The sequence below is a fragment of the Pseudochrobactrum kiredjianiae genome, from assembly GCF_030362795.1.
In the GTDB taxonomy this organism is placed as follows: Bacteria; Pseudomonadota; Alphaproteobacteria; order Rhizobiales; family Rhizobiaceae; genus Pseudochrobactrum; species Pseudochrobactrum kiredjianiae.
The window spans coordinates 1-57671 of the sequence record NZ_JAUCBM010000010.1 but is presented as its reverse complement, the minus strand read 5'-3'; the positions used below and the strand labels follow the sequence as shown (position 1 = coordinate 57671).

Sequence of the window (57671 nt, the reverse complement as noted above, 5' to 3'; positions counted from 1 at the left end):
TATTCAGCAGCGTTCCGCCCAAGTCAAAAAATGCATGCTTTGAAAGTGAGCCTTTATCATTTTTCCAATGACTTAACTCAAGGATTAAATCTTGATTGTATTCAATGTTTATCCTTGTCAGAGTGGTATTCATTGTCTGTGATTACCATCAATGAAAAACAAATAGCGATCAATTTTATGAATAGATCAGTTATGGCTCCTCAAAACGACGATGGAGCGGCTTGGCAGTGTACCAACAAGCCGTAATCCAAACATCCCGATCATCTTTTTTGGTCAGTATTATCGGTAGTGAGTGAAATGGGAATGTCCTGATCTCTAAGAGAGGATGCCTCTGTCGTAAGAAAAGCAAACAAAGTATGGCTTTTCTCGCTCGCTTGTGGGTCACAATTACCAACACATTCTTTCATATGTCGGCAAAGAAAAGCAGATTTTAGGTCGTGTGTAGTGATAGACATCGAGCATTGTTGCCGGATAAGAAGAAGCGCATTCTGTGCTTACCAGAATTTTAGACGAGAAAAGAGCGGCAAAGAGTTAATTAACAGACTCAGCAATCCGGACGATCTATATGCTTTGACGTGTTTTTGTTGATTGAGTGCCACCTACATCTGGCTTCTTATGTGCCAAAAAGCTATGTGCTCTGATCATTTTTTCAAATAATATTCAGCCTGTATAATGTTGCCGGCCATATATTTGGGATCTGTATTCCCTTGTTCAAACATACTGATTATTGCGCGTGCAAGCTGTTCTTTATTCGTGTCTGTTGTCGGACAACGACCTAGTATTCTGCAAACTTCATCATATGTTGATTGCAGAATGGTGACTTGCCCGGGCGTAAATGTTCCGCTGTACTGCTTGCCTGAAAATGCCATCATTTTACCTCGCTGACTTGAAATTTATTCTGTCAGTCTAGCCCTGCAAACCGGATAAATCATATCAAGTTTTATAACTTGGCAATACTATTCTTTGATTTAATTATTTGATTTTTCTTTATTTTTCCTGCGTGTTTCAGCAGCTTTTTTAGCGGAGACAGAGCGTTGCTCAGGTGTTCTGGAGGCGCTTGCCTGACCGCCCTTTTCGCCACCTTTATGCGCAGCGGGATTTGCGGTCTTTTTACCGTATCCTGACCCGCCAGGTTTGTTTCCACCGCCATCGTCCTTATTCACAGTTGCCCAGGCGCGAGCTTCTGCCTCTTTTTCAGGGATGCCGTGTTTTTCATAGCTATCAGCAATATGCTCAGCTTTGCGTTTTTGTTTGTCCGTATACTTTGATTTATCTCCTTGGGACATAGCACCCTCCGTTGATGTGTAATTAAAGTAGGGAGTTTCTATTCATGCGTTTCCATGATCTTTAACCTTCCGCTTTGAATTTTAGTGCTTCTTTTAGAAGAATTTCTCTGTCACGGCCGTATTTCTTGATAAGTTCCAAAGCTTGTAATGGAGAAATGTCTGAATTTTCAGCCAGGAATTTAACGTCTTCATCTTTAGTAAGTGGCTCAGTATTATTGTCATCTGTCATGAGATTGCCTGCCTGTAAAATGAGTGCTGATAATGAAACAGAGACTGCCCGCATATTTTTGCAGGCAGTCAATTTATGTTTCCTCAAACTATGGTGTTGTATTTGTTTGAGGAGCAGCCGGTGGCGTTGATGCGGGCATTTCAGGGTTGGCTTCTTTTACTGCCGCCGCTGGATCAGCTACACCTTCTGAGAAAAGTGATGAGCGGTCAAAAGAAGGGGCAGCGCTCAACTCGTCTTTAGTTGCTTTGATAACGAGCCATTTCTTCCCATCACTACGCATTGCGAGTTGCAGTTGATCAGGGCTAACCGCTACATCTTTTTCACCAACCCCCAGAAAACCCCCCGACACCAATAACCGCAGCATCAATCTGGCCATCTGGGCTTGTAATGAGATCATTTAATTTGCCAACGGATTTTGCGTCGTTTGCATCGCTCTCGTAAACACTTTGCCCAATAAAGGACGATACCAGCAACTGCCCCGGTTTTGCTTCTAAAAAGCCGACCTTATTGGTTTCCGTTGCAGTGTCTGATGACGGGCTTCCGAACATATTTTCAGTTTTAATGGAAGCCTGTGGTTGTTGTTCCGTGGGCGCACTTGGTGCGGTAGTGGTATCGCTTGTCTCAGCATAGGCCGCACTACCAATAAATAAGGCACACGACGTTGCCAGAAGTGTCGCTTTTAACATAACTATCTCCTTTGCACGTATGTTGCATATTGCTAACTTTCTTGCGCTGGAATGGTTCCTTAAAAAATATGCCTGTTAAAACGCAGTTGAGAGGGTTACTGTCAATTTTATGGCTTATATGGCAAAGTTTTGTTTAGGTTAGAAGTAGGCTAATTCTGGATGCCATTATAATGCGAGTTCCGCGAAGATTTGAAATAGGAACCAGTTATCATTGGCCAATTGGTTTTTATAAATCTTAGGGGGACACTTCGCTGTCAGCGATTGTAACCGAGGCTGAATGAAACGCGCTGAAAGCCATCATAGACGTGGTGATCCGCTTGATAAAATGATGATCTTGTACAAGGAGGTTGTTCAGGTATTTAAAGTGTAGGACTTCAATCAGATTGCCCGTATCGGTGAAGTTGAGTATACTGTTTATAGTCTGTGCACCAGCCAAATTGGCTCCGCTTTTATCAATAACATTCTTCTGCGGAACATCATTGCTTGAGACGCCTTATTCTAAATAAACGTCGTGAAGCGGCGAGGTTCCGGCATTCAGACAGCATCAAATCCAGTGTCTGGGCGTCACGATCGACGGCACGATATAGATAAGTCCATTTTCCTTTGACTCTTATATAAGTTTCATCAACGCGCCAAGCGTTGGTCGTTTGAGTCTTTATGCCTGAGTAGCAATCTGCGGCTAGAATTTAACCACCAACCGGATCAATATCTCATGGTCAATCCCAAAGCCAGGTTCAGCCTTTATTTCCTTTAGATCACGATACGAAACTGAATAACGAACGTAGAAGAAAGCTGCATAAAGAGTGACACTTTTGAGGAAATGCGTTCCTTTGAAATCGACCATGCTAAATGCCACGTGTCCGTCTGCAATCGACACAATTCATTGCACAGATCATCAGGCATGAAAAGTTTGCGACAGAACCGACTTGGACTCTATACAGTCTGTGGTGATCTCAAATTCAGTCGGCGATCTATATTTGAGTGAGGTATGTCGCCGTATTGACAGATAAAAGCCATGAATTTATCGGCCAACAGCATTTTCAGTAATCGCTTGCTCTGACAACTTATACGCCAGACTATCTCTGATTTGATGGATTTAAATATGCTTTCCACGGTTGTGTTGCAAAGGGGATGTCGATATCGAAGTAAAAATGGCTGAATAAAAGCAATTTATAATTTTATTAGACCGTATCACGCCCACAACGGCAAAACCCCTTATGAAGCTCTCAGAAAATTGTAACTGAGATGTCCCGCAAGTAACAGCACCTTACAATTATTAACTGCCTCCTTAGTTTCCAATATAATGTCTTAAACGACTGGTGAGATCAGATCTTTACCTGCAATATGTGCCGCCAGATTATCCAAGACTAATTCTCCCATAGCTGTGCGTGACTGATGCGTCGCACTGCCAATATGGGGCGTTAAAACAACATTCTGTAAATCAAATAATTCAGTAGGAACTGTTGGTTCATTTTCAAAAACATCCAGTCCGGCCCCGCCAAGCTGGCCTGATTGTAATGCCCGAACTAATGCGGTTTCATCAATCAAAGAGCCACGTGCAATGTTAATCAATACACCCTGCGGACTAAGCGCTGTTAGCACATCTTCATTCACTATATGGCGGTTTTCACCACTTGCCGAAGCAGCAATAACCAGCACATCACAATTCTTAGCAAGCTCCATCAGGCTCGGATAATAAGTATATGGTACGTCCTGTTTAGTGCGCCCCATATAGCTGATCTGTCCATCGAAACCTTCCAGCCGCTTGGCAATAGCAGTACCAATACGGCCAAGACCGAAAATGCCATAACGCCTGCCCGTCACGCGCGTACCAAGGTCGAGTGAAGATTTTTGCCATTCCCCCATACGTACATGACTATCTGCCCGCGTAATATGACGAGCCTGTGCAATGATCAAACCAATGGCCGTGTCAGCCACATCTGCAGTCAATACGTCTGGCGTGTTAGTCACGCGGTAGCCCAGCATTCGCGCTTGTGACAGATCTATTTTGTCGAATCCCACACCGTTAATGGCTACAATTTCAAGATTGGGTAAGCGCACAGCCAACTCACTTGCAATGCCAACTTGACCACCAGTAACAACTCCTTTGATGGCGTGTGCATTTTCTCTTAAAAATGCTTACTGATCTGACATTTCAAACCATCGATGAACTTTATACAGCACGCGTAATCGAGCTTCCAAAGCGGGCGTTAGAGGGCAAAGCTGAAGTATTTCAAAAGACATTTGATTCCTCGATTGCGTTTGAAGCCATCCGATTGACATCCGATTTTATAAATCAACGTAGCTCAGGTGTTTTGGATTGGCAAACAGCTCTACCAAAGGTGCTAACACCAAAATCTTCTCTTATTGGACTTACACTGATATAATCGAGGGATTTTCTGTTAACATTTAATCCAACAGGAAAACCCTATTAGTAGAAGCAAACGCCCCGTTATTATGGATGGCTTCAAGAAAGCTATCGCCCAGCTCATATGATTTTATTAGTGTCCAGGACTTAACATGCACTGGTCCCGATCAGATATAGGGCCCTGATATAAGATATATCTGTACCATCGAGGGCTAGCTCTATCTGGCACTTGTACTGATTTTTTTCGCAGTGTATTATTTGGTGGGCGAAAAGTGACAGACTCCATAAAGAGCCGGCATTGATGACTTTAAATCTTGCGATGTACTTCACTTAATTTTGATGTCTGCCAGTAAAGAACATTTTTAATAAGCTTGATTGGTGCATTTACCTATAATCTTCAATGCGTTACGTCTGAAGCTGTTGCAGAGCAACTTTCAGAACGCGAAATTTCATTCATCTTCATGACTGGATATAGTGATCAGTCATCCATAGCTGAAGGCTTCCGGCATATCGAAGTTATCCGCAAACTTATTTATATTTCATCGCTCAGTATAAAGTTGAATTCAGTGATTTATGCACTGATCTGATCGAAAGTCATCCGCTCTTAATAATCGCTGATTTTAATTTTGATAGTTTTAAACATGATGCATAGAGCCTACCTGTTCGGTTTACCGGGAAGCTTCCTTAAGATTATTGGTCGTGGATTTTCAAATACTTCTGGCTTGGCATCGGAAAGACATTCAATTGTAGCTTCCAGGAGATTGAGTGCCAGAAAATCAGCTTGGCTTTCCTGTTGCAATTTCTTGCGATCAAATGTCGTCTCGTTGGTGGTTGTCTCCCATAGTACCAGTCCGATACGGGCCGCCGGATTGAGACGTCTCAAACGCCGTAAAGAAAACTTGGCGCGACGTGCGGAGTCTAAGCCCAAGACGCAAAGAACAATCGCTGTGGCACCCTCCACGTCTGCCTTGCCCAATTTACTGGGTTGAGATTGCTCCTGATCAATGACCTTGGTTTCTGCCGTCTGAGCCGACAAAACCTGCGCCAACATTGCAGCCGTCACATCATCCCAAGGACCACGACCGCCGAGACAAATTATGGTTTTGTTTTCACCTGAAGGAATTTGCAACGTTTCGCCATCCTCGGTGTGTGAAAATGCATCAACAGATATAGTTTCTTCATTATCCTCTTCTTCATCCGCTATTTGCTTGAGATTTGCGACCAGTATTCTGGAACTCTGTGAAATCTGTTGTAGCTGTGTGTCACTGAGAACGCCGCGTATGCGATCCTGTTCTGCAATAAGAAGCGCTGGAATGGCTACGTTGCCATAATATTCCACTAAAAATTGCTCTGATAATAATTCAAGCGCGTTGTCGGTGGCCTCATTAGGATCACCAGCCAGAAGTCGTTGATAAAGCCTCTCTTCGGGATTGAGTACCGGTTCTGAGCCAAACAGAATTTCAAGAAACCGAAACTGCGGAACATAGCGCCCCAGAACGACCAGACATACGGTTAGTGGTGTTGAGAGTATCAACCCAATAGGACCCCACAACCACGTCCAGAAAATAGCAGAAACGATAATTGCTAAAGGCGACAGGCCGGTTCGCGATCCATAGAGCCACGGCTCAATTACATTGTTGCTGATGAGTTCGATCAGAACAAAAAGCGCGATGGTCCATAAAAGAAGATCCCATCCAGGTGCTATGGCAAATGCCAGAAAGAGTGGCATTATCGCTGCGATCACCGGCCCAATATATGGCGCAAATCGCAAGACAATTGCCAGCATTCCCCACAAAAGTGCGTTCGGAACTCCTAAAATCCAAAGCCCTATGCCCAGGGGCACACCATAGCTAATATTCACGACGAGCTGTGTGAGCAGATAGCGCCCCACACGCGTGCCCGCCTCCTGTAAAGCTGACGTCGTGCGATGCAGATCGCCATGGCCCACCAGACGAATAAAGCGATCTCGTAATTCTTCTCTCTCGAGAAGCATGAAGACCACCACCACAATAACAAGTCCCAGAGTAGCTAGCGGCCCGATAAGCGGCCCTACGATTGTTTCAAGCGTTTGAACGGGATTTCGCTGTGAAAATATTTCCACTAGAATGGGCTTACGCTCAGGCTGTCCTGAGACGGCCGTATCGGTTGTTTTTTCCTCGTCCTGACTAATTTCCGTGCCAATACGTTCTGCAAAGCTATTCAGGCGATTAAGAAGACCATTATCGGTGCCAGTTTCTTTTAGCGTACGAATTTTTTCGATGATATTATATTGATAGGTCGCGATGTTCTGACCGACTTCATTGACCTGAAATGCCAGAATTGCACCAAACAGCCCAATAATCAGAAACCCGGCAGTAACGCTGGTAATTATGGCAGGCAAACGCGGCAAACCAATACGTCTGAGAAAAGAGACAATCGGCGCCAGCATGAAGGTTAAAAGTACAGCAATGGCTAAGGGTAAAAACACATCCTGAGCAAAATAGAGGATAGCAACGACTGCAGCGACGGCAGCAAGTGCGGGCAACCGTGATTGTTCGGGCGCTACAGCTAAAGAGTGGTTACCACGTCCAAGTCCGCGCTGCATGATGCCTCTTATTAGTTCGTGTTCTTATTCCGCAAATTGTTAGGTAGAGCTGGCATTTAAAATAGCAAAGTATTTGAAAAGAGTGTTGGCGACGAAAATATTGACTGGGCTTTAATTTGTACAACTGCCGCTCTTCGACAAAGTAAACCAGATATCGGGTTCACCACGATGCACAAAAAGCTTACTGCTTAAAGCAGTAAGCTTTTCCACGGGGCACAATCGATTAGGCTTTATCGATAACGCTCTTTACGGCATCTTTTGCCTTACCCTTGGCCTGCTGTGCATCGCCCTTGGCTTCCTGAGCCAGCCCTTTGGCTTGCATCTCTTTGTTATCAATGGCTTTGCCAATTGACTGCTTAGCCTTACCAGCGATTTCGTTAGCCTTGCCGGATACCTTATCTGAGGTACTGCTCATTTTAAATATCTCCCTAAACTACTATTTTGTACTCTATTATAAGAACGATAATCACTAAAATTTGTTCCAAGGGAGTTTTGATTTTCAAGGTACAGTGGACTTGCATCGGTTTCGTTCCGGTCTTTTTGAGAGCAATAGTTGTCATCAAGGAGACCCTATATGTCGTTAAAACATAGTGATGAGTTCAAGCGTGATGCGGTTCGCATTGCGCTCACTAGTGGCTTGACGCGCCGTCAAGTTGCATCGGATTTAAGTATTGGTCTTTCGACACTTGGGAAATGGATCGCAAGTATTTCCGATGAGGCTAAGGTTCCGGCACACGATGCTGATTTTCTGCGTGAGAATGAGCGTTTGCGTAAAGAGAACCGCATACTTCGCGAGGAGAGGGAAATTTTAAAAAAGGCTGCAATATTCTTCGCGGCTCAAAAGCCGTGAGATTTCAGTTTATTACGGATTACCGTGGTTTCCTCTCACGTTCACGCATATGCCTTTTGATGGGTGTAACAGATCGCGGCTTACGCGCTTGGAAACGCCGTCCTCCATCACTACGCCAGCGCCGTGATCTTATTCTTCTGGCGCATATACGCGAGCAGCATCGGCTGTGTCTGGGAAGTTATGGCAGGCCACGTATGACAGAAGAATTGAAAGCGCTGGGCCTGCAGGTCGGACAGCGTCGGGTCGGGCGTTTGATGCGTCAAAATAACATTACTGTTGTTCGAACGCGCAAATTCAAACGTACAACTGATAGTAATCATACCTTCAACATCACACCAAACCTATTGAAGCAAGACTTTAGCACGAGCGCAACCAACCAGAAATGGGCAGGCGATATCACTTATGTTTGGACCAGAGAAGGATGGGTCTATCTTGCAGTTATCCTTGATCTGTATTCACGCCGAGTGATTGGATGGGCAATCAGTGATCGATTAAAGCAGGATCTCGCACTGAGGGCACTTAATATGGCGTTGGCTTTACGCAAACCACCCCCGGGTTGTATTCAACACACAGACCGCGGAAGCCAATACTGCGCCCATGACTATCAGAAGCTTTTACGTCAGCACAAACTGGTGCCATCAATGAGCGGGAAAGGTAATTGCTTCGATAATTCTGCAGTAGAAAGTTTCTTTAAATCATTAAAGGCAGAGCTGGTTTGGCGCAGGCGCTGGCAAACCAGGCGTGATGTTGAGGTTGCAATCTTCGAATATATAAACGGTTTTTATAATCCACGCCGAAGACATTCAACGCTCGGCTGGAAATCACCTGTGGCCTTCGAGAAAAAAGCCGCATAACATGAGCACATGACCGGAAAACAACCGGTGCAAGTCCACAGTACTCTGAAATCAGCGTCGAGATCCGGAGGGCATTATTAATAGAATAGAACCCAACCTAGCATAACGCCCTATCATGAATTGATAGACTAAGAAGCAGGAAGAAAAAGATGATAAGCACCAAAAGCCTTGGAAAATCTATTCGATGTTTCAACAATGCGTTTGAGGATAAATGTCACATTTTTAAATAAGAGCATTACTAAATTGACTCACGCCTAAAATTATACGGGGATCGCCCAGCTGGCCCAAAGGGCGCAGTTGTTAAACGCAATGGGCGGGTGTGATTGCTGATATTTGTATTGAGGCCTTTGTATTCTTCGGTCCATACTTCAAACCTGTTAAGCTAATGCGACCCAAAGGTTGAAAATAGCGGAATGTCGCTGTCGTCTCTGCCACGCGCCACGAGAATCCGCCCTATCCTTGGCTGGTTATGACGGGCATCAACAGTAAACCACCTTCCATCGAGGTAAACTTCAACCCAAGCATTGTAGTCCATTGGTGATGGATCAGCGGGAACTCCAATAGCGCCCATAAAACCGTTTGCATAGCGCAGGGGCATATTGAGTTCACGACAGAGCGTAATAGCCAAGTGCGCGAAATCTCTGCACCCACCCACTCGCTCATTTTAGGTCTCAAGTGGGGTTCGCGTTTAACAGGCGGATCCATATGAGAATTTCAAATGTGAGTTTACAAAATCGCAGATGGCGCGAACCTTGTCAGCTCCCGATTTATAATGATCGAAATGGGTCCAAAGCTATTTGGGACATTCTATCAGTTTCACAATATCTGCTATCGAGCAAATAAGTGAGGCACTCAGAAGGTTTATTCACCGGATTTAATTGATCCGCATTATTTTCAAACACATCTGGGAGACAGGCATTCTTAATAATTGTAACGTAATTGAGTACGGTTTCCCCCGATCTTCAGGTATGTCAGTACAATTCACTTTGAAAGATGGACACGTTACACGTACCAAAGTCGTGTTGCGAATTTAACCAGACAATATTGGCTTTATGATTAGGGTAAACTTTCAAAAAAGTATAGAGGAGATGTACCTTCCACGGTAATTTCGCTCGCTTATTCAGTTCAAGGCAGTGTTGATCTGAAAAGTGAGCAAGAAGGGTTATATTCACGCTCCGAGCGTTTTCTTTAAGGATTAAATTAAATAACCATTTTTTTTAGTAGCTCAGGTCTCTTACTGTCAGGCAGAATAACTTGAAGATGATTATAGATCACGTGCGCACAGAATGGCTTTCTTACAAAAATCGCTCCATCAGGTACATCATTGTCTTCTGACACCATCATCCCGGAAGCAATTAAAATTCTTATGTGAGGCCAATGTTTTGAACAATGACGCGCGAGATCAAAGCCAGTCTGCTCACTTGGCGGCATTTGTACGTCTGTGAACAAAAGATCGAATTTTTCTGCATCGTCATTCAGCAATTTTAATGCTTCTTCGACATTACTGGCTTCTATGATGCGAAAACCTGCTGTTTCTAGAATATCTATGGCATCCATACGAATTATTACGTCATCTTCAGCCACCAGGGCATAGGGAATGCTATTGTCAGTCATTAAATTTCCTTAAAATGCTTTTCAAACTGACAACACGCATCAAGCTAAAACGATCCCTCGCCAACTGACTATTTTTAAATTTAATTTTAAAGATGGGCATTAAGTTGGGCTGATGGAACTTTAAGAACCAAAGACAATCCATCTGGACACCAATCACGAGAGATCTTCCCATTCAAACCTTGCACAGTGGCCTTTTCAAGCGTGGCCCCAAATCCTTGACGCTCAGGTTGTTTGGATAGCATTTTAACGCCTATCTCTCTCCAATGAAGGTGAAGGAGTTCTGCTTCCAGATTAATCTCAATCGCCAGTTGGCCTTCTGGTGAAGAAAGCGCGCCATACTTTGCAGAGTTCGTGGTCAACTCGTGCAACAAAAGAGCCAGGGACGTCAGTGCCTTACCGGAAAGGACTGCATCGGTTCCGGTAATTGTAACAGCCGACTTTTGTTCGCTAATGTGCGGTGCGAGGATGGCTTCAATAAGCGCCACCACGGATGTGGATCTCTCGTTGGCTTCATTCGTTCCGGGTATAGGAAGGGTGAGTTCGTGCGCGCGCGCAAGGGCTTGCATGCGAGACCGCAAGTTGGTGACAAGGTCATCTATGTTGTCTGTGGATCGAGCGCTGAGTGATATCAAGCCAGATGTCAAGCCAAACAAGTTTTTAATGCGGTGATTGATTTCCTGAAGAAGAATGTCTTTTTCCTGCGCTGATTGGCGCAAGGCCGCAGCCTGAACAGCGAGTTCGTCGCGTTGAAAAGCAAGCTGTTGACGCTGCCGAAATAATTCATAAAAAACATCGGCCTTGCTGCGCAAGATATCGGGTTCGATAGGTTTCTGTATGAAGTCTACTGCTCCTGCTTCATAACCCTGAAAGCGTCGCTGTCCACTACCACCAGCCGTTACGAAAATAATTGGAACGTGACGGGTGCGCTCGTTTCCGCGCATTAGTTCTGCGAGCTGAAAACCGTCAAGCCCAGGCATGTGAACATCGACAAGAGCAAGAGCAATATCGTGTTGAAGAAGGAGTTCAAGTGCCTGATCACCAGAATTGGCTTTCAGTATCCTCAAACCCTCCCTACGAAGCAACGCCTCCAATGCGATAAGATTTTCCTCAAGATCGTCAACGAGAAGAAACGAAATGGGTTCCATGTGTTGACCTAAACCTCTCTCAAATATTGCGCTATCGCTTTAAGCGATAAAATTTTGGCATCCGGACAAGACGTGATAGCAGCTTCTGGCATCGTCGGTACGAAAGCGCTTTGGGGGTCCTGAACAAGTGCTTTACCACCTGCCGCCGTTATAGATTGTAAACCCTTGGCACCGTCTTCATTGCCCCCTGTTAGCACGATGCCCAGAAGTGTGGATCCGAAGATATCGGACGCGCTTTCAAAAAGAACGTCGATAGATGGGCGCGAATAGAGAACTGGCGCATCTTGGGAAAGCGACAGTGTATGATCCCTTTCAACAAGCATATGATAATCAGGTGGCGCGAAATAAATTGTGCCAGAACACAGTGGCTGCTTATCTTCTGCCTCTTCCACTAACAGATTGCATTTGTGCCGAAAAAGACCGGCCATCAAGCTGCGCTTGTCTGGCGGAAGATGCACCACAACCATTACAGGCAATTGGAAACTGATAGGGAGAGAGGGCAGGATTGCCGACAATGCATCAAAGGCTCCCGCCGACGCACCGATGACTACGGCCTGCGTTTTGGAGACCGTCATGACGAAACCTTCTGATAAATTTTATCCTCACGCACAAAATCAGCGAATGTGTCCGCGTAACGAGAAAAGCGTACGCTTTCTTTTGCCCCCAATCCAAGAAATCCACGATGGGCTAAGGAACTTTTGAACAAGCCCAGTACGTGATTTTTCAGGTCGTGATCAAAATAGATGAGCACGTTGCGGCATGAAATCAGGTGCATCTCTCCAAAAACAGCATCGGTAGCGAGGCTGTGATCCGAGAACACAACGTTTCGACGCAGTGACCTATCAAACGAAACCCTACCATATGCAGCTTGATAATAGTCAGATAGCGATGTCAAACCGCCTGATTGCTGGTGATTGGAAGTGAACGACTGCACGCGATCAATCGGATAGACACCGGCCTCGGCCGCTTGGAGTGCCTCCGGATTAATATCGGTGGCGTAAAAGAGCGTTCGCTCCTCCAAACCCTCTTCACGAAAAAGAATGACCATGGAGTAAAGCTCCTCGCCACTCGAGCATCCAGCAATCCAAACCTTGAGTGAGGGATAAGTTCGCAAATGCGGCACAACATGCTCGCGAATGGCTCGAAAATAGCTTGGATCACGGAACATATCGCTGACTTGAACTGTGAGGTAGCGCAGCAAATGCGGAAGCATATTTGCATCATGCAACACACTTTCCTGCATCGCAGAAAAACTGGCAAAGCCCATCTGTTCGCGTGCCTGCCGAAGCCGACGCTTGATCGAACTAAGCGAATAGCTTCGGAAGTCATAATGGTATCGAAGGTACAGTGCCTCCAGCAACAACCGGATCTCAATTTCTTCAGCGGAGCCGTGCTCAAATGGCCCTGTCATTTCGGCATCCAGACCCGAACAAGTGACAAGAGTTTATCAACATCCAGCGGCTTCGCCATGTAGTCATTTGCGCCGGCTTCAATACAGCGTTGCTGATCATCAGGCATCGCTTTGGCCGTCAGCGTTACAATTGGCAGTTTCTTCCAGGTTGGATTTCGACGAATTTCCTTTGTAGCTGTCAATCCATCCATGACAGGCATCATCACATCCATCAATACAAGATCAATACGTGCCTCGGCATTTTCGAGCGACCGATTGAGTACTTCGATAGCCTCCTGGCCGTTGCGGGCAATAATGACCTGGGCACCACGCGGCTCCAATATATTCGTGAGTGCGTAAACGTTACGGATGTCATCCTCAACGACGAGAATACGACGCCCCTCAAGCATCGCATCGCGATGACGCGCTTTGCGGATCATCTGTTGCTGTTCTGCAGGCAATTCAGAAATGATCTGATGCAGGAAAAGACTGACTTCGTCGAGCAGTCGCTCGGGGGACTTTGCACCTTTAATGATAATTGACTTGGAATACCGCCGGAGTTTCTGCTCACTTTCGCTGGAAAGTTCTCTTCCAGTATAAACAATCACCGGTGGAAATGCGTAGGCAGTTTCATTGCTAAGTGTTTCAAGCAGTGAGAAGCCTGATTCATCGGGCAAAGAAAGATCCAGCACCATGCAATCGAAAGTCTGCTCTCGCAGCAGATCGAGGCATTCGGCCACATTGCCGGCAGTTGTAGTCTCAACATCGCTTGAACTTAAAAGTTTTGCAACCGCTTCACGCTGCCGCTCATCATCTTCAACGATGAGAACCTTATGTACACGTTTGGTTATTCGATTTTGCAACTGGCTCAGAACATTAACAAGCTCCTCACGACTGACTGGTTTGTTAAGATAACCAACAGCGCCAAGCGCGTAAGCGGTTCTGGTATGATCGCCAGCAGAAATGACATGGATTGGGATATGACGGGTGCGCACGTCGTTTTTTAACCGATCGAGAACTGATAAACCGGACTCGTCGGGCAGGCCAACATCCAACACGATAGCATTTGGCGAAAACTCACGCGCTAAGCGTACGGCCTCCTCTGCTGTGCGGGCCACAACAGAATGAAATCCCATCTCACGAGACAGATCGCGCACAATTGCGGCGAATGTGTCATCATCTTCGATAACCAGAAGAACACGCTTGTCATCAGTGAGCGCATCACGATCGTCTTCCAAATGATAAGGTTGTGGCAAGATCTTGGATGTAACTGGCATGTTCGTGGGCGTTTCTCCCGCCGCAACAATCTGCGTGAGGGGCAATGCGCTGTTCCCGCCAGGCTCATATTGCAGCGGCAAAGTGACGGTGAAATTGCTGCCTTCTCCGAGGGTGCTTTCCACCCTGATTGCGCCACCCAACAATCTGGCAAGCTGCCTTGAGATAGACAGACCAAGTCCAGTGCCGCCAAATCGTCGGCTGATAGTGCTGTCTGCCTGATGAAATGCTTCGAAGATACTTTTGAGCTGGTCTGAAGATATCCCAATGCCACTATCTTTTACGGAAAAGCTGATTTGTTGCCCTTCCTGTAGTCGGATTGACAGCGTAACTTGTCCCCGTTCGGTGAATTTGAGGGCATTGGCGAGAAGATTTTTAAGTATTTGCTCCAGTCGCTGAGGGTCTGTGACTAACGATTTCGGCAGACGATCATCAATGTCGATAACAAGCTTAAGGTCTTTTTCATCTGCCAATGGCTGAAACAGCTGCTTCAGACCCGTCGAAAGACGTGCAAGAGGCGTGACTTCCGGATGAATTTCAACGTGCCCGGCCTCGATTTTTGATAAATCAAGAATGTCGTTGATAAGATGGAGAAGATCATTGCCTGAAGACTGAATGGTTCGCGCATATTTGACCTGCTCTTGGGTCAAGTTATCGTCGGGATTGTCCGCAAGAAGCTTAGCAAGGATCAACGACGAATTGAGCGGTGTGCGCAGCTCGTGCGACATGTTCGCCAAAAAATCAGATTTATACTGGCTGGAGCGTTCCAGTTCTTCGGCTTTCGTTTGCACCGACGCGTGGGCACGTTCCAGATCACTCCGCTGTAGTTCGAGTTGATTTGCCTGCTCTTCGAGTTGGCTGTTAGTTTGCTCAAGTTCAGCTTGTTGTTGTTCGAGCCGCGACTGCGATTCTTTCAAGACCCGGCTTTGCTCTTCGAGTTCCTCATTGGAAACACGGAGCTCTTCGCCCTGAGCCTGCAACTCTTCAGACTGTTGCTGTGTTTCCTCGAGCAAATTCTGCAACTCATCACGATATGCTGCAGCTTGAACGCTCTCCGCGATTGTTTCAGCAGCCCTTTTCAACAGCGTCATTACATTTTCGTCTACTCGTTCCAGAAAACCAAGTTCTACTACTGAGTTGACCGTGCCATTTAAGGCCGCTGGAATGATGACGAGATGACGTGGTTTGTCCCTGCCAAGAGCTGATCCAAAGGCCAGATATCCGTCTGGAACATCGTTGAGAACAATTAAATCCCCTTTTGCCGCCGCTTGCCCTAACAATCCTTGGCGTGTAGCAAAAGCTTCAGGCACACTATTCGTGTCTGGTACGCCCAAAACAGCGCCCAGTCGATATTGGCCACCACTGCCGCTGAAAAAAGCCCCCGCCACAGCGCCCGTATATTGCGTCAGATAGTCGAGGATATTTTTACCCAGATCATCAATGCGCTGATCGCCGATCGTTGCTGATGCGAGGCCAATTTCACCAGTCTGCAGCCATTCATCGCGGTATTGACGAAGGGATGCGTTCCGAATGAGGTACCCGACTACCAATGTAAGAATTATACCGAGGACTGCCGCAAGAACCGTACTTATTAGCGCTTGTTGCTGCGCCTTTGCCATTTCTGATAGGCGTTCGCTGCGTACATTGTTCTCGACCTCTGACATAGCGTCAATACCATCGCGAATAGCATCCATTTCGAGCTTACCGCGATCAGAGCGAACCAGAGTGAGCGCGGCATCAAATCCACCGCTTCTCCTGAGCGCAATTGCATCGGCCAATTCCCCGAGCTTAGCGTTGACATGCTGCTTGAGACTATCAAGCCTTTCGCTTTGTGCTAAGTTTTCGCCGGTGCGTTCAGCAACCTTTGCGATTTCATTATCGATCGCGCTGCGTGCGGTCTGGTAAGGGGCAAGGTAACTGACCTCACCAGTTAAAAGATATCCTCTCTGGCCCGTTTCTGCATCCTGCAGCTTTGATAAAAGGCTTTGCAGGGAGACAATAGCCTGATGGGTCTGAACAATTTTCTGGTTTGCTTCGCGGATACCTTGAAAATTGAAATAGGTCAGAACGCCGCTTATCGCAAAAAACAATAAAGCGGCAGCGAGGCCCATTGCCACACCGAAATCAAGGCCTAAAAGCCTTCCTGACCGGATGAAACGGTGGCTTGTTTTCATGGCTGTCTCGCGGCGATGTTGCAGTTGCACTGACTGAAATAACAGCCATGATGCTTTGAAAGCCTTGAAAAACTTATCGCATACTGAGGCGCTTGAGCGCAACACAACAGCATGATTCGTACCCCGCTCATTAATAAGGTCAAATCAATAGCTTAAAGCTATAAACACGTCAGTGCACTAGTAGACATATATTTTTGTAACACGCAATATTTTGCCATTTCATAGTGCTTCAGAGGTATTGAAATACCAGCCTAAAGAGTGTTCAGCCAGCGATGGCTTAGCAAACGTTGAGATAACTTCAACCCGAATTGGTGCTTGTTTAAAATCTCTGAGCTTTCGAACTATTTGCTTAATAAATCAAACTCAGCTCCGCCGCCCCTATTTAAAAAAGTTTAATAAGACGGACTGGCACAATCTACGGAACAATCCCTCTTTGCTTACGTTGGTTTAACAGGAGCCGCGCTGTGTCAAACGGACTCGACGGTGCTGAAGAACATCAGGATTTTTCCGTTTTCCCTTGATGGCCAACGAAACGGCAGACGAGCTTCTTACCCGTCCGGTGCGCGCTCCGCCCGCTAGAAATTCTCAATAGATACAAATGCTAAGATGTCTAATTTTTCTGCAATTCAAGGACATCGATCAAATACCGAGAAATTGGAAAGGACTAAAATATGACAGCTATAAAAAATGCAAAAATCATTATTCTGGCAACTGACGGTTATGAACGTTCAGAGCTCCGTGTTCCTTATGAAGAATTGCAGCGCCGTGGTGCAAACGTAAAAATCGCATCCATTCAAAGCGGTGCGATCAAGAGTTGGGACAACTCCAATTGGGGTGATTCAGTCAATGTCGATCTTTTGGCAGAGAATGTTAATGTTGAAGACTTTGATGCGCTTGTGCTGCCTGGTGGTCAGATTAATCCTGATAAACTGCGAACGGATGAAAACGCCATGCGTGTTGTGCACGAATTTACCCAATCTGGTAAAATCGTTGCCGCGATATGCCATGCGCCCTGGTTGTTGATAGAAGCAGATGCGATCAGAGGACGAAATGTAACTTCCTACGGCTCAATTAAGACAGATGTGCGAAATGCCGGTGGCGTGTGGTCGGACGAAAAGGTTGTAGTCGATCAAGGTATTATCACATCCCGTTCGCCGGACGATCTTGATGCATTTGTGAACAAGATCGTCGAAGAAATCGAAGAAGGGCGTCATCTGCGCCGCGTTAGCTGACAAATTGCATATCTTCTCTGGTAACTTACTTGGTTGGTAGCCCTCTACTGGAGAGAAAGGGATTAATATTATGCAAAGCAAACTGTTATTAAACGACGATGAACGTGTTTTTATGCTTATCGTTGACCCCGGTGAAGAAGCTTTCGGAACCATTAGAGACTTCTCAATCAAACAAGATATTACTGCAGCTTCAGTTACAGCCATCGGCGCGTTCGAGACTGCCATGCTAGCCTTCTTCGATCTGACATCAAAATCTTATGTAAATATCCCTGTCGACGCTCAAAGCGAGGTTTTGAGCCTTATAGGCGATATCACGCTGGATGAGAAGGGAAAACCAAATCCACATTTGCATGCCGTTTTGGGTCTGGCAGACGGCCACACGCGGGGCGGGCATTTTGTCAAAGGTTATGTAAGGCCAACACTCGAAGTGATCATAAGAGAGACAAATCAACAGTTGCGACGTCGCTATCATCCAGAGTTTGGTATCGCACTTATCGATACGTCGAGCTGAGCCGGGAACCAGTGTCTGAGACAAGCGTTAATGCTGACATGGAGCTGGAGGCTTTTCATGGTGGTAATTGCAGCAGGCAGACCTGGGGACCATAAAGCCAGTCACTTTATTATTGGCATCTCGCGAGGAATTGCAGGAGCACTTCTTTTCGCTCTGCCGATGTTGATGACTATGGAAATGTGGTTCCTTGGCCAATACGTAAATAGAACGCGTCTGCTGGTACTTTGCATTCTCAATTTGCCTTTGCTTTGGGTGCTCGCTAGGCGGATAGGTTTTGAAAAGACCACCACTTGGCATGAAGCATTGCGTGATGCCGTATTAGCTTATGGGCTGGGTATCGCCGTAAGTGCAGCCATTTTGCTTATTCTGGGCGTTATTGACGACCAGTTGACCATCAGCATAATGGTGGCCAAAATTGCTTTGCAGTCTGTGCCAGCCAGTATCGGCGCACTGCTGGGACGCAGTCAGCTTGGATTGCGTTCGGAAGAAAGGGACAAACAAGACGGTGAATACGAAGGCGAAACCGGATATCTTCATGAGCTTTTCATGATGTTTGTTGGGGCGCTGTTTCTCAGTCTTAACGTCGCCCCAACTGATGAGATGATCCTAATTGCGTATAAGATCACTCCGTTTCATACCGCGTGTATCGCCCTTCTTTCCGTCGTGCTCATCCACGGTTTTGTTTACGCGCTCCATTTTAAGGGCTCTCATAGCCTCTCAGAGGGAATGCGGTGGTGGCAACCCTTCATCCGTTTCACGATGCCTGGATATGTCATTGCCATTATGGTCAGCATTTATACCTTGTGGACTTTTGAACGCCTCGATCACACATCCCTCTCTCAAATACTTACTGCGGCCGTCATTCTCGGATTGCCGGCCTCCATCGGCGCTGCCGCCGCACGTCTCATATTGTGATTGACCGATGACAAAATCCACAGGCAATAAACATACCGAAACCGCTCAACCTCATTGGTTAGAATGGGTGGTAGGCGGAATTTGCACTTTGTTGGTCACTGCCCTTTTCGTATGGATTGGCTGGGACATTTATCGATATGAAGTTCAAGAGCCTGAGTTCGACATATCGATCATGTCGATAAACTCTATGAACAAAGTTTACCGCGTAACGTTCGATCTCCGTAACACTTCTCTTTCAACAGCCGCCCATGTGCATGTTCGGGGAGACATTTCCTCATCCAGCAGCACTGAAAGCTCTGACATAACGTTCGATTACGTCGCGTCTGAATCCCAGGAGACCGGGATCTTGTTTTTTAAAACCAATCCATCGTCCGGCACACTTACTATCCATGTGGTCGGCTACAAAGAGCCATAATAGCTGCACATGAAAGAGCGTCATGACAGAACAAAAACTTACGAAGACTCGTGATCTGCGAGATTCTCGTCCCCTATGGATCGATAGCCCTCGTATAACTGTACGAAGCAAAAGCTCCATTGGCATGGATCACTACGATATTGTGATCGTCGGCGCGGGTATTAGCGGGGCGCTCGTTGCGCAAGCTCTCGTCAAGCCCGGCACGTCCGTGCTCATCATTGATAAACGCTCTCCTGTTCATGGCAGTAGTATTGCCAGCACGGCAATGATCCAGCACGAAATTGATGTGCCCTTACATAAGCTTCAAACAATGATCGGAGAAGAACAGGCAAACAGGGCTTGGTTGCGTTCTGCAAAAGCTGTGCTGAAACTGGAAGATATTGTTCGATCGCTTGAAATTTCCTGCTCCATGCAACGCAAACAGGCACTCTATGTTGCAGGTGATGAAATGGGAGCTCGCGTCCTTAAAAATGAGATGGAAGCGCGGGTAAAAGCTGGGATTGGCGCGAAGTTCATTGATAAGGCTGGTATGAAAAAGCTCTACGAAATTGAGAGTAGTGGCGCCATTTTGAGTGACATATCCGCATCCGCCAACCCCGGACAGTTGACCGCGGGACTGCTGCGTCACGCTGCCAAGCTTGGGGCTGAAATCGTGAGCGGAGTAGAAATCACTGACATAAAGTCCTTCAAAGAGAACGTGGTTCTTGGAACTGCAGCAGGTAAGCTCGTAACCGCTGAACATGTCGTATTCTGTACCGGTTACGAATTTCTGAAGAGCCTTGATAACAAAAAACACGAGATCATTTCAACATGGGCTATAGCAAGTAGAGCTGGCATCGCGCTGCCCAACTGGCTGAATAACCATATCCTGTGGGAAGCATCTGATCCCTATCTTTATCTCAGAACAGATAATAAGGGACGTTTGATTGTTGGCGGTGAAGACGAGAACAGTCCTAGCGCTTATCACTCTCAAGCAAAGCTTCATACAAAAGAAAAGACAATCCAGCAAAAAGTCAGCAAACTGCTGGGTGTTGATATCGGACCCGTAGAATACCGATGGGCTGCCGCTTTCGGCTCAACATCCACAGGGCTGCCGCTGATTGGTCCAGTACCTGATATGCAGAATGTCTACTGTGTGATGGGATTTGGCGGTAACGGCATTACTTTCAGTCAGATTGCTGCGGAGATGGTCTCCAGCGCAATTAATGGAGCTCGAGACCCCGACGCGGAGTTATTTGCGCTAAAATGACAGCTTATGCTTAAAATCCCCTCAAATTGTGGAACGACGTGAGAAGGCGGACGTTACCTTTATAAGCATTTAATTACTCGCATCCGACGTGCAATTCGAGCGAGCCTTTAATTCGCAATATGGAGGACAATTATGATGAGGGACCGCCTTACAAAACAGGATCCACGCATTCAGTATCCGGCTCCACCCTTTGATGCGCAACCACAATCGATGCCGGGACTGGTTGAAAACATGTTTCCAGCCCCAGATCATGGAGAGGAAAGCTATAAAGGCACAGGGAGGCTGGCAGGACGAAAGGCTCTGATCACCGGAGGTGATTCAGGGATAGGTCGTGCAGTGGCAATTGCGTTTGCTCGCGAAGGTGCCGATGTAGCGATTTCGTACCTTGAGGAAGAAGAATCCGATGCGGAAACCGTAATCGATATTATAAATGCAGAAGGTCAGATTGGCGTAGCGCTTCCTGGCGACGTATCAGACGAGGCATGGTGCCGAAATATGGTGGAAATGGCCGTTAGTGATCTTGGTGGCTTGGACATCCTCGTTATCAATGCCGCCAGACAACAATACCGCGAGGATATCAGCGAATTGACGAGCGCTGACTTTGACAAAACAATGAAAACAAATCTCTATGCGCTTCATTGGATTACCCAGGCGGCCACCCCGCACCTTTATGCAGGGGCTTCGGTTATTACTACCGCATCAATCCAGGCATATGACCCTTCACCTATCCTATTGGATTACGCTACGACCAAAGCAGGCATTGTTGCTTACACCAAAGCCCTTTCTAAACAACTCATTGAGAAAGGTGTGCGTGTCAATGCTGTGGCACCCGGCCCCTTCTGGACAGTGCTTCAACCAAGTGGCGGGCAACCCGATGAAAAGGTGCGCCATTTTGGAGAAAACAGTGACTTTGGACGCCCCGGTCAACCTGTTGAGATAGCCCCCATTTACGTCTTGCTCGCTTCGCAGGAGGCAAGCTTCATCAATGGAGAGGTTTACGGTGCAACAGGCGGTCGCGGAATAGGGTAATTGTAGGACAATGGCCATGTCAAAAAGCCCATAAAATCGCAGGGAAAGTCATTTGATGCGCGCGATCGGCTCATCCTTGCCCTTTATGCCCAGCTCCGTGCTGAGCGGGAAACGCGCGAGGCTATGGAGTGGGTCTTGCGAAAGGGCTGTCTTTCTACAGATGTCTTGGAGGCTATGGCGTCCTATCCCATACCGGTCGTCACGGTGGAAGATATCCAGATGATTGATCAATCAGTGAGCAAATTGCGTTCAGCGTCGGAAAAGTTGAGCCCTCACCCATGATCTCTGAGAATTAGTGGCAGTCAATCTCTCGCTTTTATTGCTGGGATGAACAGGAGGAATACCACCATGGTGGCTCCGCGAGTGAACTGGAAAGGTTTCATCAAATTCGGTAAAGTGTCCTGCCCCGTGGCGCTTTACACTGCAGCATCTACTTCAGACAGGATAAGTTTTAACATTCTGAATCGCAAAACCGGAAACCGTGTAAGACGGGAGTTCGTCGATAGCGAAACCGGTGATGTTGTGGATCGCGACGAACAGGTCAAGGGTTATGAGATCGACGATGGTCGCTATGTCGTGTTGGAGCCGGATGAAATATCAGCAGCAGTCCCAGACAGCGACAAGACCCTGATGATTGATACATTCATTCCCTGCTCGCAGGTCGACAATGTTTACTTTGACAAACCCTACTACCTCGCACCCGATAAAAGAGGCATAGAAGCCTTTGTACTTTTACGCGACGGCATGAAAAAGCAAAAGGTTGCAGCGGTTGCGAGAACCGTGCTGTTTCGTCGGCTGCGAACGGTCTTAATCCGTCCGCACAGTGAAGGGTTGATCGCCACAACGCTGAATTTCGATTATGAAGTACGCGCATCCGAAGAAGCCTTCGAGGAACTTCCCGATCTCAAGATCAAAGGTGAGATGCTCGAACTGGCAAAGCATATCATCAGAACGATGACCAGCTCATTTGATATCACCAAGTTTGAAGACCGCTACGACGAGGCGCTGAATGAACTTGTAAAAGCCAAGATGGAAGGCCGGTCGATTCCAAGAAGAAAAACTCCCGCTGCCTCAAAGCCAGCCGATCTTTTAAAGGCGTTACGTGAAAGTGCTGCTATGGATGCGAACAAAACAAAGTCCAAGCGTCCATCCGCCAATGTCAACAGCGGCGAACAAGGGCAAAAGCCTGCCGAAAAACCAAACCGTGACGCTCCGAAGGGCCGCAAGGCAAGCTGATAGGAACTCACCATGGCAATTCGTTCTTACTGGAAAGGGTATCTGAAGCTGTCACTCGTGACCTGCGGAGTTCAAATGGTACCCGCAACATCCGAAAGCGAGCGGGTTCGTTTCCACACGCTAAATCGGCCAACCGGCAATCGTGTCGTTAGCCAATATGTAGATTCAGTGACAGGTAAAACCGTCAAGGAGGAAGACGAGGTCAAAGGCTATTCGCGCGGTGAAGATGACTACGTGATGCTTGAAGATGACGAGTTGGAGAATGTGTCCCTCGACAGTACGAAAACCATTGATATTTCAACCTTCACACTGCGCGACAGCATTGAATGGATTTGGCTCGATACGCCTTATTATCTGTCTCCGAATGAACCGGTCGGCCGGGAGGCATTCTCCGTCATTCGTGATGCGATGGAAGCGCAGAAAATGGTAGGCATATCTCAGCTGGTTATCGCCCGCCGCGAACGCGCTGTGATGCTGGAGCCACGGGGCAGAGGCATAGTGCTCTGGACCCTGCGCTACGGTGACGAAGTTCGTGATGAGAAGAGTTATTTTAAAGTTGTCGGTAAAGAAAAATCTGATGCCGATACGATGCAGTTGGTACAGAAACTAATTAAAAGCCAGACACGGGATTGGGATGCTAGTGTGGTGATTGATCCCGTGCAGGATCGGTTGCTCGATATTATTGAAACTCGGAAAAAAATGCTTAAAAAGCCGGCGAAAAGCAGAACAAAAAAACAGTCCTCCGAACCAGCTGACAATGTGATCAATATCATGGATGCGTTACGCAAATCCCTCGCTGGCCAAAAGCCTCTGCGGAAGTAAATCTTGCCGTTGATACTTCATGCGCAGTTGACATTGGCTAGCCGTTTTATCGCCTCTGCAAGCGGCCGTTGGCTCTGATTATAATCCTGCCACGCAGTTGTGTTTGATAAAAGCCTTGGCACGGTGCGAATAGTGAAACGTTTCGGATCGAGGTCGGGTGTGACCTGCGACCAATTAAGTGGCATGGAGACGGGAGCGCCCGGGCGGCCGCGTGGTGAAAGCGGCGCAACAGCTGTCGCCATGCGGTCATTTCGCAGATAATCGAGGTAAATACGGCCCTGGCGTTGGTTCTTCGCCATCTGGATCAAGTAAAGGTCTGGATTGTCTCGTGCCATCTGCTTACAAATATCGTGAGCAAACATCTTTGCCGCATCCCAGCCTTCGCCCTTTCCTTTGTACCAGGCAAGCGGCGTGACCACATGCAAGCCTTTACCGCCGGTGGTCTTACAAAAGCTCAAAAGACCAAGTTCCTCCAGCCGGTCACGTATCTCTCGCGCCGCGGCAACGATATTTGCAAACGCGACACCAGGACCGGGGTCCAGATCGAAGACCAGACGGCCTGGATTATCGGGTTTGCCCGGGTGGCAATTCCACGGATGAAGCTCTGTACCACCGATCTGAGCGATAGCAGCGAGCCCCTCAATCCGGTCGATCTGCAGATAGGGCTTGCGGTCACCGCTTATGGTGACAAGTTCCAGGAGATTTGAAATGCCTTTCATGGCATGACGCTGAAAAAATTGTTCACTCTCAATGCCATCGGGTGTCCGCAGGATCGAACATGGCCTACCCTTTAGATGTTCTATCATCCAGGGGCCTATGGTCTCGTAATATCGTGCAAGCTCAACCTTGCTAACCGCCTCGCAATCCTCAGTATCGGGCCATAAAGGCTTGTTGGGATGGGAAATCAAAACCCCCATCACCTTGGCCTTACCGCCTTTGGCGGAACGCGCGGGCTGGCGTCTCGCCCTCTCCGGTCCAAGCACATCCGTGTCTTCAGGATCGGCTGGTGTCTCCGCCTCAACCTCCTTCGCAGGTTTGTCTTCGCGCAAGCCCTTGAATGACGCCTGACGTATCTGACCGTCTCCTGTCCATCCGGCGAATTCGATCTCGGCTACCAATTCGGGCTCAAGCCAGACGATATCCTCATGGTTTTTTGGAGGACCTAAGCCCGTAAACGGCGACTTAGATGTTTCCAGCGCTTGCAATTTCGGCAAAATGGCCTGCACCACTTTGGCACTATACCTCGTGCCGACACGACCAACATAGACGAATTGGCCACCGCGATTGACGCCTACCAACAAAGACCGAAACTTGCCATTGGTTTTAGCGTAAGCACCAATTACCACCTCATGACCGGCACGGCATTTGGATTTCGTCCAGGACTGGCTCCTGCCTGAGCGATAGGGCGCATCGGCCTTTTTGGAAACTATCCCCTCAAGTGACAAGCGGCAGGCGGATTTGAGAACGGCATCTCCGCCGGTTTCATAATGCTCAACAAATCGAATACGCGTAGTCTCACCTGCATCTGATAAAAGCGTCTCAAGCCTGTGCTTGCGCTCAAAAAGCGGCAGTTCGCGTATGTCCTCATCGCCTTCAAACAGCATATCAAAGGCAAAAAATACTAAGGCATCTGTTTGCTCTTTTGAAAGACCTGCCTGCAGGATCGCTAAGTCCGGGGTCCCGTGGTCATCAAGCGCGCAAATTTCTCCATCGATAATTGCATCGGGAAGCATGCATGCTGCTCTTTCGATGGCATGGAACTTTATCGTCCAATCGAGGCCTTTTCTCGTCTTCAGGGTAACCGTGCCGTTTTCGACACGCATCTGCACCCGATAGCCATCAAACTTGATTTCATGTAGCCAGCCAGGGGCAGATGGCGGCCGCGCCAAGGTCTTGCACAATTGCGGTGGTATAAATGCAGGAATAACTGATGCGTTACCCGCAATCTGACGACGAACAGAAGCCAATTTTTCGTCCCGCTTTTCAGGGGGAGGCTTAACTCTTCCATCGGTCCTGCGCTCCTCAGGGGCTAAGCCACGACTGCTATCCCAGACAGCATCTGCCTTGACACCGGCACTCTTCGTCATAAATGGCTTTGGTTTTCTGCCTGTGCCAGACGCAATAGCCTCCATCGTTCGTCCAGATGCAACCGACTTAAAGTACTTCTCGAGGACCCCTGCCCCATTCTCCGCCACGGAGAACTCATCTTCCTGTTTGATCAGCAGCCAGTTAATGCGGTTACTACCATTGCGATCATGGCGCATGCGCACCAGCACGAAATTGCCATGTAAGTGGTCACCCTCAAGGGTGAACTTAAGATCGCCCTTCTCAAGGGCTTCTTGAGGTGTTCTAATGCCTTCAGGTTCCCAGTAACCCCGGTCCCATAGCATAACGGTACCACCACCATATTGCTTCTTTGGGATTATTCCTTCGAAGTCGCCGTAATCGAGCGGGTGATCCTCAACTTCGACTGCAAAGCGCTTGTCATGAGGATCAAGTGACGGCCCTTTTGTGACCGCCCAGGATTTGAAAACGCCATCCAGTTCAAGTCGAAGATCATAGTGAAGTCGGGTCGCGTCGTGTTTCTGAATGACGAAACGTCTTAGTTTTGAACGGTTTTTTAACGTTGAATTCTTCGGTTCAGTCGTTAAGCTGAAGTCACGCTTACTTCTGTACAAAGATAGCTTATCTGTTGCCATAGCCGCATACCGCACCTGTAACCAAGATTTCTAGACGCCTGCATCAATGAAAAATCGCATTTCCTAGACGTAACGCATTATAATTCCTAAGAATTTCCGTATTCAATAAGTCTTGATAAAAGAGTTATTTCTCTCATACTCTTCAGGTCTCATCTTTGGATTTCTTAGTTTCTTGTAGCAAATCCGAGTGATCACACCCGAGTAACTCAATCAGTTCTTTCGACTGAAGTGGCGAAAAATCAGGTTTTTCTGTTAAAAACTTAACGTCTTTATCATGCGTCAGAGTGTCCGTCGCACGTGGCGCATCATATTGGGTGTTTGAGTTGCCTGTGCACCGGTAATTGCTGGTACGAGCGCCATTGCGTTGGCAAGAAGAAGGGCAGTGATTTTCATAACAATTCCTCCAATTGTGTTTTCTATAAATATCAACCCTCTTTTAATGCTAAGGTTCCATTGGAAATTGGGAAGGATGCTGTCTGCCAGACAGATACACGCTAAACGTAATTCTATTAGGAGAATAATTTAGTCATTACAGCTCCAGCGCATTGATCTCGGATTTCCATTATTTGTTCATTCGAGACCCACGGCTAAAGAACGCAACCCTATGGCGAACTGGAAGGAAATGCAGTTCGATATAGTGACTGCAAGTTCAGACAGAATCGCTCTCTTACCCGCATATGCGCAAGCGGTTGACTCTAGATTGTCTCAGCGTATGCTTGTTGCATCGTCACCAAACCGAATACGTAGGCGGTGACGGCTGAGGGTTCATATGTGCTCTTGCCTGCTAGGAAGGAGGAGCACTATGGTTCTCCCCAATACTGCATGCGACATCGACCCGTTCAATTTGAGGCAGTTGCTATATAACAAAGCGAGCTTCTACACACCGAACGAGCGTTTAAGACTGAAAATCGTTGAGACGACAATTTCGCTATTAATAGAACACGTCGATCAATTCGAAGTCAAAGGCACGGACAATCTTATTTCAGAGGCCGTTCATCTAATTGGCGTTCAAACAAATAGCAGCTGTGATTAAGCACATATAAGAGGATGCATACAGGTATAGAAAATTCTTTACCTGAGCATCGCATTTTAAAATATCGGGCAATCAAGTTTTTTGTTGCGTGCCCGTCGATATTATATTTGCTTCATAAACGGTTCACCCGCAGACTTCATGGAAGTCGCGGAACTTATGAGTTGCAATTGCATTACTACTAAGCGGGGGTTTTTTTACCAAATTTTAGGGAGAGAATTATGCCAACGTCAAAAGAGAAAACGCTCAACGATCTTTTTTACGATACGCTCAAAGACATCTATTACGCTGAGCGAAAAATTGTAAAAGCGCTACCAAAGATGGCACGCGCAGCATCGTCTCCTGAGCTTAAAACGGCCTTTGAAAAGCATAAAGACCAAACCCAAGAACACATTGAACGCCTACAGCAGGCATTTGAATTGCTGGGTAAACGAGCTCAAGGCAAAACATGTGATGCCATCGAGGGCATTATTGCTGAAGCCGAAGAAATCATCGATGAGTTCAAGGGAACTAAGGCGCTTGATGCTGGCCTCATTTCATCGGCTCAGGCCGTCGAACACTATGAGATTACCCGCTATGGCACCCTCAAGCGGTGGGCTTCAGAGCTTGGGCATAAAGAGATTGCCAAGCTGTTAGATGCCACGCTTCAGGAAGAAGGTCAGACCGACAAGGATCTCACCAAGCTTGCAGAAACAAAAATAAATTTAAAAGCTGCTTAACTCGAATAACCCCGCTTCGGCGGGGTTTTATTCATTGAAGAGAAGAATCAATAAGAAAAAGCCCCCTAGGTCTAATCCTGATTTACATCGTCCGGATAAATCAGCAGACTCAACATCTGTTGAGCCTAGAGATCAAGAGATGCGACCTACACATGAGCAAGGGGTCGCTCCTGTAAGCTAAAAAAAGCAGGTTCCAAACGAGCCATACAAAGATCGATCTGGAGACTAAACTTGTCCAATTAAGTATGAAGAAGTGCGCTAATGAAACGTCTCAAATCAGCGGCTGATTATCACAGCCGGCATCGCGATTGCAAAGACGCTATATAGCCTAGTATTGTAAACATTATTAAACAGTACAATCTAATTGGGCGTTCTGAAGAAGATGCTGATGCAGTTGTTTTGGGAGCGAGTATCTTGGTGTTTGCAACCTGATGAACGAAGCCATCAACGCTGGCTGGGCGCCCACAATAACTGTGCCGGCAATTAAATTAGTATCTGACGAGCTTCAACTCGGATTTGTTGAAAAAGGGCTTAAGAACTAGTTGGCATTAGAAACCCAAATTTTATGCCAACTATGAAAACAACGTGGAACTCAATGGGGTCTAGAACGTTTTCTTATTACTGATACCGTCAGTCCAAAATCTGGGAGAAATATTATGAGAATCATAACGTTAGCCTTAGCTAGCGCGATAGCATTCGCGCCAACTTTTGCCTTTTCGCAGGACACAAAAAGTCCGGAAACGCCGGCAGTTTCAGCACCACAAACTAACAACTCAAGTGCTCCGGTAGCAGGTAAAAATAGCTTCACAGAAGAGCAAGCAAAAGAGCGTTTCGAAGAAGCAGGCTATTCGCAAATAAGCGATCTTAAACTGACAGAAGCTGGGATCTGGGAAGCTACAGCAATGAACGGAGCGAACAAGGTTTCCGTTCAGCTCGACTATCAGGGCAATGTTACAAAACAAGCTATGTAACTTAACCTGAGAAATCATTTAATTAAGGGAGATGAAAATGCGAACCGTTACAGGTCTGTTTGACGTTTATTCATCAGCTAAGGTAGCTGTTTCAGAACTGGAGTCTGCTGGCATTCCATCGGATGACATCAGTATTGTTTCACGTGACGATGAGAAAGAAAGCAATGCTGCTGAAGGTGCTGGCGTTGGTGCAGGTATAGGTGCCGCCGTCGGTGGCGCGGGTGGATTGCTTACTGGTCTTGGTATTATGGCCATTCCAGGTGTCGGACCTGTCGTTGCGGCTGGTTGGTTAGCAGCGACTCTTACTGGTGCAGTTGGAGGTGCCGTAGTTGGTGGTGCAACAGGTGGATTAATCGGCGCGTTCACTGAAGCTGGAGTGCCTGAAGAGGATGCACATCTCTATGCGGAAGGCGTAAGACGTGGCGGCACTGTGGTAACTGCAAAAGTGTCTGAAGATCGCTATGCTGAGGCGGAAGCCATTCTCTCCCGCGCAAATCGTGTCGATCTTGTAGAACGCCGCCGCATATACACTGAGGATGGTTGGCAGCGATTTGATACGGCCGCTGCACCATACACGACTGATGAAGTGCAACGTGAGCGCAGTCGTTATCTATAGGTTTGAATAATTTTAATGCTCGAATCAACGATGGTCAAATGTGGTGACCATCGTTAATCTTAACAATCTTTATATGGTTTCATCTCTCATAATCCCTAAAGCTCCCATTTATTATTGCTTAAGAAAAAACAACTTAACTTTGCATCTTAAAAGATCGAGCACGTGCGAACTCGAACAACGTCTAGCTTCGCTCCATTTGTGGCAAGTGCAGCAAATCGAGAGACGAATTGTGTTTCTGATTTCAAGTCAAGAACATCAGTATCCGCATCAAGCCAGACGTATCAATCCCCTTTGATCCAGAGTAAGTGTCAAGAATACCCAGCGTATCTCGGGCGGTTGTAACCTGTAGAATACTTTTGTTAGAAAATACCCGTCATGATCGTTAGAATAAGTCATCGGAAGCATGTTGATATTAGCATCATTTGGTGCTATTTATGGCGACTTAGCAAGGAGTCAGATTATGCGCTCAACCATCAACCTTGATGACAATCTTTTAGAAAAAGCCAGATTGTTGACCGGCACGAAAGAGACAGCCGCTCTAGTCAGACAAGCGCTAGAGACACTAGTGCGAATGGAAACTGGGAAACGCCTGATTGCCCTTGGAGGCACGATGCCAGACGTTGAAGCAGCTCCTCGCCGTAGGAGCTCAGTGGAGAAGTGATACTGGCAGACACTTCAATTTGGATTGACCACTTCCGCGCCGGCGATAATGAGCTTATCAAGATTATCGGTGATGATCTTTTGCTTTGTCATCCAGCGATTATTGGTGAACTTGCTCTGGGCAGTCTCCGAGACAGGACGAGTGTCTTGGCTTTTTTGAAGGCGCAGCGTGAAGCTCAAGTCGCAACACATGACGAAGTCATGACCATGATTGAAAAGCATTGCATTTTTAGCATGGGTATAGGCTATACTGATGCTCAGCTGCTGGCATCAGTACTCCTTGACCGGCGAACATCACTATGGACCCGAGATAAGCGTTTAAAGGTTGCGGCAGATAAAGCCGGCGCACGCCTTTACGAGCCGCTTCACAGTTAATAAAGAAACAACGCTATCAGTTTCACGGATCGCTTTGAGAAAGAATATTGCTATCAACGAATAAAATCATCTGATTGAAAATCTATAACACTCGGGCGAGAAGTTATTTCGCAATTTTTAAACGCGATGAGGGATCGTGACGCTGCAGTTATATTGACTATCCGTCAGGCTTACACGATGTTCAAACAAATACTTAACCCAAGAACAAGCCTCAGATTCCAATATAGCCAAGGAATTATCTTATCGATGGCTAAAGATTTTGAGAGAAAATCAACAGAACTTGCAAAAAAAACAGGCATCTATTCCGTATCGCATTACAATAGGCAATTTTGGCTTTCTGGCGAACAGGCCTTTGATCAAAACAACGAGTTGATGCGCGTCACATTGGATAAAGCTTCACTCGTTCTATAAAATCTTCAAGACTAATTGGTCGATCGAAGTGATAACCTTGAAAGGCTGTGCAGCCACATGAGAGCATAAACTGAAACTGCTCGTTCGTTTCAATGCCCTCGGCAAGCATTTGCAAATCCAAATCAATTCCCATTTGCGTAATGCTTTTCGCCAACGACTCGCCTCGTTTCCCTTCAGTTATGCCTAAAACAAAACTGCGATCAATTTTGAGCTGATCGAACGGGAGTCGACGTAAGTAACTCAAAGAAGAGTAGCCCGTCCCAAAATCATCCAATGCCAGACCCACGCCTGCACTTTTCAAAACATTCATTTTCTCGACTAAGTCATCAACTTCGGAAACAAACATCCCCTCCGTTAATTCGAGTTTTAAGTTTGAAGGCGCAATCTCTAACAACTTGAGCTTTCTAATGACATTTATCGCAAAATCTGTTTCTAAAAAGTGATCTGGACTAACATTCACTGCCATCGTTAGATGCCTAGTACTTACATCATTGCGCCAATGAGCCAGCGTATTTAAAGCATTGTCTAAAACCCAATTACCTAATTCAGGCATAAATCCAGTACGCTCGGCAACAGGTATAAAGGAATCCGGTCGAATAATTCCTTTTTGTGGATGGTTCCATCGAATAAGTGCCTCCGCTCCAATCAGATTTCCAGATTCATCGACTTGCGGCTGATACAAAAGCTCAAATTGGCCGTTGTTGATCGCTTGGCGAAAATCCCCGATAAATTTCCTGTCTTCGGATAACTCATCCTCAACTAGTGCGAACCCAATACACAAAAGGATCGTTACAAAACACGCATGAACCCAAGACGTAAAAAAGCGAGTTTCGTCTGGAAGCGGACGAGCAAATGTAGAATTAAAGGACGTACTAGAGAATATGATAAATAATGCCAGAGAAGTGACAATCAGAGAAAGCTGTACCTTCCCCCCAACGCGTTGAAAGTTTACATACCCTGCCAATGCGATAAGCAGCAGATACAAGTGAGAAACCCTCGGAATATCTGGACTTGGAATATCAAAAAGCGTCGAAAAAATCACTATAAACGCAATGCAAACCGCTTGAGCTATTATCATCCCCGTTGTGACCGCTCCCCGTCTTACGAGCATCCAACTGAAAATGATACAAGCGCTCAATACCGCTTCCAGTACGACCAGATGCCAGTGCTGAAAAAACGCAAATACTGGTATCCAAATGCCACTTACTAAAACAGCAGCAGGCAAGGCCTGACGACAAGCCAATTGGAGACGTTGAATGCGTGCGTTATAAGAACCGCTAGACGAATTATTCAATTTAATCTTACTTATTTGGCGTGTGGAGATGACTTTCTATACACTTTTGAAATTGCTAAATCAGCATTTAATTACCTATTTACGATTTGAATCACTTGATCAGAGATTTTGACACAATGAGCATTCTATTTTGTCGGTGATTCAAAGAACGGTTTAGCAGACAAAGTGTTCTTGACAATAAGACAGTCAAGAACAGGCCTGCAACTTCGGAAAGATTAGTCAGCAACAGCTACTGCTTTTCCCAAGATTTCTGAGATCAGAACAAGCGTTAGAAAGGTTCGCTAATCCAGTCTTCAAATGCATTCCGTATCCTAATTACGAATACGGTTTCGTTTTGTTCTATTTGATAAATAATCAGATGAGCTTTAAATGGATGAATACGAACAGGTGGAGAGATTTCTTCCCGTTCGCGATCCATTTGTGGATTTTTGGCAATCAGATCCAACGTGTTAAACAAGTCCGAATGATATCGTTTAGCCTGTAGGGATCCAAACATTGCGATACCGTGCTCAGCAATAGCAATGATATCTTCTTCCGCCTGAACCGAGAGATTTAATTCCATCAGTTGCGTTTCAGAGACTTTTCGGCGTTAGCAATTGCCATAGTGAAAAGATCTTCCCGTGAACGAGTTCCCTTTCCACTTTGTAGGCCCTCATCGACAAATTGCTGCATTGCTGCGATCTTATCGCCACGCATCTGATCCTTACGGATCAAGTCGCGAACATAGTCACTCGCGTTCGAATAGCGTCCTGTTTTGGCCTGAGCCTCAACCCATTCTTTCATAGGGTGAGGGAGCGATACATTCATCGTTGCCATCAAACTCTCCTGTCTCTGCAAGCCATATTCACAGATTGGCAAAGTTTGTCAATTTGTTATCCGCTCTTCACCTTGCGTTATGCGCAAGCTTATTGATGCTAATAGCCAGTCAAGATCCTTAGCGTGTGTCCCTTATCGACGCCAACATAGCCCGTAATTTGTAGATTTTTGCCCGAAATCAAGCCAGCTTTCCATTTCGAGTTGCCCTCCATGAGGACGAAAATTGAATTTACTTTCAATAGGACACATGTAGTGAATTGGATTAAAACCAAACAATAAACCGCTGCAAATTCAGACGGAGTTCAAGAGGTTCTGTCGCAAATTTTTGAGTGGGTTATAAGCTGCCTTATCTCTGGACACAGTTATGCTGCGAGTTCCGCAAATACTTCGAATGGCGAACGATTGTCGTTTGCGAATTGCTTCTTGCGGATCATGCGAGCGACTTCGATGCCAGCGATTGTAGCTGATGCTGAATGAAAGGCTTTGAAGCCTAACATGTGTCTGGTGATCCGCTTGATGAACCGATTGTCCAGTTCAAGAATATTGTTGAGGTATTTGACCTGTAGGATTTCAATCAGCTTGTCCGTACCTGTGATCTTCAGGATATTGCTTATAGCCTGCGCACCAGCCAAATTGGCCCCGCTTTTATCAATGACAATCTTGTTTGGAATACCATTGATTGCGATAGCCTTTCTAAAGAAACGTCGTGCAGCGCCGAGATTTCTGCGCTCAGATAGCATGAAATCAAGGGTTTGGCCGTTTCGATCAACAGCTCGATACAGATAGGTCCATTTGCCTTTAACCTTTATATAGGTCTCATCAATACGCCACGAGCCAAGTGTTGGGCGTTTGCTTCATTGTGCCTGAGCAGCAATCTGCGGTGAGTATTTAACAACCCATCGGTTCAAGGTTGCATGGTCAATTTCTATGCCTCGTTCGGCCATTATTTCCTGAAGGTCACGATACGAAACTGAATAACGAACATAGAAAAAACGGCAAAAAGGATGACACTTTTAGGGAAATGCGTCCCCTTGAAATCAACCATGCTAAATGCCTCGCTTCAATCTGAAATCGGCACAATCCCTTGCACAGATCATCAGACATGAAAAGTTTGCGACATAACCCAGCTGCGTATTCTATAGCTACTCGGAACACGACCGTGCAACGATCATAACGGGTGGCAATTCTTCGCCAGTCTTTCAATCTGCCAAACATGATTTCGATACGATTGCGCCGCGTGTAACGGCGCTTATCATACTTGATAGCTTTCTTGCGGTTTATGCGCCCCAAGATACACGACTTTATCTATTTGTCTTTTAACCCTTTTCTGAGCCAATCAGACGTTCACCGCCCCCTTTTTAAACCGCAAGCTTGAAGCCATACGGTGTGCTTTCAAATAGGTCGCATCCATCATCACAGTCTTGCCGACTGATGACTTTGAAGACAGGCCTTCCAATATCTGCGCTAATATCCCCTTGTGACACCAACGGCTCCAACGATTATAACGCGTTTTATAGGGGAATTACACCATCGTAACCCATTGCGAAGAATGAATATAATTCCACTCAAAACACGCTTGTCATCAACGCGTGGACGTCCATGGCTCTTGGGGAAAAAGGGGTGAAGGCGTGACATTTGTACTTCGCTCAGCCAGTAAAGATTACTCATTGATCAATCTCCTCAAAGGGTATTGAATTTGCTCTGCACACTGAAATCAATGGGTCCTGAGCCTAATCACCGTGAATTGCGTCAAGCCGCAACCGAAATATGGCGTGAAATTGCGAGCTTGAAATCCGCGTAACAATAGTGCGAATATCCAACCGCGTCAGCAATCAGGATATAGTTACAGTCCCGTTTAAAATTGCTGCTTCTTCAACTTGATGCCACCATATCTGCAAGACGCTTGCCCAGATAAGTAGTTGGGTCTGCCAGATCTAGCACAATACTCATATGGTTCAGGTTAATCACTGGTACCAACTCTGCAGCGCTGTTTTGAAAACTGAGCTGGGCTTTTAATGCAGCGGCCTGTTGGTGAAAAGGGGGCGTTTCTAAACTGCCAAATGCAATGATACGCTGCGGGCATGGATGCTGCGTTGACATCAAGGGTGACCAGTTTTGCGCTTCTGTCACTGTCATTTTGGCTTCATCACGCAAAAAACTATCCGGAATGCCCGATAAATCATAAATGCCGCTCACTAACAGTAGCCCTTTAATGGCGGGCAGGGCAGGCATTGTACTTTCTGCTGAGCCTCTGGCCGCAAGGAAAGAGATAAGATGTGCGCCTGCCGAATGACCGCTGACTGTTAGTCTGCGTGGGTCCGCGCCGAAATCATCCGCATGTTTCTCAACCCAGCCTATGGCTCGTCTTACCTGATCGACCAGCACATCAAGGCGCTGATCTGGCATTAGATCATATTCAACGATTACAGCAATGCCGTCGGCTGCAAGAACCGGCGTTGCTAAAAAACGGTAACTTTCTTTTTCACCGGAACGCCAATAACCACCGTGGACGAACACATGTATTGGTGCGCCACTCTTGAGACGATCAGGTAATATAATGTCCAAGACCTCTCTTTCACGTTGCCCGTAGCGTATATCGACTAGCATCTTCTGCTTTGCTGAAAGCTCACGGCTTCGCTCTGTATATTCATGAGCAATAGCATCGAAATCAGGTACGTAATCGCGAATGCGGTAGAGGTCTTCGGACATTATGGTACGTTCCTTTAAACTCAGTAATCCACTGCGTAATATTTGGCTTCCATGAATTCCAGAATGCCTGTAACCCCGCCTTCACGGCCAAGACCGCTTTGTTTGACGCCACCAAAGGGTGCAGCAGGGTCTGACATCAGCCCTCTGTTGATGCCGAGCATGCCCGTTTCAAGTCGCTTGCCAACCCGCATGGCTCGTTTCAGATCACGACTGTAAATATAGGCAGCAAGACCATATTCGGTATTGTTGGCGAGGTGGACAGCCTCATCCTCACTCACGAATTTGTAAACCGGTGCGACAGGGCCAAAAATTTCCTCACGGGCGATAGCGGCATCGATGGGCACATTTTCGAGCACTGTCGGCGGGTAGAAGAAACCATTTTCCGTAACGGGTTTGCCACCGGTTGTCGCACGTGCGCCTAACGAAATCGCATCCATTACCAACCTGTCAATCTTATGAACAGCATTTGTCGTGATCATGGGGCCGCATTGGGTTGCAGGATCATAACCCGCGCCAACGTTGAGTGCTGCCATGCGTTCTGTAAGGCCAGCAACAAATGCATTATATATACCTGACTGAACATAAAAGCGATTGGCGGCAGTACATGCTTCGCCTGCATTGCGCATCTTGGCGACCATGGCACCGTCGAGAGCGGCTTCCAGGTCTGCATCATCAAAGACGAAGAAAGGGGCGTTGCCGCCAAGCTCCATCGAACAATTGATGACCGATTTCGCGGCCTCGGCGAGAAGCGTACGGCCAACACCAGTCGAGCCGGTGAAAGAAAGTTTGCGTACACGCGGATCGGCAAGCATGGCGTTCGTTATCGCACCTGGTTTGCTTGTTGTGATAACATTGATAACGCCGGCTGGCACTCCAGCCTCTTCGCCAAGCCGTGCCATGGCGTAAGCTGTGAGCGGCGTTTCGGAAGCTGGTTTGAGGATCACTGTGCAGCCTGCCGCAAGAGCTGGACCGATTTTGCGGGTCGCCATTGCTGCCGGAAAATTCCAAGGCGTAATCAGAACTGCGATGCCGATTGGCTCGTGGTCAACAATGATGTGATGAGAGCCCGAAGGCGTGTGCCGGTATTCACCGGGAATACGCACGGCTTCTTCAGCATACCAGCGCAAAAACTCGGCCGCATAGGCAACTTCACCACGTGCGTCGGGCAAGGCCTTGCCATTTTCCAGCGAGACAAGCAGAGCAAGCTCCTCTGCATGTTGCGTCATTAGTTGGAACCAACGGCGCAGAATTTCGGAGCGTTGACGCGATGGGGTGTTACGCCATGAAAAAGCAGCTGCATCCGCAGCATCGATGGCAAGCATTGCATCTTCGACGGAGGCGTCTGCAACTTCACCCAGCTTTTCGCCTGTTGAAGGGTCCGTTACGACTATTCCGCTGCCCTTATGCCATTTGCCGCCGATGTAAAGACCCTCCGTGTGAAGTGCGGGAGCGGCATAGCCGGTGAATCTTGCATAAGTTGTCATGATAGGAGTCCTTTTCATTTCAGGCGTGAACGGTCACCGTGATAGGCAGCGGCGATGAGACTGTGCATTTCATTGAGGTTCAGGGGGCGGGGATTGTTCTGAATAAGACGCGTAATGCCGATACTTTGTTCTGCCACCCAACCTATCCGGCTTTCTTCAAGGCCAAGTTCACGAAGCGTTGACGGGATGCCGATCCGCGCAAAAAGAGCAGAAAGCGCTGGAATGACATTGTCTGGTCCGTCCAATCCGGCAGCTTGCGCTATTTTGGCAAGCTCGCTGCCAATAACCGGCGCATTCCATGTCATCACATAGGGCATAAGGCAGGCAACGCCGAGACCATGAGCGGTGTGGGTGAGCGCGCCAACGGGATATTGAATGGCGTGGGCTGCGGCGGTACCGGCTACGCCGAAGGCAAGACCTGCGAGCGTTGCACCAAGCATGACCTTTTCACGCGCTGTGTGGTCAGTACCATTTTTACATGCAGCTTCCAGTCCCTGCCACAGCAATGCGATGGCGTTTAACGCGAAATGATCGGACAGTTCATTCTTGCCTACGAAAACGCGCTGTTGCGCAATGCCAGGTACTGGTTCACGTCTTATTGCGGTGAAAGCCTCGAGAGCATGGGTCAGTGCATCGGCGCCCGCAATTGCAGTAAGTCCGGGTGGACAAGACAAGGTGAGATCCGGATCGCAGATGGAGACTGTGGGGATAAGATGCGGGCTGGAAATGCCGACCTTCAGGCTCCGTTCGGAATCGGAAAGCACAGCAACGGGCGTTACTTCAGAGCCAGTTCCGGCGGTGGTGGGGATTGCTATTAATGGCATCACAGGCCCCGGGACGGCGTATTCACCATAATAATCCTGCGGCCGTCCACCATGCGTAAGTAGCAGAGCCACGCATTTGGCCATGTCGAGGCAAGAGCCCCCCCCAATACCGATGACAAGGTCTGGTGCAAATTGTCTGGCTTTTTGCGCGCAGCTCACTGCAGATTCGACGGGAACATCCGGCAGCGTAGAGCTATCAATCATAACCACGACACTATTGTCTTCGAGTTGCTGAACCATCAGCAGAAAATCTGCATCTGAAGCAAGACGGCTGTCTGTGATGATCAGCGCGCGGTTGCCAAGTTTGGCGGCAATGCTGCCAAGGGCATGTCTTTGTCCTGCGCCGAAAAGCAATTCTCGTGGCGCTCTCAATGTCCCGAAAATAATCATTCTGTTTTTCCTCCGATAATTCAGGCGGCTTCGAGTGCCAAAAATATTTCTCAAAAGCGGCTGGCACAGTTGCTACATTTTTCTTACTGCGCAGCCCTTTCCTGTGATTTTCTTGCTTGTTAGGGCGAACTAATCGCAGATCATTTTAATATCACATTTCAGATCGTATATGATATAGTATTTGACATATGATATGTTATTTGCAACAAATACCAACATGTCAAGAAGCTGCCGGAGAATTTGAGTGATATTTACAGCAGAGCGAGAAAAAATCAGGGCGGTAGTTCGCCCGAGCAGCGTGGTGGATGGTGTCTATGACAATATATACCACCGGCTTATGTCATTGGAGATCGCTCCCGGCGCGCGAATTCCGATCGACGTATTGGCGAGGGAAATCGGTGTTTCTCAAACACCTATCCGTGAGGCATTGAGCCGCCTTGAGCGGGAGGGACTGGTGCGTAAAGAGCATCTTGTCGGCTACAGTGCATCACCTCAGTGGACAAGAAAACAGTTCGAAGACCTTTATGCGTTCCGTTTGCTCGTCGAGCCCGAGATGGCCAGACTTGCAACGCTCAATATGACGCCCAAGGATCTTGAAATTCTTGAAAATGCTGCAGCAGATATGGGAAACGGCGACGCTCCTGTTGATCGTAACACGCGCTATTCACGTTTTGCCCGGGCGGATGCGCATTTTCATGATGCTATCCTTCAGGTCGTTGGTAATGATGTGATCAGTAATGCCCTGTCCAGTCAGCATGTTCATCTGCATATTTTCCGCTTGATGTTTCACACCCGCGTAACGAAGGAGGCTCTTGAGGAGCACGAAGATTTACTTTCAGCATTTCGTACAGGTGACCCGCAGGCGGCATTTGACGCTATGCTTATCCACATCGAGCGCTCGCGCGACAGATTGCTTTCGGCTTTTGAATGAACACATCCCTTGCTTCTTATCCCTTAGCATCAGCAGCTAATCAGGCGTGTGCAGCCCTTCAGGCTGATAGTCTGAGCAAGACCTATGGTCAGATTACTGTCTTGTCGGATATCTCGCTTGATATTCGCGCGGGAGAGGTTCACGCCATTATTGGTGAAAACGGAGCTGGCAAATCAACTCTGATGAAATTGTTGTCCGGGTATATCGCGCCGACACAAGGCCGGTTGTTGATGGACGGCAAGCCGATAACATTTGGTAATGCGGTGGAAGCAGAAGATGCTGGTATCGTCTTAGTTCATCAGGAGATTTTGCTCGCACCGGATCTGAGCGTTGCGGAGAATCTGTTTCTAGGGCGCGAGCTTAGCCGCGGTTTGATGGTAGATGATGCCACGATGAACCGGCGAACCGCTGATCTTCTCGCAAGAGTTGGCTCGACGGCACGTCCGCGAGATCGTGTTGGCGACTTGGCTCTTGCCCAGCGCCAGCTCGTGCAGATTGCGCGTGCGCTTCTGGATGACCGAAAGGTCGTCATCCTCGATGAACCGACAGCGGTTCTGGCAAATGATGAAGTTGAGGCTCTGCTCGACATTGTAAAAATGTTGCGCGATCATGGAGTGGCCGTTCTCTATATTTCGCATCGTCTTGACGAGGTGCAGGCACTTGCTGACCGGATTACGGTGCTGCGCGACGGGCGCATGATCGGAACCTGGCAAGCCGCTAATCTCAGTCAGCGTGAAATGGCCGAGCTTATGGTCGGACGTGAGCTGGCAATGCTTTATCCTCATAAGCGCCCGCCGACAGAAGCTGCGCCACTTCTCTCTGTCACTGATCTGTCGGTCGATCATCGTGCTGATCGTGTGAGCTTCAATGTGCGGCCCGGGGAGGTTCTTGGCATTGGTGGTATGATTGGCTCTGGTCGAACCGAACTCATCGAAGGACTAATGGGCCTTCGTCCGTCAAATGCGAGCAGCGTTATCGTCAACGGTAGCGAGATCAAGCATCGCTCGGTTCGCACGTTGATGGATGCCGGTCTTGTCTACCTGACTGAGGATAGGAAGGGAAAGGGCCTGCTTCTGGAGGAGAAGCTCTGTCCCAATCTGACACTACAGGCGCTCGATTCGGTTAATCCAGAGACTGTTATTAATAAGGCGGCAGAGTTCGCGCTCCTCAAAAAGGTTGTGGCGGATTACGATATCCGCGTTCGCTCCCTACAACTTGAGGCAGGGAAACTTTCTGGCGGTAACCAGCAAAAGCTACTGCTCGCCAAAGTGATGCTCACTAATCCTTTGGTGGTTATTATTGATGAACCGACACGGGGTATCGATATTGGCAACAAAGATCAGATTTATGACTTCATCGACGCCATGGTGCGTACAGGCAAGGCCTGTATCGTCATTTCGTCGGAAATGCCGGAGCTGGTGGGGCTTTCTGATCGTGTTCTTGTAATGCGGGCTGGTAGGTTTGTCACGGAGCTTCGCGGAACTGATATCAATGAAAAAAATGTCGTCTTCGCTGCCACTGTCGGTGGAAGCGAAGACGTGGGGGAGAACAAAAATGGCCGAAGCGGTAACAACAAGCATACCCGCTGACGAGAGACGACGTATCCGCTGGGCTGATCTCGCACCTTTCATTGCACTTGCGGTGATCATATTCTTCGGGGCGATGGTCAATTCGAATTTCATGGCTTCTGCAAACTTGATCAACGTCATCACGCGCAGTGCCTTCATCGCAATCATTGCGGTCGGAGCAACCTTTGTTATCGCATCCGGAGGCTTGGATCTTTCGGTTGGCTCTATGATGGCCTTTGTCACCGGGATCATGATCATGGCGATGAACTATCTCGCGCCATCATTTGGTGCGTGGGCTATTCCGATGGGGGCAGGACTTGCACTTGTTGTTGGTGCGATGTGCGGCCTTTTCAACGGGCTCATCGTGACGCTCGGGCGAATAGAACCCTTTATCGTGACACTAGGTACTATGGGTATTTTTCGCGCCTTTATTACATTCATGACGGATGGCGGGTCGCTACCTATCGACCGCAGCCTGCGGGAGGCTTATCGACCGGTCTATTTTGGTAATCTGTTCGGTATTCCATATCCGGTGCTTATTACTTTTGTCGTTGTGATGCTGGGTGCGTTTCTGCTTTACAAAACCAAGTTTGGCCGTCGTTTGACAGCTGCCGGATCAAGTATTGAGGTTGCCCGCTTTTCCGGTGTTAACGTCGCTGGTGTTCGCACCTTCGCCTATGTCATTCAGGGTGTTTGCGTTGCCGTTGCCGCCATCTGTTACGTGCCGCGTCTTGGAGCCGCAACGCCAACGACCGGTCAGCTTTGGGAATTACAGGTCATTACTGCCGTTGTGATCGGCGGCACGCTGCTGCGCGGAGGACGCGGGCGCATTGGCGGCACAGTAGCTGGCGCACTCATCCTCGAAGTTATCGCCAATGTCATGGTTCTATCGGACATGGTTTCTGAATATCTCGTCGCAGCCGTGCAGGGCGCGATTATTATCATCGCCATGCTGGCGCACCGCCTTACTGCCAACCGCTGAAAACAGCACTGACTTCAAAAGGAGGAGAACATGAAGTCTATTTTCCAAAAAACCGGTCTCATGGGAGCGACCGTTGCATTAGCGCTTGCTTTGCCACTCGGCAACGCACAATCCGAAGACAAGAAGGCGACGATTGCTGTTTCCATTCCGGCTGCGACACATGGCTGGACTGGCGGGGTTGTTTATCACGCCGAACAGGCAAAAAAAGAAATAGAAGCAGCCTACCCGAATATTGAAGTCGTTTTGACAACATCGCCTTCGGCAACAGCTCAAGTTTCAGCATTGGAGGATCTTTCCGCCAGCCGTAAGCTTGATGCATTGGTAATTCTGCCATTCACTTCAGAGGAGCTGACTGGCCCAGTAGAGCAAGTCAAACAGAAAGGCACCTTCATTACTGTCGTTGACCGTGGTCTTACCGATCCGAGTGTTCAGGATCTGTATGTTGCTGGCGATAACATCGCGGTCGGTGCCAATACTGCGCATTGGCTGGTCGACAAGCTCGGTGGCACGGGCGAGATTGTCGTGCTCCGTGGTATTCCGACCGTAATTGATGACGAGCGCATCAAGGGTTTTTCGGACGTTATTGACAAGTCCAATATCAAGATCCTCGATATTCAGTATGCCAACTGGAATCAAGATGAAGCCTTCAAACTGATGCAGGACTATCTTGCTAAACATCCTAAAATTGATGCTGTTTGGGCTAATGACGACGACATGCTGCTTGGTGTTCTGGAAGCCGTCGACAATGCAGGTCGTAAGGACATTAAATATGCACTCGGTGGTAACGGCATGAAGCAGGTCATCGAGATGGTAAAGGAAAAGAACGAACGTACACCGATCTCCACTCCTTATCCACCATCAATGGTCAAATCGGCAATGTATATGACAGCAGCACAATTTGCCGGACAAGCACCTATGCGTGGCTCATTTTTGCTTGGTGCTCCACTGATCACGCCTGAAAACGCTGACCAGTTTTATTTTCCAGATTCCCCATTTTAAAACATGCTGGTGCCCGCTTAGTCGCGGGCACCCCAATCATTGATAATAGGAGATATGATATGAGCGGCAAAAAAATCCTGATGCTGACCGGAGAATTTACTGAGGAATATGAGATTTTCGTTTTTCAACAGGGAATGGAAGCCGTAGGGCATACGGTTCACGTTGTCTGCCCAGACAAGCAGGCCGGAGATCGCATCAAAACCTCACTGCACGATTTCGAAGGCGACCAGACATATACGGAAAAACTCGGCCATTATGCCGATATCAACAAAACTTTTTCCGAAGTTCGTGTTGAGGAATATGACGCCGTCTATGCAGCCGGCGGACGCGGTCCGGAGTATATCCGCACTGATAAGCGTATCCAGAATATGGTTCTTCATTTCCATGAGACTGGGAAGCCAATCTTCACAATCTGCCATGGCGTGCAGATTTTGATGGCCGTACCCGGTGTTTTAAAAGGCAGAAAAGTTGCTGGTCTTGGCGCCTGTGAGCCAGAGGTGACAGCCGTTGGCGGTACATATATCGATCTCAGCCCGACGGATGCCTATGTTGATGGCAACATGGTTTCCGCCAAGGGGTGGACAGCTCTTGCTGCGTTTATGCGTGAGTGCCTGAAGGTGCTCGGAACAAAGATAATACACAGTTAGTGCGATTTTGATCCTGCTGCTTTAAGACAGCGAGATATAAAGGATGTATGGGCGGTCATCGGGTATTGCTAGGTGATCAAACAGATTGAGCATGAACGGAATATCTGAGGTTATACGGAAGTTTGTGACGTAAATCATGCCATAGTTTGAATGCGCTGGCTCTGCTTTGCATATGGATGACAGAAAATTGTTCGTCTGAGATAGTAATGTGTATCTTTATTCATGTCTCAGACGAACACGCATATAATATTTATAAATTTAACCTCAGGTGTACTGATGAAACACGCCCATTTGATGATGCATTGAATGAAGCTTCGCAATCGCCATTCTCCCCTGAGCTACCTGGGATGGCGTACGCCGTCTTGATACTACAAAGGCATCCACTGCCTCAAGGTTCTGGTAATGAATTCTCTGCCATCGATAGAACGCATATGCCGAGGAATACCCCTAGGGTGAACAAGTCGATCACGTTTAGTATGCGAATTTTCCGGTGATTGTAATCCTATTCTCAATAAAATCTTAAGACCAGAAATGATTGGGATATTCCTGTCGAAGCCGTATGCACGAACTCTTGTTCAGCCAGGGTGGCCTGGCCCTGAATTAGTGGAGAGACTTTCACTCAGCGCATTCGCTGTTTGCCTCGAATGCTATGGGCGCCTTATATCCGAGTGCTGAATGCCGCCGGATCGGATTATAGAAGCCATCAATGTATCGGCCAAGGGCTTTTTCAGCAACCGCTCGGGTCTGGAAACTCGTACGCCAGACTATCTCTGATTTGATGGTTTTAAATACGGTTTCCACCATCGCATTATCAAAACAATTCCCTTTAGCGCTTATTGATGCAACGATGCCGTGATTGGCTAAACGCTCTCGATAATCATAAGAGCAATATTGACTGCCCCTGTCTGAATGCTGGATCAGACCGGAAGGTGGTCTGCGTAGAGCAATTGCACGATTTAAAGCCGTCAATGCCAGATCTTTTTTGAGCCTGTCACTTGTCGCCCAGCCAACAATACGCCGCGAGAATAAATCCAGTACAATTGCCAGATAGAGCCAGCCTTCAGCGGTCCATATAAAGCTGATATCAACACCCCATTTCTGATCTGAACCAGTGCATGTAAAGTCCTGTTCAAGAAGGTTGGGGGCAATCAGACCACCATGGTTGCTGTCTGTGGTCTTCTTGTAGCGCCGTTTTTGTAGGGCTTTCAGGTTATTATCCTTCATAAGTCTCGCAACACGATGACGACCAACATCAATACCAGCCTCCTGGAGTTCCACATGCATGCGTGGAGATCCGTAAGTTTCATGCGATGTCTTAAACTGAGAGCGTATATGGGCCAATAAGATCATATCCCTGTTCTGCCGGAAACTGGCTGGACGCCCCCTCCAGGAAAAGTAGCCACTTTCACTGACACCAAGAACGGAGCAAAGCCGATAGACGGGGAATTCCTTCTTCGCAGCATCGATGAATTTGAACTTCATCGACTTCCCTCTTTCGCGAAAAAAGTTGCAGCGCGTTTTAATATCTCACGTTCCTGCCGAAGGATTTCGTTTTCCTTTCGCAGCCGCACCAGTTCTTTAGTCACATCCTCATGGGGCCCAGCTAAAAGATCAGCTTCATGAAACTGGCGTTTCCAGCGCGTCAGTGTCGAGAGGCCAACCCCAAGGTCGGCGGCAATCTGGCTGATTGTACGCCCGCTTGTCACAATAAGTCGGACGGCCTCCTTCTTGAAATCATCCGTAATAACTGGGCGCTTGTTTTTACTCATCGGGTTCTCCTGTTGCCTATAATGTTAACAGAAAATCCCTCCATTTTATCGGGGCAAGTCCACCAACGACCATTCCCGGAATGTGTAAAGCCATATTTCTTCAAGATCGGCTTCTGCTAACGGTGTGAGTTGATAGCTATCAAAGGGCATGTTTTGTTTTCATTGTGCGCAGAAAGTTTTCACGATCCAGAGTCCGAGGGAGGCCAGAGTTTTCACCCGCAATCAGTGCATCTTGTAAAGATTTTACCCGTGCCTCATGTTCTTCCAGTAAACGCAAGCCTGCCCGTACGACGTCACTGGCAGAGCCGTAGCGGCCTCCCCTCACCTGTGTATCAATGAAACTAGCGAAATGATCACCGAGCGTGAAGGATGTGTTTCGTGACATGGCATGACTCCTTTCTTACAAATGTACCAATTATTGGTACAAATGCAAGGCTGTCGTGTGAATACCCGCTCAACCGTTTTAAAAGAGTTTGCCGGTAGGACTGCGGCTTCTCTGGTCATGACTTGACCAAGTACCTGAGAGCAGTCTGCCCGCCTATTCCCCTTGCACGAACCCCGCCTCCTCCACCATTTCTTGCTCCGGCAGATCGCGCAGTGAATTTAACCCGAACATTGCTAGGAATTGCGTTGTGGTGACCAGGCTCAATGGCGCACCAGGGCTCGGACTGCGTGGGCCACTTGCGATCAGTGCGGCTTCACGCAAAGTGGCAATCAGATCGCGACTGACCTCACGGCCGAACAAGGTCGACAGAGCTTTACGAGTGATCGGTTGCTGATAGGCGATCGTGACCAGAACCATCATCTCAAACTCCGACAGTTTCGGGCCTGCAAACCGCACCGGCATCTGCGCTGCGCGAATGGTAGCGCCAAAAGCCGGACGTGTGCGCATTTGCCAGCCACCAGCCACCGCAACCACGGTGTAGGGCCGATCATGTAAATCTTCGATCAGATCTTCGACCAGCAAATCAATGCTGCAATCGTTATCGATGACACGTGCCAAAAATGCGCGGCTGACCGGCTCTGAACTTGCAAACAAAACCACCTCAATGCGGCGCATGAATTCGCGCCAGCGCAGCTCTGGTGGCAGATCTACGAGAGTGCGATCAAACAGGTCGCCCTCAATATGCAACTGGGTTGCTGTTGGTTCTTTAGTATAGAGTGTAGTTCGTTTGTTGTTTTCTCTGGCCATAATCAAAGCCCGTAAATTTTAAAACTGGAGCGGCCTGACACTTCGCGAACAGCACCAAAGTCTTCGAGCCGCGTAAACAATCGTGCCGCCGCCCAACGCGACAACCCACTGTCAGGCGCTGTCGCTAAAATACTATCCTCCTCCAGCAATTTCTTGATAATTGTCTGTGCTCCTTTGCTACGCAATTTCGGCGCCACCGCCAACAAGGTCTCAGCGCGTCGTGCGATTGTCGTGGCGCTGTTGAGCGCCTGTTGGCTCGCCTCACAAGTAGCCAGACAGAAAGCACGGATAAAGTCCGCATCGTCGGGTTTAAGTTGCCCCTTGCCTTGGCTTAATCGCATGGCTGGACCCAAACGGGCACGGAACAACAATGGCACGGGCGCGCGCCAGCCGAGCTTCGCTGCCAAAACTATGTCAGCCAGTATCCAGCCCAAAATCTCACCATCTGGGCGCAGGCGAAAGAAACTCGTGATGAGAGCGGCCGCCGCAAGAAGTGGTGGTTGACGTCCTTGCAAGGTGGTTTCCATGACCTCGACAAGGCTGGCAAGATCAGCATCGCATAGTGGTTGAAGGCCGAGGGCTTGCGTGAGCGTTGCGACTGTTTTCGAAGACAGTACTGGTGTGCGACGGCTCAGTTTTTGGTAAATCTGGAGTACACGACCGGCAGGCCCTGGATCTCCGCTTTGTTCACATAGCAGCACGGCATCACGTAAACTATGCTCATCGGCTTTCAATCGTAACCATTGGCAGGTGGCATTGGCACACAACAGCGCCTGGTGTGAACGCCAACACCCAAGCCAGACGGGATCTGAGCACACCAGATCATCAAGACATTTCATAGCAATAGCGGCCGAAAACACTGCGCTCTCAAGGCTGTCACCGCTCGCCTGAGGACGCGCCCATGCTGGCACCGTATAGGCTGGCGGTAGCCGTGGGGAACCACCATCCAGCGCAGCGGTGTGTATTTGCTGTTGGTTTTTCATGGCGTCACTCTAGAACATATGAGCGCTTTATACTAGTTTAATCGCCACAAACCGCACCGCTTGTCGTGTAAATAAAACGTCCGATAATCTTGCATTATCGGACGTTTTTGTTATCCTGCAAAAATGGCCCTAAACTTCGAACAAAACACCGAAAATCACGACGACGAAAGCTCATCTCTCAGCACGATGGCCGAGTGTGATGTTTCAGCCTCTGAGGTGTCGTACGACAGGCAGCGCCCTTCCCATGCTGATGCGCATCCGTCGCTGACGCATCTCAAAGATTTGACCGACCGGGCTCGCGGCTACGTCGAAGCGGCTAACGCCGTCAATACAGTCAAAGCCTATGCCGCTGACTGGAAGCACTTTTCTGCGTGGTGCCGACGGTCTAACCTCACTCCCCTCCCCCCGCATCCTCAAACAGTCGGCCTCTACATCACGGCTTGCGCGTCGGGTGCGGCTGAGCGGGGCATAAAGGCCAATTCTGTGTCGACAATTGAGCGTCGCCTTTCCTCTTTGTCGTGGAACTATGCTCAACGCGGCCTCACACTCGATCGAAAGGATCGCCACATTGCGACGGTCATGGCCGGCATCCGCAATAGCCATGCTCGGCCGCCAGTCCAGAAGGAAGCCGTCATGGCCGAAGATATCATCGCTATGGTCGAGACCCTTGATCGCGGTTCTCTGCGGGGTTTAAGGGATCGGGCGATGTTGCTGATCGGTTTTGCCGGTGGGTTACGACGCTCTGAGATCACGGGTCTTGATCTGGCGCGCGATCAGACACAAGACGGTACCGGTTGGATGGAGACGTTTGATAACGGGCTACTGTTGGTTGTACGCGGTAAAACGGGCTGGCGTGAGGTCGAAATCGGTCGCGGCTCATCGGATGCCACCTGCCCTATTCTTGCTTTAGAGACCTGGCTGCACTTTGCCCGCATTTCACATGGCCCCCTCTTCCGTCGTGTCACCGGACAAGGAAAAGCGGTCGGGTCAGAGCGCCTCAACCCGAAAGAGATTGCCCGCCTGGTCAAACGTACAGCACTCACTGCCGGATTACGCGGTGGCTTGCCTGAGACTGAGCGCGAGGCTTTGTTTTCTGGTCATTCCTTGCGTGCCGGTCTTGCAACATCGGCCGATGTCGATGAGCGTTATGTGCAAAAACAGCTCGGGCACGCATCAGCCGAAATGACACGCCGCTATCAACGCCACCGCGATCGTTTCCGCGTCAATCTCACAAAAGCTGCGGGGCTGTAATGAGGCCATATTAATATCTCACCAAACGTGGGTAGCGCTCGTCGAAAACCAATAATCAGGCTTTATCATCATTATTTGTCATAATGCGCAGGCTTATATCCTTCGCCATAGAAAGCGGTTCCGTTGCTAAGATTTGGGGTTTTCTAGTTTTCAAATTCTTGGTTTATTGTTTCTGATATGAAAATATTACGGATTTCAGGTTTATGACGATCAGCTTTAAAGGTAGCCAATATCCCAAATCTGTCATTGTGCATGCTGTGTTTTTTTATGTGCGCTATGCAGTTTCATACCGAGATCTGCAAAATATCCTATTGGAGCGTGGCATTGATGTTGACCACACCACCCTCAATTAGTGGGTTGTAAAATATTCACCTCTCATCGCGATACAAGCGCGACAGCGCAAAGCCCCCACCAGCCAGTCTTGGAGTGTCGGTGAAACTTATGTGAGAGTCAAAAGACAGTGGCTTTATCAATATCGGGCTATTGATAAATTTGGCAAAACACTTGATTTCATGCTGTCTGAACGATGTGGCGAGGCTGCTGCCACAGCCTTCTTCAAAAGAACAATTGAAACCAACGGCATTCCGGACAAGGTTGTGATTGATAAGAGTGGAGCTAATTACGCCGGGTTGCGAAATATGAATATTCTGTTTTGGCTTGTTGGATTTTATCATTTAATTGATATCCTGTAGGTCAAATATCTCAATAACATCATTGAGCAAGATCACCGTTTCATCAAGAAAATCATCAACCCGATGCGAGGCTTTCAATCCTTTGCCACAGCATCAGCAACTTTGGATGGAATTGAAACAGCGCACATGATCCACAAGGGCCAGCTTCGAATGGGAGCAAAATCACCATTCGAGCAGTTTGCGGAACTCGCAGAATAACTGTGTCCTGAGCTAAGGAATATACCGACTAAGTCAAAACTTTGCAACGGAACCCTTTTACCAAGTTTACGACACTTTCACTTACTACATACTGAATGATAACTTCTTATTCAATGTCAGCATCGAAAATATTTTCGACCTGCATTACCTTGATGCCATGTGTGAAGCCCTGACACCGTCCTCGGCCCTATTTTCCGCTTAAGCGCCACAGCCCGTTTCTGATCATTCGACCAATATCAAGAAGGCAACAACCTTATCGGTGGTCTGATTTGCAGTAGAACAACATGAAGATGAATAACGGCTACGAACGTCCACATGTATACCGATAGAATAATTAGACTTAGGAGGTTAGACTTTCCATCAATGTACGATCCCGCCCTGCCTTTTTAGCGGCGTATAGTAATTTATCCGCGCGTTCCAATACGAGCGCAAACTGATCCTGACGAACAAGTTTCACAGCACCAAAACTGCAAGTTATGTTCTCGCCAATTCCAAGACTAGATAAGTTAAGTTTTTTTACAGATTCACGAACATTCTCAATAAGTAAAAATGCATCATCCGCTGAATAATCATCCAGGTAAATAATAAACTCTTCACCACCAGAACGGGCAATAAACTTGCTTTTTTGAGCCAATGACTGAAGTACGCCCGAAAACTCCTTCAGGACAATATCGCCCACAGCATGACCAAAATCGTCGTTGATTGTTTTAAAATAGTCGATATCGCATGCAACAATCCACCCCGAAAGATCCCTACCCCTTAGCGCTTTAATATGAGTTTCCATACCACGCCGGTTTAAAAGTCCCGTAAGATGATCACTATCCCGCTCATGAGCGATCTCTTCGAAGCGATCGGAACTTGCAGCTGCAAACAGTACAAGACCAGCAATTACCACAGCAACCGCAGTTGAAAAAACGGTCCATTGCCAAAAAGATGTAAATGCGAAATCAACGAGCGTATCGTCAGTTATTGAATGGACAGTTAACAATGTACGCGGGAAAAAATGTATGCCCACCAGTAATAACATACCTACAATAAGCTTATCTGCTTTGCGACCATTAACAATCTTCCGCAAATAACAAACATAGGTCAATATCATACATGCAAGACCAAAGTTCACAACATAAATACGCCCTATTAAGCTTGGCCGAATATAAATAAAATAAGCAACACCACCGATAATTGATAAAAAACTGAGAATACAAAACCAAAACGGAATTTTAATACAAGACCTGCTGAGAATACCATGGCCGCCTGCCAGTGCTCCCACAACATAGAGGGTCGTAGTCACAAGTGTATTATTCCCATCATCCACTGGTATATCTACTAATTGTGAGAGCATACCAATGCCTATGCAGAAAAAGCAAAGTGCACACCACAATAAGTAGAAACGTAATTTCTCAATGGCCCAAACGATGACAAACGCCAATGAAAAAAGGAGTAAAACAGTAGGCAATACGTAAAGCATTTAATTATCGTCTTTATGTCATTTTTGGTTTTTTAGCCGTTTCATCATTGAAAGACAAGTTAATATCATATTGAGTTTGCGCTGCTCCGAACTGTAGAATTCGCACTACGCCTATTGACCGGATTAAGCTGCCTTACTTTAATATCGATTACCATTTGGTTAGGCACTTACACAATCAGATGAGAAAGCTATCTCAGACTCAGTGATAACTAGAGTAAAAACGGCACCGTTACCTTAATCTTAGCGTAAACATCAGCCGCGAGAATAGAGTATGACTGAACCTCGCGTCTCGCTTTATCCCTGCCATTGTTTTCCGGCTGAGATCATAGCCAAAGCAGTATGGCTATATTTCCTATTGCTATTAAGTTTTCGCATGGTTGAAGATATGCTGGCTTACCGAGGGATTATTGTTACTCACAAGACGGTGCACGCATGGGCCGAGAATTCCAATAGGCCTATACGGCGATGAGAGCGGGTCATGTCAACGCATCAATCAACAATCCGATCTATAATCTTCACCAGTTTCCCCGCAATCAATTCAACGCCACTGATCATCGCGCGTTACGACAAACCGCCATCAGCATGTGGCGTAAATCGCGTGCCTAAAAGTCGGGTAGGAACAGCATCATAGGCCGAGTTAAGCTCGCTCTCATTAAAGTAACGGTGCCTGCCAGACGTCGTGATCAATGATCTGTGGCGCAAAACGGTGACGTTAGTAGCTTATATCTAGTGTTTGCATCACAAGGATGTAAGTACAACGGTAATACCCCCATTTTTAACGGGGTAATGTCGTGGAATTTATGCTGCCATTTTCAGTTTCTGCGCGGGTGTTATTCCGCCGATGCCCATATTGGGACGTTCATTGTTGTAAGTCCATAACCAATCTGTCGCGAAGGCTTGCGCTTCTTCTATAGTCTCAATGATATATTGGTCTAGCCACTCGTGCCTGACAGTCCGGTTATAGCGTTCAATATAGGCATTTTGCTGAGGCTGTCCTGGTTGAATATACAAGATGGTAATAGAGCGTTTTTCAGCCCACCCCAGAAGTTTACCACTGATATATTCCGGGCCATTATCAACGCGTATAGTCTCTGGCTTGCCGCGCCATTCGATGATCTGGTTCAAACTTCGAATAACCCGTTCTGTTGGCAAAGAGAAATCAACCTCAATGCCTAAGCCCTCACGGTTAAAATCATCCAGTACATTCAATAACCTGAATGACCGTCCGTCTGCCAACTGATCTGCCATAAAATCCATCGACCAGACCAGATTGGGCTTTTCAGGGACTGCCAGAGCGTCCGGTTTATCCCGCTTGAGCCGTTTTCTGGGTTTAATTCGAAGGTTCAGCTCCAGATCACAATAAATACGATAAACGCGTTTGTGGTTCCAGCCATAGCCTTTGACATTACGAAGATAAAGAAAACACAATCCAAAACCCCATGTCTTTTTCGCCGTCGTTAGTCCAATCAGTAAATCTGCAATTTCTTCATTCTCATGACGAAGGATAGGGCTATAGCGATAACAGGTTTCGCTTACTTCAAAAGCTCGGCATGCACAGGCAATGCTGACATCAGTCCGTCTTGCAGCTATGACAGCCATCTCACGACGTTGAGATGGCCCCGTTATTTTTTTCCAAGAGCTTCTTTCAGTAAGTCATTTTGCATACTCAGGTCAGCAAACATTCTCTTTAGCCGGCGGTTCTCGTCTTCTATAGATTTCATCTGGCTGACCATCGAGGCATCCATGCCGCCATATTTCGAGCGCCATTTATAAAATGCTGAATTGCTCATGCCGTGTTCGCGACAAAGCTCAGGAACAGACACACCACCCTCAGCTTGGCGTAAGATTGCAAGGATTTGTGGATCGGTAAATCTAGTCGTTTTCATAAAAATCTCCTCGTTTATTAAACAGAGAAAATTCCACTTTCAAACACCTTTAATTAAAGGGAGGATTACCCAACCACACATGCCGGCGACAGGAACTGAATCCGTGACACCCCTAAAAAGAACATCTAAGACGTTTACTTCTTCATTTTCGTTTACGTGATTTGTGATTACTTTATTTATTTTTGGTCCCCATTTTTCCCTTAAGTAAGAATTTCAATAAACCATGCTTACCCGTATTCAGCAAATTGACAGCCGTGCAAGCGTCTAAAAAACGCAATAATATCAATAATATAATAACTTTATGAAGCGCCCGTGATTTGGACGACAGAGATTCAATTTCTTTTTTCTCAATACACTTACATAGGAATACAGACGAATAGTCGTTAACCATTCTTTAACTATAAAAAGCTTGCCGACTCGGAAGCTTTAGGTTTTAATAACGCTTATATGAGGTAACGGCTACAAGAAACGTTATTATGATTCTTTAGAGCGAGTATGATGAAGCCACTTTTTGATAGTCTTGAAGAAATCGATTTTAGTAAAGAAATTCTCGAAAATGGGGAATTGATTTCCGATAAGCTAAATCTTCTTCGTACTGAGCAATACCCACCAAATGCCCAGAAGGGCTTGCGTCTTTTTTCATCCAACGAAGTTGCAGATTTCATTGGAGTAACTCAGAACCATATCAAAAAGCTTCATCTGGATGGTAAAGGTCCCTCACCTGAGGTCACGGCTTCTGGTCGCAGGTTTTACTCGGCACAGCAGATGTTGGAACTACGTGAGTATCTCGATAAAAATGGCAGATCTCAACAATACGTTCCGCACAGAAAAAATGGTGAAATCCTACAAGTTATTTCTGTTGTAAATTTTAAAGGCGGCTCTGGCAAGACAACAACAGCAGCTCATCTGGCACAGTATCTGGCGCTAACAGGACATCGCGTTTTAGCTATCGACCTAGATCCTCAGGCATCATTGACAGCTCTTCATGGCATTCAACCAGAATTAGATCAGAACCCTTCATTATATGAAGCTCTCAGGTATGACGATCAGAGAAAACCAATCTCTGGACTAATCCGCTCAACCAATTTTCCAGGTTTAGACATTGTTCCTGCAAACTTGGAGCTGCAGGAATATGAGTATGACACACCGTTAGCAGCCTCTTCGAAGTCATCTGATGGTCGCTTCTTTTTTACACGCATCACTAACGCTCTGAAAGAGGTTGACGACAAATATGATGTGGTTATCATCGATTGCCCACCGCAGCTAGGTTACCTGACGCTGACGTCCTTGAGTGCCTCAACAGCTGTTTTGATCACTGTACACCCTCAGATGCTGGACGTGATGTCCATGTCCCAATTCTTGCTGATGCTTGGCGGTATTCTGGAATCTATTAAAGAAGCTGGAGCCGCCGTAAAATTGAAATGGTTCCGCTATCTAGTAACTCGCTATGAGCCGCAGGACAATCCGCAAGCGCAGATGACAGGCTTTCTACAAGCCCTGTTCAACAAACGAATGTTGAAAAACCAGATGCTGAAATCGACAGCAATCTCTGATGCAGGGATCACAAAACAGACATTATATGAAGTTGAGAGAAACAATTTTACACGCGCCACATATGATCGCGCTCTCGAAAGTTTGAATGCTGTAAACGGTGAAGTTGTGGAACTTGTTCATAAAGCTTGGGGTCGCAAATGACCAATAATTTGACAGCCGTGCAAATCGTGATTTTCATCAACAAAAACACTTATTTAGGAGCGTTCTGATGGCTCGTAAAAATCTATTGGCAAACATCACTTCATCATTGAATGAAGCTAATGAGTTAGAGAAAGTCGCTCAGACACCAAACGGCATCCGCTCTGAATACACAAAGCGTGGCGCATCTAAGTCGATGCTACAGTCACTAGATGATCTTGCCGAAGCTTCTATCCTCATGAATGACGGCGAGGCGATTGTTTCCTTAGATCCTGATTTATTGGATAGTTCATTCATCAAAGATCGATCTGACACTGATCAAGATGACTATGAAGTACTGAAAGAAGCTATTTCCAAATATGGTCAGTCTGTTCCGATTTTGGTGAGACCATCTCCAGCGGGTCAGGGGCGTTATATGATTGTATTTGGTCATCGTCGCGCCCAGGCAACTAGAGATTTAGGCATCAAAGTTCGAGCTATCATCAAAAATCTGGAAGATATTGAACACGTAGTTACACAAGGACAAGAAAACACTGCTCGAAGCAACCTCTCATTCATTGAGAAAGCCTTGTTTGCTCAAAGACTACTTAACGCAGGAATGTCAAAAGATATTGTGAAATCATCTTTATCGGTTGATGACACACTTCTCTCACGCATGATCAGTGTAGTTGAGACCATTCCACATGAGATTTTAGAAAAATTAGGTAGCTGCAAAAGAGTAGGGCGAGATCGTTGGGAAGATCTGAAAAAGCTACTACTAAAGCCAGAGAACAATGAAATTGCTCTAATGGTAGTCGCCTCGAATGAATTCGATGATGCAGATGACAATTTTATCTATCTACACACTCAGATCAAAAAGTTATCCAAGCCTTCAAAAAGGCCTAAAAAAGTAGCGGTAAGATTGCTATGGGCTCATACCGATGGGGATGATAAATTGTCTGTAGAAACGACAAAAGATTCAAAGATTCTTACTATGAAATTCGATCAAAAGAGTAAGGATTTCGGCGATTATGTATCAAGCAAATTGGAAGAGTTGTACGCACAATTCAAACAAAATGGAGAGTAACTAGAAAAGAAAAAAGGCCCCACAACATCACGTCATGAAACCTTCTTCTATAACTTAAGCACTTGTAGAATCGCATTTTCATTTCTTGATGTCAATATTGGAACTCTCATATCTTTTGAGAGAACGGCCTTTTTTACCCTAATTTTGGAGTAAAAAATGACATCATTGACATCCTCAACGAACTCACAAGGAGTTCGAACGACTTCTGTTAACCAGAAATCACCTTATAACAAATGGATGATTTTCAGAGATCTATGCATCTCTAAAAAAGCATATGGTCTCTCAGACCGTAATTTATCGGTACTGCATGCCCTTTTGTCGTTTTATCCAGCAAAAGAATTATCGTCCCAGAATCTGATTGTCTTTCCATCAAACTCAGAATTGTCTATTCGTGCACATGGGATGCCTGAGTCCACATTGCGCCGTCATCTAGCAACTCTGGTTGATGTTGGCATTATCTCACGTAAAGATAGCCCTAATCGTAAGAGATACGCACGAAAAGGCTCTCAGGAAGCTGCATATGGCTTTTCTCTAGAACTTTTATATACACGCGCACACGAGTTCAGAAAAGCAGCTGAAGGCGATCAGGAGGCTTCTATGGAACTAAAGCTAGCTCGTGAAAATGTAACGCTTCTACGTCAGGAGATTTATAAAAATATTGAAAGAGAGGGGAGGCAAGGGGAGGTTGCGTCTATGTATGAAGCAGCTGTCTCGAAACTACGTAGAAGAGCCACAAAAGCCGAATTAGAAACTATCTATAATGAGTTGATGGCTATCAAAGTATCAATTCAAGAAACCTTAGAAACTAATGTGGCGGCAGATGGAATGAGCGGCAATGAATGCCAAAATGAGCGGCAGCATATAGAATCTAATTCATATAATTATAAGAAAAAGAAATTCGCAAAGGTAAACGAAGATATTATTTGTAAAATTGATTTGGATTCTGTTTTATGCAGATTCAAGGATATTAGCGAATATGCGCTTTCAAAAATAAAAACCTGGAGAGATCTGGCCGATACAGCATCTCAAATCAAGAGTTTCCTTGGGATCTCTCAGTCAAGTTATGAAAAATCCGTAATCAGATGGGGCAGGGAAGGGACATCTGTAATCGTTGCTTATGTCTTAGAGAAAGTATCTAGTTTAAGCTCACCAGGGGCCTATTTTCAAGCACTCATCAAAAAAGAGAGCTTGGATTTCAATGAGATGATTACATCGCGCAGATAGCAATGAGCCGCCGTTTAAGACGACTGCTAAAGGGTGAAGGTGAACATTAGTGTTTATATCTTGATATCCAAAAACTGGCGTCCTACCGGTTTCATGGACATCGAGTTAAGATGCTTCTCGTCAAACTAAAGTTAGGTGCTGTCATGTCTGGATGGCGCCCGTTTGGCAATATGATTTTGGTGATGTTTTAGCTTTGCGGGTCGGGTGCAGTCATGTCTCCGGCCTGTTTATGCGGCACGATATGACCGCTGGCCCTGATGT

At 47.1% G+C, this 57671-nt stretch carries 51 protein-coding genes and 7 pseudogenes; 28 read left to right on the top strand and 30 right to left on the bottom strand.

From position 1 onward, the window contains the following. Positions 1-641 precede the first annotated feature (641 nt). The 6 genes and pseudogenes from QUF18_RS15885 to QUF18_RS15860 all read right to left on the bottom strand — a co-directional run bounded on the left by QUF18_RS15885 (position 642) and on the right by QUF18_RS15860 (position 3045). Entirely contained in the window at positions 642-872 is a 231-nt protein-coding gene (locus tag QUF18_RS15885) for a hypothetical protein (RefSeq protein WP_289388248.1), read from the bottom strand. A gap of 96 nt (positions 873-968) precedes the next feature. Continuing rightward, positions 969-1286 carry a plasmid stabilization protein gene (locus QUF18_RS15880; RefSeq protein WP_289388247.1) on the bottom strand — a complete coding sequence of 106 codons (318 nt, stop codon included), beginning with the start codon at positions 1284-1286 and terminating at the stop codon, positions 969-971. 61 nt (positions 1287-1347) lie between these two features. Beyond that, positions 1348-1587: a hypothetical protein gene (locus QUF18_RS15875; RefSeq protein ID WP_289388246.1), complete on the bottom strand. Its 240-nt coding sequence runs from the start codon at positions 1585-1587 to the stop codon at positions 1348-1350. 16 nt (positions 1588-1603) lie between these two features. Beyond that, positions 1604-1795: a hypothetical protein gene (locus QUF18_RS15870; RefSeq protein WP_289388244.1), complete on the bottom strand. Its 192-nt coding sequence runs from the start codon at positions 1793-1795 to the stop codon at positions 1604-1606. Between the two features lie 40 nt (positions 1796-1835). Continuing rightward, complete coding sequence (locus QUF18_RS15865; RefSeq protein WP_289388243.1) at positions 1836-2201, bottom strand: PRC-barrel domain-containing protein; 366 nt, start codon at positions 2199-2201, stop codon at positions 1836-1838. A 165-nt stretch (positions 2202-2366) separates the two neighbouring features. Continuing rightward, positions 2367-3045, bottom strand: a pseudogene (locus tag QUF18_RS15860) (IS6 family transposase). 271 nt (positions 3046-3316) lie between these two features. Between QUF18_RS15860 and QUF18_RS15855 the strand changes: the two are divergent. Continuing rightward, positions 3317-3441 (top strand): annotated as a pseudogene (locus QUF18_RS15855) (IS481 family transposase); the annotation flags it as partial. Between the two features lie 68 nt (positions 3442-3509). On the opposite strand, the pseudogene QUF18_RS15850 reads toward QUF18_RS15855, so the two are convergent. The 3 genes and pseudogenes from QUF18_RS15850 to QUF18_RS15840 all read right to left on the bottom strand — a co-directional run bounded on the left by QUF18_RS15850 (position 3510) and on the right by QUF18_RS15840 (position 7568). After that, a pseudogene (locus QUF18_RS15850) lies at positions 3510-4445 on the bottom strand (2-hydroxyacid dehydrogenase). A 779-nt stretch (positions 4446-5224) separates the two neighbouring features. Continuing rightward, entirely contained in the window at positions 5225-7153 is a 1929-nt protein-coding gene (locus QUF18_RS15845) for an AI-2E family transporter (RefSeq protein ID WP_289388240.1), read from the bottom strand. A 223-nt stretch (positions 7154-7376) separates the two neighbouring features. After that, positions 7377-7568 (bottom strand): CsbD family protein, encoded by a 192-nt coding sequence (locus QUF18_RS15840; RefSeq protein WP_289388239.1) that lies wholly within the window; start codon positions 7566-7568, stop codon positions 7377-7379. Between the two features lie 159 nt (positions 7569-7727). Between QUF18_RS15840 and QUF18_RS15835 the strand changes: the two genes are divergently transcribed. Then, positions 7728-8857, top strand: a protein-coding gene (locus QUF18_RS15835) for an IS3 family transposase (protein ID WP_289388238.1) whose coding sequence is annotated in 2 segments (ribosomal slippage) — positions 7728-7974 and positions 7974-8857 — 1131 coding nt in all. Because the reading frame shifts where the segments join, the coding sequence is not laid out codon by codon here. 382 nt (positions 8858-9239) lie between these two features. On the opposite strand, the gene QUF18_RS15830 is transcribed toward QUF18_RS15835, so the two are convergent. The 6 genes from QUF18_RS15830 to QUF18_RS15805 form a co-directional block, all read right to left on the bottom strand. Further along, complete coding sequence (locus QUF18_RS15830; RefSeq protein WP_289388237.1) at positions 9240-9512, bottom strand: transglutaminase-like domain-containing protein; 273 nt, start codon at positions 9510-9512, stop codon at positions 9240-9242. A 545-nt stretch (positions 9513-10057) separates the two neighbouring features. Continuing rightward, complete coding sequence (locus tag QUF18_RS15825) at positions 10058-10471, bottom strand: response regulator (protein WP_289388236.1); 414 nt, start codon at positions 10469-10471, stop codon at positions 10058-10060. A gap of 86 nt (positions 10472-10557) precedes the next feature. Further along, a complete protein-coding gene (locus tag QUF18_RS15820; RefSeq protein ID WP_289388235.1) occupies positions 10558-11616 on the bottom strand; it encodes a response regulator in 1059 nt (352 codons plus the stop codon). Between the two features lie 8 nt (positions 11617-11624). Beyond that, positions 11625-12191, bottom strand: coding sequence for a chemotaxis protein CheB (locus QUF18_RS15815; RefSeq protein WP_289388234.1), 567 nt, complete (start codon positions 12189-12191; stop codon positions 11625-11627). After that, a complete protein-coding gene (locus tag QUF18_RS15810; protein WP_289388233.1) occupies positions 12188-13027 on the bottom strand; it encodes a CheR family methyltransferase in 840 nt (279 codons plus the stop codon). Before QUF18_RS15810 ends, QUF18_RS15815 begins: the two co-directional genes overlap by 4 nt. Further along, complete coding sequence (locus tag QUF18_RS15805; protein ID WP_289388232.1) at positions 13024-16455, bottom strand: response regulator; 3432 nt, start codon at positions 16453-16455, stop codon at positions 13024-13026. The genes QUF18_RS15810 and QUF18_RS15805 overlap by 4 nt, the downstream gene beginning before the upstream one ends. A gap of 671 nt (positions 16456-17126) precedes the next feature. Between QUF18_RS15805 and QUF18_RS15800 the strand changes: the two genes are divergently transcribed. The 9 genes from QUF18_RS15800 (at position 17127) to ku (QUF18_RS15760) (ending at position 23864) form a co-directional block, all read left to right on the top strand. Next, positions 17127-17687 (top strand): type 1 glutamine amidotransferase domain-containing protein, encoded by a 561-nt coding sequence (locus QUF18_RS15800; RefSeq protein ID WP_289388231.1) that lies wholly within the window; start codon positions 17127-17129, stop codon positions 17685-17687. 70 nt (positions 17688-17757) lie between these two features. Beyond that, on the top strand, positions 17758-18198 hold the full coding sequence (locus QUF18_RS15795) for a PPC domain-containing DNA-binding protein (protein WP_289388229.1): 441 nt from the start codon (positions 17758-17760) through the stop codon (positions 18196-18198). Positions 18199-18255: 57 nt separating this feature from the next. Beyond that, positions 18256-19113, top strand: a complete 858-nt coding sequence (locus QUF18_RS15790; protein WP_289388228.1) for a TIGR02587 family membrane protein — start codon at positions 18256-18258, stop codon at positions 19111-19113. A gap of 7 nt (positions 19114-19120) precedes the next feature. Beyond that, complete coding sequence (locus tag QUF18_RS15785; protein WP_289388226.1) at positions 19121-19528, top strand: TIGR02588 family protein; 408 nt, start codon at positions 19121-19123, stop codon at positions 19526-19528. Positions 19529-19550: 22 nt separating this feature from the next. Continuing rightward, positions 19551-20777 carry an NAD(P)/FAD-dependent oxidoreductase gene (locus QUF18_RS15780; protein WP_289388225.1) on the top strand — a complete coding sequence of 409 codons (1227 nt, stop codon included), beginning with the start codon at positions 19551-19553 and terminating at the stop codon, positions 20775-20777. Between the two features lie 135 nt (positions 20778-20912). Next, entirely contained in the window at positions 20913-21806 is an 894-nt protein-coding gene (locus QUF18_RS15775; protein WP_289388298.1) for an SDR family oxidoreductase, read from the top strand. 30 nt (positions 21807-21836) lie between these two features. Further along, entirely contained in the window at positions 21837-22088 is a 252-nt protein-coding gene (locus QUF18_RS15770) for a hypothetical protein (RefSeq protein ID WP_289388297.1), read from the top strand. 66 nt (positions 22089-22154) lie between these two features. Next, positions 22155-23042, top strand: coding sequence for a non-homologous end joining protein Ku (gene ku / locus QUF18_RS15765; RefSeq protein ID WP_289388224.1), 888 nt, complete (start codon positions 22155-22157; stop codon positions 23040-23042). 12 nt (positions 23043-23054) lie between these two features. Further along, the gene (gene ku / locus QUF18_RS15760; protein ID WP_289388223.1) at positions 23055-23864 is read left to right on the top strand and encodes a non-homologous end joining protein Ku; all 810 of its coding nucleotides are present in this window, start codon (positions 23055-23057) and stop codon (positions 23862-23864) included. A gap of 17 nt (positions 23865-23881) precedes the next feature. Here ku (QUF18_RS15760) and ligD read toward each other — a convergent pair whose 3' ends face one another. After that, positions 23882-26563, bottom strand: a complete 2682-nt coding sequence (gene ligD, locus QUF18_RS15755) for a DNA ligase D (protein WP_289388222.1) — start codon at positions 26561-26563, stop codon at positions 23882-23884. A 1251-nt stretch (positions 26564-27814) separates the two neighbouring features. Here ligD and QUF18_RS15750 point away from each other — a divergent pair. The 6 genes from QUF18_RS15750 to QUF18_RS15725 all read left to right on the top strand — a co-directional run bounded on the left by QUF18_RS15750 (position 27815) and on the right by QUF18_RS15725 (position 31345). Beyond that, positions 27815-28312: a YciE/YciF ferroxidase family protein gene (locus QUF18_RS15750; RefSeq protein WP_289388221.1), complete on the top strand. Its 498-nt coding sequence runs from the start codon at positions 27815-27817 to the stop codon at positions 28310-28312. A gap of 656 nt (positions 28313-28968) precedes the next feature. Continuing rightward, positions 28969-29283, top strand: coding sequence for a PepSY domain-containing protein (locus QUF18_RS15745; protein WP_289388220.1), 315 nt, complete (start codon positions 28969-28971; stop codon positions 29281-29283). A gap of 37 nt (positions 29284-29320) precedes the next feature. After that, the gene (locus QUF18_RS15740; RefSeq protein ID WP_289388219.1) at positions 29321-29899 is read left to right on the top strand and encodes a general stress protein; all 579 of its coding nucleotides are present in this window, start codon (positions 29321-29323) and stop codon (positions 29897-29899) included. 460 nt (positions 29900-30359) lie between these two features. Beyond that, entirely contained in the window at positions 30360-30560 is a 201-nt protein-coding gene (locus QUF18_RS15735; protein ID WP_094509166.1) for a type II toxin-antitoxin system VapB family antitoxin, read from the top strand. Continuing rightward, on the top strand, positions 30557-30934 hold the full coding sequence (locus QUF18_RS15730) for a type II toxin-antitoxin system VapC family toxin (RefSeq protein WP_289388218.1): 378 nt from the start codon (positions 30557-30559) through the stop codon (positions 30932-30934). Before QUF18_RS15735 ends, QUF18_RS15730 begins: the two co-directional genes overlap by 4 nt. A gap of 246 nt (positions 30935-31180) precedes the next feature. Continuing rightward, positions 31181-31345 carry a hypothetical protein gene (locus tag QUF18_RS15725; RefSeq protein WP_289388216.1) on the top strand — a complete coding sequence of 55 codons (165 nt, stop codon included), beginning with the start codon at positions 31181-31183 and terminating at the stop codon, positions 31343-31345. On the opposite strand, the gene QUF18_RS15720 is transcribed toward QUF18_RS15725, so the two are convergent. The 8 genes and pseudogenes from QUF18_RS15720 to QUF18_RS15685 all read right to left on the bottom strand — a co-directional run bounded on the left by QUF18_RS15720 (position 31314) and on the right by QUF18_RS15685 (position 38862). Further along, complete coding sequence (locus QUF18_RS15720; RefSeq protein WP_289388214.1) at positions 31314-32639, bottom strand: putative bifunctional diguanylate cyclase/phosphodiesterase; 1326 nt, start codon at positions 32637-32639, stop codon at positions 31314-31316. The genes QUF18_RS15725 and QUF18_RS15720 overlap by 32 nt on opposite strands. 268 nt (positions 32640-32907) lie before the next feature. Then, entirely contained in the window at positions 32908-33201 is a 294-nt protein-coding gene (locus tag QUF18_RS15715; RefSeq protein WP_289388213.1) for a type II toxin-antitoxin system RelE/ParE family toxin, read from the bottom strand. Further along, entirely contained in the window at positions 33201-33455 is a 255-nt protein-coding gene (locus tag QUF18_RS15710; protein WP_289388212.1) for a type II toxin-antitoxin system ParD family antitoxin, read from the bottom strand. Before QUF18_RS15710 ends, QUF18_RS15715 begins: the two co-directional genes overlap by 1 nt. A gap of 362 nt (positions 33456-33817) precedes the next feature. Then, a pseudogene (locus QUF18_RS15705) lies at positions 33818-34500 on the bottom strand (IS6 family transposase). 80 nt (positions 34501-34580) lie between these two features. After that, positions 34581-35123: pseudogene (locus QUF18_RS15700) on the bottom strand (transposase); the annotation flags it as partial. Between the two features lie 204 nt (positions 35124-35327). Next, positions 35328-36167 carry an alpha/beta hydrolase gene (locus tag QUF18_RS15695; RefSeq protein ID WP_353074538.1) on the bottom strand — a complete coding sequence of 280 codons (840 nt, stop codon included), beginning with the start codon at positions 36165-36167 and terminating at the stop codon, positions 35328-35330. A gap of 17 nt (positions 36168-36184) precedes the next feature. After that, positions 36185-37648: an NAD-dependent succinate-semialdehyde dehydrogenase gene (locus QUF18_RS15690; RefSeq protein ID WP_289388209.1), complete on the bottom strand. Its 1464-nt coding sequence runs from the start codon at positions 37646-37648 to the stop codon at positions 36185-36187. Between the two features lie 14 nt (positions 37649-37662). Beyond that, positions 37663-38862: an iron-containing alcohol dehydrogenase gene (locus QUF18_RS15685; RefSeq protein ID WP_289388208.1), complete on the bottom strand. Its 1200-nt coding sequence runs from the start codon at positions 38860-38862 to the stop codon at positions 37663-37665. Positions 38863-39106: 244 nt separating this feature from the next. Here QUF18_RS15685 and QUF18_RS15680 point away from each other — a divergent pair, with 244 nt between their 5' ends. From QUF18_RS15680 to QUF18_RS15660, 5 genes are read left to right on the top strand one after another with little or no spacing between them, the layout of a single operon-like run. Beyond that, positions 39107-39793 carry a GntR family transcriptional regulator gene (locus QUF18_RS15680; RefSeq protein WP_289388207.1) on the top strand — a complete coding sequence of 229 codons (687 nt, stop codon included), beginning with the start codon at positions 39107-39109 and terminating at the stop codon, positions 39791-39793. Next, on the top strand, positions 39790-41382 hold the full coding sequence (locus tag QUF18_RS15675) for a sugar ABC transporter ATP-binding protein (RefSeq protein ID WP_289388206.1): 1593 nt from the start codon (positions 39790-39792) through the stop codon (positions 41380-41382). Before QUF18_RS15680 ends, QUF18_RS15675 begins: the two co-directional genes overlap by 4 nt. Further along, positions 41348-42343: an ABC transporter permease gene (locus QUF18_RS15670; RefSeq protein ID WP_289388205.1), complete on the top strand. Its 996-nt coding sequence runs from the start codon at positions 41348-41350 to the stop codon at positions 42341-42343. The genes QUF18_RS15675 and QUF18_RS15670 overlap by 35 nt, the downstream gene beginning before the upstream one ends. Positions 42344-42373: 30 nt before the next feature. Then, entirely contained in the window at positions 42374-43342 is a 969-nt protein-coding gene (locus QUF18_RS15665) for a substrate-binding domain-containing protein (RefSeq protein ID WP_289388204.1), read from the top strand. 59 nt (positions 43343-43401) lie between these two features. Next, a complete protein-coding gene (locus QUF18_RS15660; RefSeq protein ID WP_289388203.1) occupies positions 43402-43989 on the top strand; it encodes a DJ-1/PfpI family protein in 588 nt (195 codons plus the stop codon). Positions 43990-44604: 615 nt separating this feature from the next. On the opposite strand, the gene QUF18_RS15650 is transcribed toward QUF18_RS15660, so the two are convergent. From QUF18_RS15650 to QUF18_RS15635, 4 genes are all read right to left on the bottom strand, one after another. Further along, positions 44605-45758 (bottom strand): IS3 family transposase gene (locus QUF18_RS15650; RefSeq protein WP_374807221.1). Its coding sequence is split into 2 segments (ribosomal slippage): positions 44605-45497 and positions 45497-45758, totalling 1155 coding nucleotides; the frame shifts between segments, so codons are not numbered across the junction. A 139-nt stretch (positions 45759-45897) separates the two neighbouring features. Next, the gene (locus QUF18_RS15645) at positions 45898-46143 is read right to left on the bottom strand and encodes a type II toxin-antitoxin system ParD family antitoxin (RefSeq protein ID WP_289388201.1); all 246 of its coding nucleotides are present in this window, start codon (positions 46141-46143) and stop codon (positions 45898-45900) included. A 153-nt stretch (positions 46144-46296) separates the two neighbouring features. Then, the gene (gene scpB, locus QUF18_RS15640) at positions 46297-46950 is read right to left on the bottom strand and encodes an SMC-Scp complex subunit ScpB (RefSeq protein WP_289388200.1); all 654 of its coding nucleotides are present in this window, start codon (positions 46948-46950) and stop codon (positions 46297-46299) included. A 2-nt stretch (positions 46951-46952) separates the two neighbouring features. Beyond that, positions 46953-47933 (bottom strand): DUF1403 family protein, encoded by a 981-nt coding sequence (locus tag QUF18_RS15635; RefSeq protein ID WP_289388199.1) that lies wholly within the window; start codon positions 47931-47933, stop codon positions 46953-46955. A gap of 123 nt (positions 47934-48056) precedes the next feature. Here QUF18_RS15635 and QUF18_RS15630 point away from each other — a divergent pair, with 123 nt between their 5' ends. Beyond that, positions 48057-49184, top strand: a complete 1128-nt coding sequence (locus QUF18_RS15630; protein WP_289388198.1) for a site-specific integrase — start codon at positions 48057-48059, stop codon at positions 49182-49184. A 203-nt stretch (positions 49185-49387) separates the two neighbouring features. Next, a pseudogene (locus tag QUF18_RS15625) lies at positions 49388-50074 on the top strand (IS6 family transposase). A 340-nt stretch (positions 50075-50414) separates the two neighbouring features. Here QUF18_RS15625 and QUF18_RS15620 read toward each other — a convergent pair. Beyond that, positions 50415-51542: a GGDEF domain-containing protein gene (locus QUF18_RS15620; protein ID WP_289388197.1), complete on the bottom strand. Its 1128-nt coding sequence runs from the start codon at positions 51540-51542 to the stop codon at positions 50415-50417. 271 nt (positions 51543-51813) lie between these two features. On the opposite strand from QUF18_RS15620, the pseudogene QUF18_RS15615 reads away from it, so the two are divergent. Continuing rightward, positions 51814-51978: pseudogene (locus QUF18_RS15615) on the top strand (IS6 family transposase); the annotation flags it as partial. Positions 51979-52340: 362 nt separating this feature from the next. Here the strand turns inward: QUF18_RS15615 and QUF18_RS15610 are convergent. Then, positions 52341-53428, bottom strand: a protein-coding gene (locus QUF18_RS15610) for an IS3 family transposase (RefSeq protein ID WP_289388196.1) whose coding sequence is annotated in 2 segments (ribosomal slippage) — positions 52341-53167 and positions 53167-53428 — 1089 coding nt in all. Because the reading frame shifts where the segments join, the coding sequence is not laid out codon by codon here. A gap of 498 nt (positions 53429-53926) precedes the next feature. On the opposite strand from QUF18_RS15610, the gene repA reads away from it, so the two are divergent. The 3 genes from repA (at position 53927) to repC (ending at position 57410) form a co-directional block, all read left to right on the top strand. Next, positions 53927-55123: a plasmid partitioning protein RepA gene (gene repA / locus QUF18_RS15605; protein ID WP_374807223.1), complete on the top strand. Its 1197-nt coding sequence runs from the start codon at positions 53927-53929 to the stop codon at positions 55121-55123. 67 nt (positions 55124-55190) lie between these two features. Continuing rightward, positions 55191-56186: a plasmid partitioning protein RepB gene (gene repB / locus QUF18_RS15600; protein ID WP_289388194.1), complete on the top strand. Its 996-nt coding sequence runs from the start codon at positions 55191-55193 to the stop codon at positions 56184-56186. Positions 56187-56342: 156 nt separating this feature from the next. Beyond that, on the top strand, positions 56343-57410 hold the full coding sequence (gene repC / locus QUF18_RS15595) for a plasmid replication protein RepC (protein ID WP_289388193.1): 1068 nt from the start codon (positions 56343-56345) through the stop codon (positions 57408-57410). Positions 57411-57671 lie beyond the last annotated feature (261 nt).

Excerpts from the sequence above, each read along its gene's own strand:
- QUF18_RS15885 (WP_289388248.1), bottom strand. The coding sequence starts at position 872 with ATGATGGCATTTTCAGGCAAGCAGTACAGCGGAACATTTACGCCCGGG.
- QUF18_RS15880 (WP_289388247.1), bottom strand. The coding sequence starts at position 1,286 with ATGTCCCAAGGAGATAAATCAAAGTATACGGACAAACAAAAACGCAAA.
- QUF18_RS15870 (WP_289388244.1), bottom strand. The coding sequence starts at position 1,795 with ATGCGTAGTGATGGGAAGAAATGGCTCGTTATCAAAGCAACTAAAGAC.
- QUF18_RS15865 (WP_289388243.1), bottom strand. The coding sequence starts at position 2,201 with ATGTTAAAAGCGACACTTCTGGCAACGTCGTGTGCCTTATTTATTGGT.
- QUF18_RS15845 (WP_289388240.1), bottom strand. The coding sequence starts at position 7,153 with ATGCAGCGCGGACTTGGACGTGGTAACCACTCTTTAGCTGTAGCGCCC.
- QUF18_RS15840 (WP_289388239.1), bottom strand. The coding sequence starts at position 7,568 with ATGAGCAGTACCTCAGATAAGGTATCCGGCAAGGCTAACGAAATCGCT.
- QUF18_RS15825 (WP_289388236.1), bottom strand. The coding sequence starts at position 10,471 with ATGACTGACAATAGCATTCCCTATGCCCTGGTGGCTGAAGATGACGTA.
- QUF18_RS15820 (WP_289388235.1), bottom strand. The coding sequence starts at position 11,616 with ATGGAACCCATTTCGTTTCTTCTCGTTGACGATCTTGAGGAAAATCTT.
- QUF18_RS15815 (WP_289388234.1), bottom strand. The coding sequence starts at position 12,191 with ATGACGGTCTCCAAAACGCAGGCCGTAGTCATCGGTGCGTCGGCGGGA.
- QUF18_RS15810 (WP_289388233.1), bottom strand. The coding sequence starts at position 13,027 with ATGACAGGGCCATTTGAGCACGGCTCCGCTGAAGAAATTGAGATCCGG.
- QUF18_RS15805 (WP_289388232.1), bottom strand. The coding sequence starts at position 16,455 with ATGAAAACAAGCCACCGTTTCATCCGGTCAGGAAGGCTTTTAGGCCTT.
- QUF18_RS15800 (WP_289388231.1), top strand. The coding sequence starts at position 17,127 with ATGACAGCTATAAAAAATGCAAAAATCATTATTCTGGCAACTGACGGT.
- QUF18_RS15795 (WP_289388229.1), top strand. The coding sequence starts at position 17,758 with ATGCAAAGCAAACTGTTATTAAACGACGATGAACGTGTTTTTATGCTT.
- QUF18_RS15790 (WP_289388228.1), top strand. The coding sequence starts at position 18,256 with ATGGTGGTAATTGCAGCAGGCAGACCTGGGGACCATAAAGCCAGTCAC.
- QUF18_RS15785 (WP_289388226.1), top strand. The coding sequence starts at position 19,121 with ATGACAAAATCCACAGGCAATAAACATACCGAAACCGCTCAACCTCAT.
- QUF18_RS15780 (WP_289388225.1), top strand. The coding sequence starts at position 19,551 with ATGACAGAACAAAAACTTACGAAGACTCGTGATCTGCGAGATTCTCGT.
- QUF18_RS15775 (WP_289388298.1), top strand. The coding sequence starts at position 20,913 with ATGAGGGACCGCCTTACAAAACAGGATCCACGCATTCAGTATCCGGCT.
- ku (WP_289388224.1), top strand. The coding sequence starts at position 22,155 with ATGGTGGCTCCGCGAGTGAACTGGAAAGGTTTCATCAAATTCGGTAAA.
- ku (WP_289388223.1), top strand. The coding sequence starts at position 23,055 with ATGGCAATTCGTTCTTACTGGAAAGGGTATCTGAAGCTGTCACTCGTG.
- ligD (WP_289388222.1), bottom strand. The coding sequence starts at position 26,563 with ATGGCAACAGATAAGCTATCTTTGTACAGAAGTAAGCGTGACTTCAGC.
- QUF18_RS15750 (WP_289388221.1), top strand. The coding sequence starts at position 27,815 with ATGCCAACGTCAAAAGAGAAAACGCTCAACGATCTTTTTTACGATACG.
- QUF18_RS15745 (WP_289388220.1), top strand. The coding sequence starts at position 28,969 with ATGAGAATCATAACGTTAGCCTTAGCTAGCGCGATAGCATTCGCGCCA.
- QUF18_RS15740 (WP_289388219.1), top strand. The coding sequence starts at position 29,321 with ATGCGAACCGTTACAGGTCTGTTTGACGTTTATTCATCAGCTAAGGTA.
- QUF18_RS15735 (WP_094509166.1), top strand. The coding sequence starts at position 30,360 with ATGCGCTCAACCATCAACCTTGATGACAATCTTTTAGAAAAAGCCAGA.
- QUF18_RS15725 (WP_289388216.1), top strand. The coding sequence starts at position 31,181 with ATGGCTAAAGATTTTGAGAGAAAATCAACAGAACTTGCAAAAAAAACA.
- QUF18_RS15715 (WP_289388213.1), bottom strand. The coding sequence starts at position 33,201 with ATGGAATTAAATCTCTCGGTTCAGGCGGAAGAAGATATCATTGCTATT.
- QUF18_RS15710 (WP_289388212.1), bottom strand. The coding sequence starts at position 33,455 with ATGGCAACGATGAATGTATCGCTCCCTCACCCTATGAAAGAATGGGTT.
- QUF18_RS15690 (WP_289388209.1), bottom strand. The coding sequence starts at position 37,648 with ATGACAACTTATGCAAGATTCACCGGCTATGCCGCTCCCGCACTTCAC.
- QUF18_RS15685 (WP_289388208.1), bottom strand. The coding sequence starts at position 38,862 with ATGATTATTTTCGGGACATTGAGAGCGCCACGAGAATTGCTTTTCGGC.
- QUF18_RS15675 (WP_289388206.1), top strand. The coding sequence starts at position 39,790 with ATGAACACATCCCTTGCTTCTTATCCCTTAGCATCAGCAGCTAATCAG.
- QUF18_RS15670 (WP_289388205.1), top strand. The coding sequence starts at position 41,348 with ATGGCCGAAGCGGTAACAACAAGCATACCCGCTGACGAGAGACGACGT.
- QUF18_RS15665 (WP_289388204.1), top strand. The coding sequence starts at position 42,374 with ATGAAGTCTATTTTCCAAAAAACCGGTCTCATGGGAGCGACCGTTGCA.
- QUF18_RS15660 (WP_289388203.1), top strand. The coding sequence starts at position 43,402 with ATGAGCGGCAAAAAAATCCTGATGCTGACCGGAGAATTTACTGAGGAA.
- QUF18_RS15645 (WP_289388201.1), bottom strand. The coding sequence starts at position 46,143 with ATGTCACGAAACACATCCTTCACGCTCGGTGATCATTTCGCTAGTTTC.
- scpB (WP_289388200.1), bottom strand. The coding sequence starts at position 46,950 with ATGGCCAGAGAAAACAACAAACGAACTACACTCTATACTAAAGAACCA.
- QUF18_RS15635 (WP_289388199.1), bottom strand. The coding sequence starts at position 47,933 with ATGAAAAACCAACAGCAAATACACACCGCTGCGCTGGATGGTGGTTCC.
- QUF18_RS15630 (WP_289388198.1), top strand. The coding sequence starts at position 48,057 with ATGGCCCTAAACTTCGAACAAAACACCGAAAATCACGACGACGAAAGC.
- QUF18_RS15620 (WP_289388197.1), bottom strand. The coding sequence starts at position 51,542 with ATGCTTTACGTATTGCCTACTGTTTTACTCCTTTTTTCATTGGCGTTT.
- repA (WP_374807223.1), top strand. The coding sequence starts at position 53,927 with ATGAAGCCACTTTTTGATAGTCTTGAAGAAATCGATTTTAGTAAAGAA.
- repB (WP_289388194.1), top strand. The coding sequence starts at position 55,191 with ATGGCTCGTAAAAATCTATTGGCAAACATCACTTCATCATTGAATGAA.
- repC (WP_289388193.1), top strand. The coding sequence starts at position 56,343 with ATGACATCATTGACATCCTCAACGAACTCACAAGGAGTTCGAACGACT.